The sequence below is a fragment of the Amycolatopsis umgeniensis genome (genome assembly GCF_014205155.1).
Lineage (GTDB): Bacteria > Actinomycetota > Actinomycetes > Mycobacteriales > Pseudonocardiaceae > Amycolatopsis > Amycolatopsis umgeniensis.
In genome coordinates this window covers 6936749-6991397 of sequence record NZ_JACHMX010000001.1, presented here as the reverse complement: position 1 = coordinate 6991397, position 54649 = coordinate 6936749, and the positions used below count along the sequence as shown (strand labels likewise).

The window sequence follows — 54649 nt, the reverse complement described above, 5'->3', positions numbered from 1 at the left end:
AGGGAACTCTGAGGCGACATAAGGATCGTTCCGGGGCGCGGCGTTCACGAGTCGCGCCCCGGAACGGGCTTGTCGGCTATAGCGCCGTCTCCGGCGCCGCCCCGTTACATGGCGCCCGGACGATCGCGAGACAACGGATCCCCCCGGCAGCTGCAGCCGCACGTGGCCCGTTCGTGTTGGCACATACATTGAAACGAAGTGTCCACATGAGACACGTGTCTTGTTTGACGGATCGCTTGACAATGGTGCGGTGACGAAGCGTCCATAGACGTGTAGCCCGAACAACCGGATGCGCACCGGCGGGCCAACGCCCCCCGGCCAGGGCCTGACCATCCCATTCCATACCTAACGTAGGGAGTCCGTCATGTCCCGCAAGAACCGCACCAACCGCCCCGCCCCGCGCCTCGACGCCACCGACGGCGACCGCCACCCGCGCGCCGTGTCCGATGCGACCGCCACCCAGAAGACGCCCACCACGGAAGACAAAGTGCTGGCAGCGCTGAACGCCAATCCCGCCTCCACGACCGCCACACTGGCGACGGCCGCAGGAGTCGGCCGTTCGACCGCCGCCAAGATCCTCGCCCGCTGGGGACGCGACGGCACCGCGATCCGGACCGCCGGCGACGGCCCACGCAACCCCGACACCTGGACGCCCATCCCGTCGGACCATGACACCACCGCGCCCAGCACCGACGACGCACATCCGGACGCTGCGGCGGGCAACACCGCCAACACCAGCGAAGCGACGCCGGAGACCGTCTCCGACACCGACGACGCCCCGGAACCCACCGCCACGGACACCGCCCAGAACGAAGTCGACCCGACTACTACCGCCGACGACACCGGGACCACCCCGTTGCCCGACACCTCACCGAAAGATCCGACGGACGGAGCGACCAAGCCCGAGCCGTCTGTGACGGGGTCGCCTGCGGTCACCGACATCGCCCGCCTGGAGAAGGACCGACTGCCCAAGGGCGGGCTGCGGGCCATAGTGGAGGAGTACCTGACCGAACACCCGGGCGAGGACTTCGGGCCCGCCAAAATCGGCAAGAACCTCGGCCGATCGGGCGGCGCGGTCAACAACGCACTGGAGAAGCTGGTCGCCGACGGGTACGCGATCAAGACATGCGAGGCACCGAAACGGTTCGCCATCAACCCGGACAAGACCGACGTCCCGAACACGGTCAAAGGTGCCACCGAGCCCGCGCTGAAGGCCTGACACCTGCCCGCCTGATCCGCGCGCGGAACCGGTCCCCCCTGGGTAACCGGTCCCGCGCGCGGATCCTTCATGCCTTCCGGTGCGCGGGGCTCGCCCCGGTAGCGCTGTGGATCGCCGACTCCGGTTAGGCGGCGGGTGCCAGCAATGGCCTCTGCCACGCCCTTCCGGAACGGTGGCGGCACCCATACCCCGCGCATCGTGCCCGCCCCGGGGTGGCAAGGCGTCTGGTCAATTCCGTAACGCACAACGACGATGGGCCGTGTCCATGGACCGGCAACTGCGGCAGGGGCCCCTGTCGGCTACGCGTCGATGACTGCGTGCAGCAGGGCACGGGTTTCGGTGTCGGTGGAGTAGAGGACGGTGCCCACCCTGGCCCGGGTGAGCAGCACGCGGTAGGTGCGGCGCACCCACAGATCGACGTCGGCCGCTGTCGCGCCGTCGAGGACGTCATTGCGGGTGGCGGCGGGATCGGTGACCCATCGGTCGTCGCGCCGGAGGAGATCGGGACCGAGGATGACCCCGCCGTAGTCGTACTCGAAGCCCTGCGCGCTGTAGACACTGCCGATCTGGCCAGCGCCCGCGGGATCAATCGCCCACAACGGCGAGGGCGGCAGCCCGTTGACCGAGCGCTGGCCCTTCACGCTCCACGGGCGGCGCCAGTCACCGATCACGATGTCGTCGACCAGCGGATTTCCTGGCCTCGCCTCGCTCCACGGCCAGCACAACCCGGCTGTGACCCGGGCGCTCGCGCCGAGGTCGGTCTTCGCGCGCAGCAGCTGCTCCAGCTCGCCGGGGCTGTCGGCCACCCGCAGCTCGAACCCTGGCGCGGGTTCGTCCTCCACGTTCCATCGGGTCGGCGGGCACGATAGGTCCTCGAGGCTGAGCAGGCGACGGACCCAGCTGTCGTAGCGGACGCTGCGGTGGCGGTGCTGACTCGTCAGCTCGGCGGTGTGCACGGTCGCGTCGCCGGCCTGGGCAGCGGAGGCGAGGTAGTCGCGGGTCCCGAGCTGCCCGGGTCGGATCGCCTGGTCCTCGTCGAGGAGGAACACCACGACACGGGCGGCCTCGAGCAACTGTGCGGCCTGAGTGCGGTCGCCGCGGCGCGAGGCGGGCGTGTAGCGGGTGTTCGAGGTGGCCCGCAGCTGGTGCGCGTCGTCGCACACCAGCAGATCCAGGCTGTCCGGTTCGGTGTCGGTGGCGGTGCCGAAGTACTGAAAGAGCTTCTGGGTGGCGCGAGAGCCGTGTCCGGCGGTCTTGCGCAGCGCGGCGGTGAACGCCTGCGAGCCGGTGGCGTGCCGGGCCCGGTGGCCGGCGCGCAGGGCCTCACCGAGCAGGGTGAGTGCGAGGGCGCTCTTGCCGGTGCCCGCGGCGCCGGCAACCACCACGACTGCCCTCGCACCGTCCTTGTCGGCGAGGCACAGTTGCACGCGGTCGAGCACGGCCTGTTGATCGTCGGCCAGGGCGAACACATCGGGGTGGGTGAGCGTGCGGGCCGCGAGGTCGAACAGAGTGGGCGCCACGGAGCGCGACGGTGATCCAGCGGTCGGCATGACCAGTACGGTCCTCCTCGTTGTGGCGTGGAACGTGTGCCAGGGTCTTAAGACGCGACCTGGCCTCCTGGAAATGCCCGGCCTCGGGCGAGCGCCGCGGTGGTCGGGTGCTTCGCCGGGCACGATGCTCGGTCGGTGCTCGCGCAATGCCGCGTCCTACCAGCCCCGCACCAGGCCGACGGCGCTCGCCGTTGACATCCGCCCGGATCGCTGATGAGAACGGTTACGCCGGGCTTCCGCCACCAGGTCGAGTGCACCTCACCATCGGTCTTCTCCCAGACGTTCGCTGTCCTGATTGGGGTCGGATCCGGTGGTGAGTGCGGTCATCGCGGCTCTCCTTCGACGGTCGTGTCCCGGTCGGTCGAAGTCTGGGGGCCGGGACGGAACCAGCGGTGCACGACCGGATCCCAGGTCGCCGTGGTCATCAGGCGATTGAGGTCTGGTAAGTCAGGTCCGTACAGCCAGCCGAACTCGATACATTCGGCTGCCCCGGGCCACAGCCCGGACCACTTGTCCTGCGGGCACCGGCAGGTCTCGAAGTCGTGACCGAGGCGCTGCAGCCCGGTGGCCAGACAGCGAGCTACGTCGCACCAGTCGTGATGGACGTGGCCGATCTCGACATGACAATCCGGGCAGAACGGATCCAGCGGAGGAGTGCTCGATGAGGGCCTGGGCGGGGTGGTCATGCCGGCCTCCCGGTCGTGCTGTTCTGGGCTCCGATGAACTCATTCCAGTGCCGGGTCTCGGCGCTGATGTAGGTGTCGTGCAGGCGCACGTCGGGATTCGCGAGCAGTTCGCGGTGCGCGAGGACCAGGCTGACCCCGGCGGTGATGGCCTCGGCGAGGCGTAGGTGCATGCGCGCCCAGTCGAAGCATCGCCGGTACTCGTCCTGGTCCACGGCGCGACTGCTCAACGTCGGATAAATCTCGCGGGCGCGGGTGAAGAGGGCCTCGGCGGCGGCGTAGTGCTCCGCGGCGCTGCGCGCCTCTGTCGCGGTGGCTGGGTCAGCAGGTGAGGTGTTCGGTGACATGTGGTGTCTTCTCCTTCAGAAGTTGTGGCTGGAACGCGGGATCAGAAAGCAGTGAGCACCACGCGGGCGCGCGGATCAGCCAGCACAGGGTGGGTGGTGTGGCGGCGGCCGAGCCAGTCGGCGGCCGCGCCGCGTCCGAGGTCAAAGTCGTGTCGTGCTGCTCATCAGGTGTCACCGCCGATGATGGGCATGTCGGCGGGTTTCTCCCGCATCAGCGGCATCGGCACCGACGGCGGCGCGGCCGGATCACGCAGCCACGCGTACAGATCCGGCGGGCCGAGAGGGTCGTCCTCGCCGTCGGGAAACCAGGGGTTGTGCGGGTCGATGCGGTGCCAGCGGACACCACCGCCGACGGTGGCGAACACGGCCTCGGCTCCGGGGTCGAAGGTGATGATCCAGCTGCTGTTGTGGCTGGAGTACCACGGCCACGGCCAGCCGAGCTCGCGCCGGTACGCGTGACCGAGCCGTTCCTCCTCCCAGATATCGACGGTGTCGGCCACCGCCGCGCGAAAGATGCCCTCGTCGGTCGCGGTGATCGCCAGCCGTAGGGGTGGGACGGCGAGGAAGTTCTCGGGATAGCACTCCCCGTACAGGGAGCCGATCCACTCAGCCTCCTCACCGCGTCCGAGGTAGAAGTCGGTGGTGCTCGACATCGCCAGGCCCTCCTTAACGTGACGGCGCATTGCGGATCCGGCTCACTGGTGCCGGGACACAGGCGTATGGATCGGGCGGCGGGTATGGCGGTGCCTCGTCGTAACGCGGAGTGCCCTGGTCGCGGTCGGCGGCGCGGTCGAGGACGTAGGCGAGCACGACCACCGGGGTCCATGGTCCCGGCAGGACCACGGCCAGCACTGTCCACACGAGACGCTTATTCCTGTCCTGCATGAGCTTTCCTCCGATTCGCTTGGGTGGCGCCGAAATGAGGCTGTCTTCCACCGGGGTTGGTGCTCAGGGCTGCTGCCAGCTGGACACGGGGTCGGTCACGCCGGGAGTGCGGAAGGTCGGGAGCCGCAGCGCGGGCGGCGCGCCCGGGTCGCACAGCCATCTCGCGACGTCCGGCGGGCCGCACCGCAACGGCGGGCACGGGTCGTCGGGGTCGAGGCGGTGCCAGCGGTCGCCGCCGCCCGCCGTCATGTGCACGGCGCCGTCGTAGTGGGTGATGATCCAGTCGTTGCGGTGGCTGGTATCCCAGTCCCATGGCCACCCGTTGCGGGGCTCGTGCGCCGCGCCAAGTCCCGTGACAGCCCACATCAGCAGCAGGTCCCGCACCGCCTCCCGGTAGGCAGTGGGCTGTCTCGCGGTCAGCGCGGCGCGGCCGTGGGGGTCTTTGAGGAGGTTGTCGGGATGGCAGCCGAACTGCAGGGAACCTAGCCAGGTCGCCGATGGTCCGGTGCCGAGGTAGAAGTCGGTGCGGGTGACCATCACGATGCCCTCTCGCTGGTGGCGGTTGGCTTCGTGAACTGTCCGGTCTGGTACGGGCATGCCGACGTGTGGCCGACGCCGTACCTCGATTCGGGTGGGCAGGCAGCAGGGTGGCCAGTGGTCCGCGCACCGAGGAATCGGCCGAGGGACACAAGATCGGTGACGTCTGCCAGCGGCACCTCGCCACCGCAGCCCGGGCACGGCCCCAGGACGCGCAGGTCCTCCCCGCTGCCACTGAATGACGTGAAGCGATAGTCGGTGCCGTCGTCGGTGATGGTCACCCGAAACCAGCGCCACCCACCGTGTATCCGGTCGGGATCGTCGGTGACCGTCACCGCCGAGTGCGCGACCCCGAACATCTCGGCCACGTCGCGGACCAGCTCACGGCGACAGGTATCGCGCTCGAAGTCATGAGGGCGGAGGTCGAATTCGGGATCCTGGCGGCGGGCCCGGTCGACTGCGTCGCACGCGCGGCCCGCGAGAGAGCTGGCCCCGCCCGCCCGTGTCGCGGACAGCGCGCCGCCGAGGGTGATGTTCTGCCAGTCGTTCTCGGCGTCGTCGATGCTGGGGCGGCCCTCGGGAAGGTACAGGACTCGTCCGCCGTCGAAGGTGTACGAGCTCCCCACGTGAAGGTCCGAACGCCACCACTTGTCCAGCGTTGCGAGTTCGTCATCGCAGCCGGATACCGCCAGTCCGAATCCGCTCAGCGTCCATGCCTCGGCCAGGTTGTCCAGCGAGGTCAGGAAGTCGGGTTCGGTGGCGGCGTTCAGGAACTCGCGTCCGACGGGAAGCGCCGCGACGGTCGCGGGGTCGGCCACCCTGTCCGGCCATGCGGATCCGAGGTAGCCGCACAACACGGCTCCCGAGCCCGTACCGATGAAGACCTCGACACGGGACGAGTCGTAGAAATCGGCGGGACGCAAATGTGAGACGGCAGTGGTCATCGAGGTCATTTCGTCTCCCGGGTTTCCGTCGGTGTGGACGGTGCAGTGGTGGCGTCGTCGGCGCGGAGCGCCTGTGCGAGCGCGGGTATGCGGGTGAGCGCGTCGTCGACCGACATGGTCAGGCGAAGAGAAACGTGATCGTCATCCAGGTGGTAGACGGAAACGGGCTCGAACTCCGGAGGGAATTCGCTCTCCAGTTGTGTGGTGATCTGTTTTCGAGCCTCGTGGACCCGCCGTTGAGCTTCGGTTCGTTCACGCTGGGTGGCGCGGGCGTGGTCTATCCACTGGTGGAGGGCTGGGATGAGCTTCTGCTGGATGTGGGTCGCGACCTCGGTCGCCGGGGCGCCGACGGTGAACGTGGCGGCTGGGTACTCGTCGGAGTACTGCCAGGTGAAAACGTCCCGAATGTCGTACGGCACAGGCCCGGGTACGAGTGTGTAGCGCCACGCACCTGGTTCCTGCACCGGATGGAACCCGAGACCGATACCGGTGGACAGGCATCGGACGTCGGCGACCTCGTTGTCGCCACGGCCACGGCCGACCGTCCAGTGGCCCGGTAGCGCGGTCGCGATCTCGATCGCGGCGAGGGCTATTCGGTCGTTTTTGAAGATGCGTGCGGGTTTGTCAATCGGTGAGGTCGGAGTCGTGGTCATGACCGGGCTTCCTTTCGTTGTCCCGTGCGGTGTGCGGCGTGGTGGCGGCGTAGAGGTAGTGGGGGCGGTGGGCGGGGTCGCCGTGAAATTCGATGGGTGCGGTGTCAAAGAAGTGGTGTTCGGGCTCGGGGTCGAGGTCGAGGTGGCGCGCCGAGGCCGGCGACTCGGCGTGACCGGGACCCGCGGTGCCTCGCAGTCCGGGCACGGGCCGAGTAACAGCCAGGACCACATCACGAACCCGGTCACGTCGGGAATGAAGTACCAGGGGCGGCCGTCGCTGGTGACCTCGATGAGGTCCCCCGGGCTGGTACGGGCCCCGATGCCGTAGTGGCGTTCGGGGTCGTCCCGCACGATCACGCACTCGACACCGACACCGAGCGCGACCGCGAGACGGGTGGTGGTGATCGCGCGGCGATGCCACGAGGAAGGGATCGTGTCGCGGTCGGCGAAGGCGCGCGGGTCGATGGCGCGGTGTCGGCGGGCGACGGTGATCGCCCGGTCGGCCAGCGAGGTCGGTGTGTCGCTGTGCTCTTCGTCGGTGGCCATCATGACCATCCCAAAGCGGCGCCGACGGGCTCGGGAAGGTACCCCATGTGGTCGACCACGCAGAGCCACACCACGGGCTGGCTAGTGTCGTCCTGGGCGAACAGGACCTGCGCGAGCGGATACTCCAGCGAGTCGCAGACCGACGCCCCGATATCGGGTGGCGTGGCGAGTCGTACTGATGTGGCCGGGTCGTACTGGTCTAGGGCGGCGATCAGTTCGCCCACGGTGGCGATCGTGGTGTCGGCCATCGGTAAGTCATCTCCAGGTCTCGGTGTGGGCCCGGGCGGGGCGGAGGTGAGGGGGAGGGTGTCCGCCCCGCCCGGGGTCTGGGGGTGGTTAGCGTGTGGCGCGTAGCGCGGCGGTGGCGGCTCGCCCGATGGCTCGGGCAGTGGCGGCGGGGTCAGTGAGCGTGTAATTCGTGACACCGTCCATCGGCCGAAGCCACGGGCTACCGCCGGGAAGTAGCCACAGGACCGCGCATCCTGTGGCGCGTAAGCGATCGAGGAGCCGCTGGCCCGGGTCGCGGGTCTCGTCTTCGAAGTCACCGTCGGAGATGACCACCAGAAGGCGGGCGGCGTTCGGGCGGGACAGGTCGAGGGCGCCGTCGAGGGCTTCGATGGCGTCATCGATAACGTGACCGGAGAGGCCTGTGCCGAATTCGGTGATCCGGGCGGGGGTGGCTCCGGGCTGGGTGATCGGGGTGACCAGCCCCGCGCCGAAGGTCACGGTCGCGGTGGTGGCGGGCACGTCGGTGTGGTGGGCGGCGTGGGCGAGAATCCACGCGGCCGAGGCGACCGGTGCCGTGTACTCCTTCATGGAATCGGTGACGTCGCAGGCGATGCCGAGCCGTAGTGGTGGTGCGGGCACGGTTTTGCGGGTGGCGCGGGTGAACGGTTCGGCGGTGGGGATGGTGCCCGCCGCGCGTTGCGCGGCGGCGGTCATGGCACCGCGCACCCGTAGCCGCCCCGGCGGGATGGCCGAGGTGGTCCTGGTGGTGGTGCGGTCACGCACTCCGGCGGTGGTCAGCGCGCGAGCCAGGTGCCGCGCGGCGGTGCGTTCGGCCGTGGTCGGCGGGCGGGTGCCCGTGATGTGCGTGGCGTACGGGCTGCTCCCTGTTCCAAAAGTCTTGTTCGCCGCTGTGACCGCGTTGGTGCGGGCGGCGTCCTCGGCGGCACGTGCCTCCAAGGCCTCGGTGACGGGATCGGTCGGCGCGGGGTCGGCGGCGGCCGCGTGGGTGATGGCGGCGGCGGTGGCGGCGATAGCTTGCGCCAACGGTGACGGCACGCCGTTCCCGCTACCGGGCTGGGTGCCCGGGTCGGCGGTACCGCGATCGGGCGGCGGCTGGTCGGGGTCGTCGCCAAGGATCTCGCACCAGCGGCGCCCGAGTTCGATCATGGCGGTGGCGTCGTCATCGGCGACCCGGTGCGCCGCACGCCAGATGGCGCGCAATTTCGCGAGCGTGTCATCGCTGAGAATGGCGCACACGACGCGCTCGACCCGGGCAACTTCGCGATGGTTGAGGACCCCGCCGTCCACGCGTGCCAGCAGCAGCGCGGCGGACTGCGCGGCGGACTGTGTGGACATGGTCGGCGCGGCGGCGGGGTCGTTGGCCCGGGTGTCGGCGAGGATGAGGTTCGTGGCGCTTCCGCGTAGCCAGTACCGGTCCTGCGGGCGGCGCCGCAAATGTGCTGCTTCGATGCGGGACTCTTCCAGCAGGATCGCGGCGGCCGCCGCCCCCGGTGGCGCCCCGGGAGGTTCACACCACACCGAGTGTCGCGCGTGGGCGCATTCGTGGGTCAGCAGCCCCCACGCGGTGCGGTAGCGCTTGCGGTCCCCGACCCGGTGCGGTTCGACGGTGGCGGGGTCGACCCCTTTGGGGAGGTGGATTCCGTCGACTTCGATGGCGGCGAGGTCCGGGAAGAAACACGCTGGGGCGTCGTGTCCCGCCCCGGGGGCGACGGTGACCACGAGGTCGTCTCGGTCGGCGATGGCGGGGACCTCGTCCCCGAACCGCGCGGACAGGGACAGCCATCCCGGGGCGGCGGGGAACACGGCGGTAGGTGTGGCGGCGGGTGCGGCGATGTGCGCGGTCATCGTGTGTCCTTTCCGGACGGGTCGCGGGCTGCGGGGGCCGGTGGGGCCGGAAGGCTAGAACTGTTCGCCGACGGCGAGCGGGGCGACGTGGGCGCCGAAGACGTTGCGGACCACGTCGGCGACGATGTCCTGGTCTTCTTCCGGCGCGGCGGCGATCAGGTTCCCGGCGGCGGTCATGGGGTCTAGCGCGGCGGCGGTGTCTTTGAACGCCAGGAGTTCGCGCATCTGGGGCGCCCACCCGATCTCGCCCTTCTTCTGCCGTGCGGCGAGGTTCTTCGCCACGCGCACCGCTTTCGAGTCGACCCCGATCCGGGTGGCGAGGTCGTAGTCGGTGGTGACCTGGATCTTGACCCGGAACCTCGACGCCAGAGCGGGGCTGAGCACCGCGCCGTGTACTCCGGGGTTGTGCCCGCCCACGACGTAGAACCCGGGTGCGGCGTCGACACGTTCCCAGTTGTTGGTCTTGATGGTGATGTGCCCGCGCCCGTCCATGACGGGGTACACCACCGCGAGCACAGGGGCGGGAATGAGGGTGAAGTCGTCGACGAAGAACGCCCGCCCCTCACGCATCGCGGTCACCAGCGGCCCGTGCGCGAACTCGTAGGTTCCACTCGGGGTGGGCACGTACCCGCCCACGATGTCGTCCACCGTGGTGTCACTGTCGCCCGGCAACGTCACCGCGTCACCGAACGCGGCCTCGACCAGCGACGTCTTGCCCGTCCCCGGGGGCCCGTACAGCAGCGAGGGAATCTTGTTCTGCCGCAACCGCCGCAACACCGTCACGTCCGAACTTCCCGCCAGTTTGCGCGGGTGGTACAGCTGCCCGTTCGGGCGCCGTACCGGTGCGGTCACCAGCGCGGGCGCGGTCGCCTTTTTCGGCCCGGGTGCGCGTTTCGGTGTGACGGGCGCGGGCGGCGTGGCGGCGGCCGAGGCGGGTTCGGTGGTGCGTGCGCTGATGACGGCGGTCGCGGCGGCGGCGGGGGTGTTGGCGTTCGCGCGGTAAGAGCGGGACGGCTGTCCCTCGTAGTCCGCTTCCCCCCGCGTTACCAGGGTTTCCAGGGCGTTGCCCACCGCGCCGGATGATCGGTTCAGGAGACGGGCGGCGGCGCCCGCTGTCAGTCCTGCGTTGGCGGGTTGCTGGGTGAGCAGTTCGGCCACCATGCGGCGGAGTTCGCCATTGCGCAACCGGTGTGCCGCGCCCGGGGCGGCGGGCGCGGCGCCCGTGGCCGGAGTCGTGGCGTGCGTGGTCATCGTGCTGGTTTCCCTTCACAGCATTGGGTTTGAGTGGTCATGGCGCGGCGGGGACCAGTGCGGGTGGCGCGGGTGTTACGCGTGGCGCAACGTGGTGGTGAGTGCGAGCACGGCGTGGCCTTCACTGGGGGCGGGGTATTCCGCGCCGTCGGCGGTCACCACCCGCCATTCCTTTTGCCGCACGATGTCGGCGGGAAAGTAGCTACCGACGAAGCGCCCGTCGGGTCCGGTTACGGTGCCGTACAACAGTTGTTGCTGATCGGCGGGGTCGATCACCACTCCCGTGACGGTGCACTCGTTTTCGGTGTTGGTGCGGGTCACCACTTCGGGTTGCACATCGCGGCCCATGGCCGGGTCGACCACGTACACCACGCGTTCCGGCGGGTTGTCGTTGTCGTCCATGGTGTTGCCCCTTTCATTGTGGTGTAGCGGTTTCGCGGTAGTGTGGTCACTGGGCGGGGTTGGGAAGTCGCCCGACGACGGCGACGGTGTGAGTGGTGTCGTCGTAGGTCGCGGCGTCGATCACGTGCCCGCATCCGTCGCACTTGTACAAGGGTTCGACCCACCGTTCGGGGCGTGGGCGATGTCGTCGCCGTTCCTGTCGATCATGCAAAACCCGCTACTGTGCGGCGTGTTCCCGCACACGCACACCCAGCGTTCGCAGTCGTGGGCGGTAATCGTGGCGACGGTCGCGGCGCGCATGGTCGGCACGTCCGGGTGTGGCGTGGCGGCGTCGCGGTTCATGGTGTTGGCCCCGTTCGTGGGTGGGCGGATGCCGCACGGTCAGTGGGTGGCGGCGAATTCGGCTTCCGCCGCTTCGGCGTCGCGAATGTGTTTTTCGGCGGCGGTGTCGGCGGTGTCGTGGTCGGGGTAGGTGTTGGACCAACCGCAATAGCAGTGCGCGGCCGTGGTGCCGTTCGGGTTGTCGGTGGTGTCGGCGTAGCACATAGCAATCCCCAATCACGTGTTTGCCGGTTTCCGCTTTCGGGACCATTCGCGCCCGGTGCGGCGATTTGTTGCGTTCCGGTTTCCCGGTGACACAACAAACGTAACTCGACCCCGGGACACCGCGCAATAGTTTTTGGGGTTGATTTCGGGGAATTTTCGTTTTTATTTCGCGCGAATGGCCACACTTTCACGGAAATGTTTGCGCAGGTCAGGACGGTTCGGATCACTTGAGACGAGAACAGCCGGCCGCAGGTGAAACCGCGGATAAATGCAGTCTTATTCGATAAGAAGAACAAGAACGAAGAAAAAGAAGATGGCGAGTGAGGCGGCGGGGCGAGCATTGGTGAAACGATGCCGGAGCCGCGTGACATCGCCGCCGGGCCTGATGTGTTCACCTGCTTGATGTCAAGCGAGTCTGGGATACCGATGGATCCCCCCAGAAGGGGTGTGACCTGCGGCAACGGCTGACATTGGGGGATCCACCTTAGGCGGATACCGGAGAACGAGGCTGATAGGCCGGGTCGGCGGCCCGACGGGTGGCAGTCACGCTGCGGGGCGGCGAGGGCTGTGGCGGTGGCCCCGCGTGATCGCGCCGACGGATGCGGCTCGGCATTCGACGCGCTTTCCGCACACGGGACGCCCCGACGGCATCGGAGTGCCCTGTCGGCACGCGGACGTCGCCACTGACATTCGACGAGAAGGGGTGCCAGCGATAGCAGGGAATACGATTGTGCGCGCACAGAGTTCTTTTTCTTCGGCCTCGAAGGTTGTGCTGTCACAGTCGACGCTAGCATCGGCGCAGCTGGGATCACGGCAGGAAATCGAGGTATTTCGCTGTTCCGCACAAATACCTTTACCGACCGGTAGCCGCGCCTCGATTTCCGTTTCGGCGAGGCGTGTTCGAGAAGCGGGGGTGTGTCATTCATGGCGCCGTGACTCGGGAGAGGTCCTCGACCGGTATCCCGGTGGAGCGGGCACGTAACCGCTCGACGAGGTCGACAGTGTCCGCGGTGGGCGTGGTGTCGATTTCGGTGAGGCGCGTCCGCAGGAGGTTCAGGGTGCGGGAGATGGCGTCGTGCCGGCCGAGCGCGTGCTGCAGTCGCATGATGTCGCGGTAGATCAGTTCGTTGTGCGGGTCGAACGCCCGCGCGGTTTCCAGCAGATCCAGGGTGTAGTCGGGATCGGTCCCGACCCGCGCGCGGGCGAGCGCGGCCACGGCGTCGAGCGCGTCGCGTCTTGTCGCCTCCCGGGTAGCGGTGAGCCAGTCGGCGTCCAGGCCGTCGGCCAGGACGCCGCCGTAGTGCGCCACGATGGCCTCGTAGCCCTCAGCGCGCCGCTCGGCGGTGCCGGCCCTACGGCGGCGGGTCACCGCGTCGGCGAAGGACCAGTAGTCCGCCTCCACGACGGCAGGGTCGAGTCGGTACTGGCCGTGCTCGGCCAGGATCAGTTCGCCGACGGTGCCGTGGGTGGCGGTGTCGAGGGCGCGGCGGATGCGGGACAAGACGGTCCGCAGCACGCTGGCGGGGTTGCGGGGCGGGTCGTCCGGCCAGAGGGCGTCGACGATCGCGTCCCGGGGCACCCCGCCGGGATGCACCGCGAGGAAGACCAGCAGCTCGAGCGGACGGCTGCTCAGCTCGCCCGTCAGGTCGCGCAGCTCCCCCTCGGCCTGGCCGGGCCGGGATCGCCAGTGCAGGACAGGTGCGCCGAACACCGCCAGCGCCAACGGCGCCGGTGGGCTCGGCTCCGTGCCGGTCGCGTGCGGGCGGGGTTCCTCGCCGGGTTCGCTGGCCGGGGACGGTTCCGGTGCGGGTGGTCCCGCGGTGATCTCCAGTCGTCGCGGGTCGCCTACGGACGGGCCGGGGAAAGTCGTGCCCTGCGTTGTCGCTGTCTGCCGGGGCCCGGGGGTGCCGCGAAGCGGGTCGTCGATACCGGCGCTGTCGTGGGGTGCGGCGGTGCGGAGGAAGGCCAGGAGGTCGCGGGTCGCGGTCTCGGGAAGGGTGAAGGCACGCTTCCCGCGCAGGGGCTCGCCGAGGCCGGGATCGGTGGCGGAGATGATCCCGCCGCCGGTGACGTAGGCGGTCACCCCGGCGCGCCACTGGCCCAGCAGCAGCGCGGTGATTCCGTGCTGGGCGTTGTTGTCGAGCAGGTGCTGCAGCCGTGCCTGCTGGCTCGGGTCACCGGGTGGGGACGTGATCAGGACGGTGGGTCGCGGCGGCGCTGGGGTCTCGAGGGCAGCCATGGCGGTGTCCAGGTCGGCCACCACGGTGATCGACTCCGGCAGGTCGGTGGCTGCTACCGGCACGCCGAGCAGACGGGCGACGTCGGCGCTGGGCACGTAGACGTTCTCAGCCGAGGTGGCCAAGAGGGTGAGCAGCAGGGCGCGGGCCGCGGCGTAGCCCCCGGGCCCGAGCAGGCCGAGCCCGTGGACACGGGCCAGATCGAGGGCGACCTGGATCCCCTCGCCTGCCATGGGGGCCTCGCCATCCGTGGCCTGGGGCGCGGTGTCGAGCGCGACGTCGACCACGGATGGCAGGGTCGCCGGTCCGGCGACCCTGCCGACCGGTGTGGCGGCGCCGATCACGCGCCGGACACGAGGTATGAGCATCGTCAGCGGGCCTTCGTTGTCCGGTCCTGCCGGTGCGGTGCTCGAGCGCGATACCGGGTCTTCGCCGCCGGGTTCACGGTGCTCGCGGCTTGCCGGGTCGCCTGTCGCGCTGTCGGTCTCGATGTCCAGTTCGAGGTCTTCGTCGTGGTGCTGAGCGCGCAGATGGGCCAGGCGCAGCTGGTACACCACCGGAGCGACGGGTAGATCGTCGTCGCGTCGGCCGCTGCCCGGCCGGTACCGCGCGTGGCGCCGCCGCCGCGCGAGCACGAGCACGGCACTGACCGCCGCGGCCAGGCCCAGGCTGACGAACACCTCGCCGCTCCCCCAGCTCACCGCGCCACCGGCGGGTCTGTCCGTCGCGGTGGCGACGGAAGGCGCCGCAGCCGAGGCAGGCTTGGAAGGAGCTGGCGTGACTGTGATCGGCGTCGGGGGCGTTGATCCGGGAGCGGGCGCAGAAAGCACGGATTCCGGCGGAGGCGATGCAGGCGAGCCGGACGGCGGGCTGGTGGCGGGGAGGTGGAGGGTGTCGCCGGGGTGGATCCGGTTCGGGTTGGTCAGGGTCCGTTCGCCGGGCTGGGCGCTGCCGTGGTTGAGGGCCCAGATCTCGGGCCAGCGATCACCGTCACCCAGGCAACGTTGCGCGATCCTCCACAACGAGTCGTGCACCCCGTTCTCCGGTGGGCGGACCCGCTCGGTCCCCGGCGCGGCCGGAAGCCGGGGCTGTTCATGGGCGACCGATGTCGTGGCGCCGGTCGCGGTGACAGCCACCTGGGCATGGCCGGCGGGGTGGGCGGCGTCGGCGGGGGTGAGGGGCGCGGCGGGGGCGGTACGGTCCAGGACGGCCACGAGCAGGGCGCCGACGAGCACGGCCGTGACGCGCCGTACCGGGCCGGTCTGCCGTTTCAGGTCCGGTAGCCGGGCGCCGCGGGCGACGTCGGCCGCGCACGCGGCGAGGTCGAGGACGAACACCAGCCACAGCAGCCAGGCCAGGCAGGCCAGCGTGTCAAGCAGAAACCGTGGAGACATCTGCGTCATCAGCACCGAGCCGATCTCGTCCAGGCCCGGCAGGCGCTCCGGCAGCGGCCAGCCCACGCCGGAGATCAGCGCCCACGGCAGGCCGGCCATCAGCGCTGTCAGCACGACGGCGGCGAACAGCCCCCGCGTCACCCGGCCCAGCAGCCGCGCGGTGCGCGTGAGCGGCGCGCGGCCGGGCATCAGCTACTCGCCGCGGCGAGGGCTGCCCCGCCATCGCTGCCGGCTTCAGGTGCGGGCGCGGTGGGCCGGGTGGCGCGTGGTGCGGTGACCTCCGGGGAGTCCTTGCCGGAGGAGCCGCTCTTCTTCGCGATGCTGGGGCGTTTACGTTTGCCGCCGCGGACAACCCTGGCTGCCTGGTCGCGCCAGTGGGTGAGGTCGGTGGCGGGAACGTCGGTGACCGCGGCGAGCTCGGGCAAGTCGATGACGTCACCGGCCGCGGTGAGGACCTCGCCGAGCTCGCGTTCGAGGTCGGCGAGCTGCCCGGCCAATTCGGTGTGCCGGCGAGCCAGCTCCCCGACGGTGGCCGCCGCTCGCTGGCGGCGGGCACTGCGCGCGGCGTCTGTTTTCTCCAGACGGCGGGCGATCTCTTCGTCTGTGGTGACCATCCCGGTGCTCTCCCTTCCGTTGGCAGGCCGTGGGTCAGGGCTCGATGCCGGTGACCCCGCGCTGCGGATGTGCTGCGCCCCGCCCGTGGGTGTGGATGTCGTCGATCCCGGCCAGCGACAGCAGTTGGGTCTGGTAGGTGGCGGTGACCTTGACGGTCACCGTGTCCCCGGCCACCGCGACGGTGCCGGTCGCGCCGACGCTGGCCAGGTACCGCTGCGCCAGGTCACGCGCCCGGGCCGGATCGATTCGGACGGTGCCGTTGGCGCGGTAGGCGGCGAGGTCGAGCGCCTGGGCGCCGGCGCGGGCGGCGGACTCGGCCTGCCCTCCGGCCCGGATCTTGCTCGCCAGGGCGAGTCCGCCGTCCAGGCTCAGCCCGGTCAGCGCGAGTAACCCGATCAGGAGCGCGAGCACGAACGCGGTCACCCGGCCTTCCTCCGCACTCCACCACCTGCGCAGCCGGTACGCGGGTGTACCGGGCACGAGGCCGCGCACGCGATCGTCTACCTGTTGCAGGGCCGGTCGCTGCGCTACGTCACGCTGCGGCCCCGTGGTGCCGGGCGTGCTGGTTTCACCGCTGTCCGGCCGCGCCGGGTCGACCTGTCCTCGGTGGCGGTCGTCGCGCACGCAGGGCCGCTCGCTCAGGCTCGCTATGTCTTCGAGGCGATCAGTGCTGACGGTTGGCTCGATGAGGGTGTGACCGTGGAAGACGTCCGTCTCGGCGCCTATCTGCACGGCGGACACGACGACCTCGCACTGATCGCCCAAGCCCGCCGGGCCTACGGGTTCTCCGACCGGCAGCCCGATCTGTGGGCTGAGATCGCGCAGGACCTCGTGGACCGGCACTGGACCGACATCGGCCGTATCGCCGAGGCGTTGCTCGAGCATCGGACGCTGACCGGCGCGCAGCTCCGCGCCTGCGTTCCCGCGCTTCCGCTCGTGCGCTGACAACGCCATCAGGCACCACCCCGCCGGGCCTGGGACCGGTAGGTGTCGACGACTTCGCTGGCGGACGAGACCAGGGTCTTCCCGCCGGGAACACCGAGCAGGACGGCTTGTCCGAAGTCCACGGTGCAGCGCACGTGCACGGTCACCGCACTGGCAGGAGCCAGCGTGCCGGACATCGTGGTCGTCACGTCGCGGCACACCACACCCGCCTGGGCCAGCGCGGCGCCGGCGGTGTCGCGAGCGGCGGTGGCGGCGGCCGTGGTGGTGCGGTGCAGGCTGGCGGCGCGGGCGGCCTGGTGGGCTGCGTCGTCGAGCCGCAGCCGCGCGGCGACACCGCGATGCACCACCACGGCCAGCAACACCAGCAGCATGACCAGCACCGGCGTCAGCAGGACAGCTTCGGCGGTCACCGAGCCACTCTCGGCACGCCACCAGGCCCGTACCCCTGCGACCGGCCGGCTTCCTCGCCGCGTCACGACTGCCTCTCCCTTGCCTGGTCGCCAGTCGTGGGCGGTGTGGGCGGACGGTGCGGTGGCAGCAGCGTGAGCCTGGGCCACTGCGAGGGTGGCCGTTCCCAGGAGAATTCCCCGGCTTGGGTGAGGTCGCGGGCGGCGGTGACGTGAGCGAACACGTTCCGCGGCAGCAGTTCCGCAGCTCCGGTCAGGCCGCGAAGCTCCTCGCGGCCCGGCAGCACGGCCAGGACACGATCGATGCGGTGAGCCAGGTCGGTGCGCCGCAGTTTCGCTTCCCACGCGCGGGTCAGCAGCAGGCAGCCGCGCAGATGCCGGGCGACCTCGCCCAGGTCGTGGTCGATCCTGGTGACCGCCTGGCGTGCCGCGGCCACCAGGTCCTCGCCGGCGTCGGGATCGGTGGCGAGTTCCTCGGCGAGGGCTCGCGCGTCGCGGCTACGGTCCAGACAGCACAAGGCTTCCCACACCACCCGGTGCGCCTCACCGGGAAGGGTGGGGTCGATCCAGGCGCGGGCGGGTGTTCGGTGCAGCTCGTCGACACCGGCCAGCAGTTCCCGCACCAGTCTCGCGGTATCGGCCTCAAGGTCGGCGAAATCCCTGCTGCGCCAACCTTCGCCGCGGCGCAACCGGGCCCCAGGAGCTGACTCGTGCAGCCTCCGGTACCCGCGGGACCCGCACGCGGCGCGCCAGCCTGCGAGCACGACGATCAGCACCACGGCGGTGAAAATGAACTTCCCGGCGAATCCACTTCCCGCCACCAGTGCGAATCCCACGACAGTGACCCCGCCTAGTCCTTTCAGGACAGTGCTCGAACGCGTGGCAGCGAGGATCCGCCGGCGCCGCCAGCGGCGCGTGGTGACGGCGGGGTGGAGCAGCACGGTGTCCGGTCCGTCCGAGAACACGCCGTCGAGCACCGGCGAATGACTGAGGTTGCCCATCAGGAGACTCCTGTCGGTCTCGCACCAGAAGCTGGCTCTGGGTAAGGAAAGTTCATCCGATATTGGGGCGACTGAGCAGTGCCATGAGCACAAAGATGATCTTCGCGTAGTCAAGGTCGCCGCACTGTGTCAACCTCTGAATACAGGGAGTACCATGCCGCGCATGACCAACCTGGATACTTGTCGTTGTCTTATATGCCTGGATGCCGACTCGCGCGAGCGACTCGATGCCATCGACACCGACACAGTCAAGAACGTTCGTGACAAGGGTGTCCACGTGGTCATGATTCTGGAGGACCACGAGACTGCCGGCTGGGCATTTACAACCGGCCTGTGGCACACGTATCGATCGCCAGAAGTCGCTATTTTTGGTTTGCCCAATGACATTGCTCATCGCTGCCTTCAGGCCGCAGCAGACCAAGCTGCTGCCGGGCGCCCGATGGCAGCCAACGAGGAGCGCGACGAGATCCTTAAGTCTCTCGCAGTTGCGCTTCGACCAGTCGATGAGAGTTGGCGGCGAAAGCTTTTTGGGGTCAATGTGAGCTTCTACCGCAATACCAGTCCAGCAGTGCCCTTCCTGCAGATGCTCTGGCCTGACCGCGAAGGTCGCTTCCCCGGACAGCAAGGATTTGCCACGGAGTACGAAGACCTCCAGCCCCATCTCTGGCTGTCCAGCGCACAGCACCCGGCAGGACTGTGGACCACGCTCTGAGACGGAACATCGTTGCGTCCCTGAGCTGAAGGGTGGGACTACCTTCATCAGCCACCTCCACCGCTTAGGTCCTCGAAGCTAAGGACTTCAGAATTCGTGAGTTCGTAGACGTTGGGCACGAAGCGCTCGACCTCGCCGATGGTTTCGGCGTGCACGTGCAGCTGCACACCGGGCAGGACCGCGGCGGCCTCGCCACGGACACTCACCGACACCGAGGTCGCGTCCCGGACCACGGTGAGCCGCGGGTCGCGTAGTGGGCCGGCGGCGAGGTCGTCGAGCAGCCGCTGTCCCGCGGCGTGTCCGGCGCCGGCGGTGCCGTGCTGGACGCGGGCCGCGGCGAGGGCTTGCGAGGCGGCGGTCTGGGCGACGTGAGTCGCGTGGGACCACACGGCGAACTGGATGATCGCCAGTAGCGCCAGCAGAAGCAGTGGTGTCGCGATGACCAGTTCGACGGTGACCTCGCCCCGATCTCCGGACAACGCACGGCGAAGGCGCCGGGTCAGCGGGCCACGAGGCCGCCGCCCCGAGGCGTGTCGGGCCGGCATGATCAGCCGATCCCGAGGTTGATCGAATTGGCCTTCTCGGTCAGTTTCGCGACGATGATCGCGATGATCGCGATCGCGGCGATAGCCATCAGGGCGGTGACGATGACAGTGGTGGTGATCTCGCCGCGCTCAGGTTCGGCTCGCAGCACGGCGATCCTCGCCGAGACGACTGTCCATATCGTACGGACATATTGTTTCATGACTCCTTCTTCCTTTCCTAGCAAGGCTTCTCGCCGTGACTCAACGCGGTTCAAAGCCCGTGGAGGACCTGGATGACCGCGGGATAGGCGATGAATCCCAAGAATCCGAGGAACAGCAACGTCACCGGCAGTGCCATGCGTTCGGTGGCGGCCTGGGCATCGGTTTCGGCGTCGGTGACCTGATGAGTCCGCAGCGCTTGGGCTTTCGCCGCAAGGGACGCGCGTACGCGAGCACCTTCGGTCCCAGCCAGGGAGATCGACGCGGCGAGTTCGGCGAGCTCGGTGATGTCGAGTTCCTCGCCGAGCCGGCGCAGCGTGGCCCACGACGTGGTGCGGGTCAGCTGGGCGGCGTGCAGCGCGCGGCGGATCTTGTCGAACGCCGGCCCCGTCCCGACGGCCGCGGCATCACCGAGAGCGGCCTCGACCCCGGCTCCCCCGGCGAGGGTGATCCAGACGAGGTCGAGGAAAGCCGAGAGTGCGTCGCGGAACTCGCGCCGCGACCGGGTGGCTTTGGCACGGACCTCGAGGTCCGGGGCCAGGAAGCCGAGCGCGGCGAGCACGAGCCCGCCGAGCAGCGGCACCTCCACTCCGAGCGACAGCCCGCCCAGCGCCAGCAAGGCTTGCAGGAGCCAGGGCGCCAGCAGCCCGGACATGGCGAGCAGGGCTTTGGATGCCAGATGGGTGTCGGCGCCGCGGCCGGTGACCCGCAGATCGGCCTCGATCTTCGTACCGGGCAGCCCGAGCATCCGCAGGCCGGGCACGAACACGCGGCCCCAGGCGCGCACCCACGCGGCGTCGCCGGTCAGGACGATCGGCGTAGTCGGCCGCCCGGCGCTGACCTGCGCGAGCCGCTCGCTCAGCGCCGGGCGGGGTGGCACGGCCCAGACCAGCAACAGCCACAGCCCGGCGCCGGCGCCCGTACCGAACACGAGAGCGGGGATCATGAGCGCTCACCTCCACCGGCGGTCGCTGCGCCCTCTCGCGCACCGGTGGCGTCCGGGGTGTCCAGGGCGAGTACCCGTGGTCGCCGTCCGCCGGTCGCGATCCGGGCGAGCCAGGCGAACCCGGCCGCGAACAAGCTCGCGATGAGCAGCAGGACGAGCTGGCCGGTGGCGGTGTTGTAGACGTCGAGATAGGCACGGTTGAACACCACAACCCCGACAGCGAAGCCGAGAGTGGTGGCGACGATGACCCGCACCGAAGTCCGAGTCCTCGCGCGGCCGGTCTCCACCCGCATCCGCATCGCGGCCTGCTCGCGGGCGGTGGTGGCCAGAGAGCCGAGCAGGTCGCCGAGCTGACGGGCCTGGTGCTCGGCCGCGAGCACGAGAGCGGCGAGGATGAGGTCCGCGGTCGGGTCGTCCAGCTCGCGCGCGAGGGCCCGCAACGCCGGCGCCAGGCGCTGCCCGCTTTCCAGCCTCGCTGCCAGCGTGGCGACCTCGCCGCGGATCGCCGCAGGCGCGAGGCCGGCGGTGGCGAGGACGGCTTGCTCGAGCCCCGCCGCGGCGGACAGGACATCGCGCAGCATCTCCGTCCACGACGCGATCGCCTCGATCCGCGCGACCCGGCGGGCGTGGGCGCGGTCCGGGCCGACCAGCTGCGGCAGGAACCACGCTGCAGCGGCGGCCAGCACCGCGCCGACCACCCAGCCGGTTGCGGCGCCGGTCAGCACGCCCGCGCCGATGACTACGGCCAGGCGCGGCAGCCCCCGCCGGTCGCCGACCCGAGGGCGTGCGGAGCGCAGCAGCGGGTGAGAGCGCGAGGACACCGCCGCGGGCCGGCGCCAGGCGGACACGATCAGCAGCAGGCCGACAGCAGTGCCCAAGCCGAGCGCGGCGGCGATCATGGTGGTGCTGTCGATGCTCATGGCGTCCACCACCCCTCCGGACGGGCCAGCAGATCGGGATCGAATCCGGCGGCGGCGAGGTCGTCGAGGGTGTCGGCGCGTAAGGCACCGGCCACCGGGACGGCGCGGCGGTCCGGGCCGCGGCGGTAGACCTCGTTGGAGATCACCGCCCCGTCCTCGGCATCGATCACCTCGCGGATCGAGGCGATCACCCGTGTCCTCCGATCGACGGCCCGATCGAGGTGAACCACGAAATGCACCGCAGAGGCGACGAGCAGCGCAGTGGCCTCCAACGGGAGCCGCTCCGGTCCCTGGGCGGCGTAGGACGCGAGGCGGGTGAACGCGATCTTCGAACTACTGGCGTGAAGGGTGGCCATTGAGCCGTCATTGCCCTGCGACATGGCGTTGCACATCGGGATGACCTCAGACCCGCGGATCTCCCCGACGATGACCCGGTCCGGGGACATCCGCAGCCCCCACCGGACCAGCTCCGCCTGATCGATGGCACCCTCACCCTCGACATTGGCCTCGCGGGCCTGCAAGGCGGTGACATCGGCGTGCAGCTCGGGATCCCGGTCGAGACCGAGTTCGAAGGCGTCCTCCACCGTGACGATCCGCTCCAGCGGGTCCATCTCCGCGGCCAGGCCCCGCAGGAGCGTGGTCTTCCCGGCGCCGGTGCCACCGGTGATCAGCACGTTCTTCCGCGCACGCACCATCGCGCGCAAGAACCGCTCCAGCCCTATGTCGAGGGTGCCGCGACGACGCAGCTGTGGGAGCGTGGCGGTGAGGTAGCCGTGCCGGCGGATCGTGCACGCCGTCACTCCACCCGCTGTGAGGCCGAGGACCGCGAAGAGCCGCTCGCCGCCGGGGAGCTGGAGGTTCAGCGCCGGACTGCCGCGGTCGAACCGGCGCTCCTCCGACGACGCCCGGGCCGCGAGAGTGCGGATCAGGTCGGTGAGTTCGAGGTTCGACGCCGCCACCGGGGCCACCTGGGCGCGGCGGCCGTCGTTGTACTGCACGAATACCCGGTCGAAGCGGTTGACCGCGATCGTCTCCACCAAGCGATCCGCCAGCAGCGGCTGCAGCCCGCCCAAGCCGAACACCTCGTCCAGAACCTGGTCGACGACCCGCTGTTCCGTTGCCGAATCCACCAGGGCACGCCCGGCCAGAAGTTCAGCCTCGCTGTGCCCGGCGACCGCGGTGTCGAGGACGCCGCGGCCGATCTCGCGACGCCGCGCCGCGCTCACCCCGCCGCCGCTCGCAAGGGACACGGTCTCGACCCGGCCGGGCAGGTCCGTGGTCAGCGCCTGCCGGAGCCGGGCGCGTAGCCGCTGCTCGGCATCGCCTCCGTTACCCGGCGCGGCGGACGGTGCGGCTGGGTGATGGATCTGAGTCATGCCAATGGCTCCTTCCCGGCGATGCTGGGCTGATGGCCGTTGTGCCGCGGACCGATTTCGTGCGGCGGCGCGGACACCGGGTATGGCCCGAGGCCGGGTGGGCTGATGAGCACGCCACCGGGCCGGCGCACCTGCTGCGCAGGTACACCCGGGACACCGGCCGGCATCGTCGCCGGTGGCGAGGCGGTAGGACTGGCGGGTTCGGCCAGAGTGCGGGCGAGAGCCGCTGCGTGGCGCGCAAGGCCCCCGTTGGTTCCGCGGCGGCGAGCCAGCGGCTGCCGATGACCGGTCAGCGTGGCGGCAGTGACCGGGTCGTGCGGGAGACGCCCGATCGCTGGTACACCCAGCTCACGCTCCACATCCACGGTCGGATAGCCATCGCCGGTCAGCAGCAAACCGGAACGTGGCGTCCAGCGCGCGAGCTCCCCCAGCCGCGCCGCGGTGTGGGCGAGGTCGGCGCCCTGAGTCCCGGTCACCAGCACCAGGGCATCGGCGCGGCGCGCTATCGCCTCGGCAGGTGATCCGGGATCCACCCGCCCGCAATCCGCGAACACCACCACATCCCCGTCGCTGGCCACCGCGGGTAGCAGCGGCCCGTCCGGGGCCGTGGCCAGGGTCGACAGCGCGGCACGCGCGTGCGTGCCGCCCGGCGGGGCCACCAGCACGCGGGCGCCGCTGGGAAGGGCCTGGGTGTGGTCCCACACCACTGCGGGATCACGGGTGCGGCGTGCCGCGGCGGCGAGGCTCACCAGCCCCGGGGTGGCCGGCAAGCCGAACCGCATCGCCAGATCACCTCCGGACGGATCGACCTCGGCGACCAGCCGGCGCGTGCTCTCGGCGTGCGGCCACGTCATCGTCAGCGCGACGGCCAAAGTCGTCACGCCCGGCGAACCTTTCACCGAGCACAAGGCGATCAGCATCACCGCTCACCACCCACCGGTTGCATCACCAGCGCCAGCTGCCCGGCCGGGACCTGCGCCAGCTGCGACGCCACGGAGTTGTCAAGATCCAGTGAGACCACGGAAGTCTGATCCGTGCTCACAGGGGCGACCCCGACGACCGTCGCACGCCAGGACGTTCCCGGCGCTTGTCCGGTGGCCGAGCTTCCCGCCGCGGTGGCGGCGGTGACGACGACGGTCACCGAGGCTCCGGCGGCCAGCTCGGGCGGGGCCTGCCCCGGCTTCACGACGACCGCGACCACCGCCCGGCCCACCGCCGGGAGCACGGCAGCGCCCACCGCGTCCGGAGTCAGCAGCGTTCCCGCGCCGAGGCTGGTCGCCATCGGCCGCCCCAGCACATTCGCCGCCCGATCCGCCGGAACCAGCGCCACACCCGGCGCGGCGGACACGTCGATACTGCGCAGGTCGCTTGGGGTCAGCACATGCCCGAGCGGGACCGGCTTCGCCAGCGCCAGCACCGGAACCCGGTCCTGGGTGCTGGTCGTCCACCACACCGCGCTCCCGACACACAGCACCACCAGCAGCACTCCGGCCACCAGATGCGGCAACCGGCGCCGCCGACCCCAGCGCGCAGCCGACCTCGATGGTGAACCTGAGGAATCCAGCCACGACACCGGCCGGGATTCACCGGTCGCGTTGTCGCCGCGCGCGGGACTGTCTGTACTGGTCACGAGAAACCCCTCCAGGCATAGCTCACCCGCACCACGTATTCACCCGGCCGATAAATGCCGCCGCGAATACACAGTCAGGGAAAAGAAACAAAACTGCTGGTTCAGTTGGGAACGCCGCCCGGGCTATCCGGTGCCCAAGGCTTGAGCTTCGGCGACCCGGAAGGACGCGGCCGCACTGGTGGTCATGTCCGGGAACGTGCCCGACGCCCCGGCACCCGACCACGTGATCCGCCACGACACCGTCGCCACGGCAGGAAACCGCTCGCCCGGCGCACCAGCCGACGAACGCTGATAGGTGTGGCCACAATCGGGGGACGCCGCCCGCGGATCTCCGTGGGCGGGGAATGGGGTGCCCGGGCCAGCACAGGGCACGGTGCTGCCATCGCCCATGGCCCAGGACACCGAGGTCGGGGTCGCGGTCGCGGTGACCGACACCCCGGGAACCGAAGCCGTCGCCGACTGCGGCCGCCACATCGCCCGGTCCAACCACAGCCACGTCGGCAGCTGCACCAGCTGGGTCCCAGCCGGGCTTGAGCCAATCACCGGACTCGGCAACCGCAGCTGCGACCGCGCCTGCTCGGCCAATTCTTCTGGCGAGGGCAGCGGCGCGGCACCCGGTGCCTGACCATCGGGAATCCATACCGGCGCCCGGTAGAGCGCGTCCCGCTGCCCCTGACCGGAACACTGATAGACGTACCACGCGCCGCCCGTACCTGGCCCTTGTGCCAGCGCCACATCTTGGGGCCGCGGACGGACCAGCGACACGAACTGCACCCCACCAGAACCCCAGCGGCGTTGGCGGAAGCGGATCGTCTGCACACCGTTCGCCGGTGGCTGGTAGTTACTGCGCACGTACGAGCAATCGGCTTGGTTGCCGTTGCCGTCGACGATTCGATCGCCTGGCGGTGGCGGTGGCGGGGCCGTGCCGTTGCCCCCAGCCTGCGATTTCGGCACACCAGGTTTCAGGGCTGAGCCCGGTCGCGGGGTGGGGCGCCCGCCTCGCCCTGCGTTGAGGTCACAGTAAGGCGAGGGATCGTTGCTGCAGTCGACACTGCCCCAGCCACCGGCTAGGGCCGGTGTTGTCGCGCAGAGGAACAACGCGAAAGCGAGGCCGGCGGTTGTACCCGCTCTCCCTAACATGTTCCTACGTCCTGAATCGCGAAGTCGGTAATTTTCCAGGACCCATCGACCGCTTTTTTCGCCATGGCGTTGATGTGCCGACGCCCTCCCGGGCTGTCGTTAGCCGGCTGGCCGTCGTCCGCACGGTATTTGATCCAGCGGCTGTCATCGCCGCAGTCCACAATGTTCACCGTGGTCGGATTGTCGTCAGGTTCAACGGATTCGACCGTGGGGGCGTTCTCCGGCTTCCCCTTGGTGAAGAGCCCGTTGTAGTGATCGGCATACAAGCCACGAGAGATCTTCGACAGGGCTTCAGCTGTCGCATTTTGGACCAATTTCGGCGATTGCCAGTCCGAGGTCGTCGCGGCCTCGGCCATGTCGCTCCACATACCCAGGTAGGCGGCAGTGGCCTTCTGCTTGGCGATGTCGGCGGGCGAGGCGGCTGTCGTGTTGGGGGCGAGCGGCGATGCTGGCGTCGAGGAAGTTGGGGTTGCACCCTTGTCCGAGCTGCAGGCGCTCAAGCCAAGTCCGGCCGCGGTGGCGAGGACGGCCATGGCGAGGCGGGTGCTGCGGTAGTGGGTCATTACGGTCCCCCGTTTCAACGACGATCGCAGATCAGCATGTGCGAGCCACACCGCCGTGACGCTCCACTGCGACGGGTTCGCCTCATGACCGACTTTCGTGGTGATGGTGCTCCTGGCAGCAGGTCTCGCGTGAAGTTCACCCGTTGGTTTGAGAGCTGGCCGGTCGGAAGATCGGGCGGGCAGGATGGCGTACAAGGTGATTCTGCGAGGGGCGGAGGAGTCGTGCAGCTGACGGCGAGCAGCTGGTGGTGGAGCGGCAGCGCTGCCGTCGGCCTGGTGCTCGGTGCGGTGGCAAGCGGGATCACGCGCCGGTTCCTGCAACATGAGCGGACACTGGCCGAGGCGTGGTGGTTCGGCGCGGTGCTCACGGCCGTCGCCCTGGGGTTGTTGGGCTGGCGCGTGGGAGCCCGTGCCGAACTCGCCGTCTATGGGTTCGTAGCCGTGCTTGCGATTCCCTTGACGGTAATCGACTGGTGCGAACACCGGCTGCCCCGGGCATTGATCTGGCCACAACTTGCCGGTGCCACGCTGGGGTTCGGCGTGCTGTGCTTGGTCCGCGACGACCCCGCCTCGGGTCTTCGAGCGCTTACCGCGCTCGTCGCGGCAGGTGGGATGTTCCTGATCCTCGCCGTGGCCACTGGCGGGGGTATTGGTGCCGGCGACGTCAGCGCCGCCGCGGTGGTCGGTCTGGTGACCGGTTGGATCGGCTGGGCCCAGGTCGTCGGAGCGCTGCTGACGGCTTCGCTGCTCGCGTTGGTCATGGTCGCTGCGCCCGGCCTCCGACGCCGTGATCAGGACGGCGCAACCGTGGTGCCGTTCGGGCCATGTCTCCTCGCGGGCGCCCTGGTCATGGTGCTGGCAAGCGGCTAGAACACCCCTCGCCAGGCGCAGTCGTTCCGGTGTCTGGTGCGCCATCGTTCTCCTCCTTGCCTGGCGACCCTCGTGACGGGATGAGGTCTTAGCGGTTGGCGTGTTTGAAGTGGGGGCCGGGGTGGCGCTTGAGGGGAGGGGCGCCACCCCGGCTGGTACTCCCGCCGGCCCCCCGACGAAATCGACGGAAGTGCTTATGGTGGAGCGGTTAGTTGGAGCGGCGTGGCGGGCCAAGCTAGGCGGCGAGCCTGGTCTCCCGCCACGCCGCGTCCGGGGACCGGTTCCCCGGAGCGTCAGAGCTATCGCCGCCGATCAGCAAGTCCAGGGTCGGCGACGACGGCTCTGACGGGTCTGGAGTCACGCCGGGCCGTAGTAACCCGGAATGCAGCGGGTGCCTCCGTTCCACCAGGCTCCGGTCACCCGCCATCTGATGACCGGTTGGACGTTGGTGGTCCCGGGGCCGACGCAGTAGTGGAAGAGGTTGCCCAAGAAATCCTCGACGTCCAGCATCACGGTGGAGCCCGTACCGCCGTCGCAGTGCCGGTACTTTCCCCAGCCGAGATACCCGCATCCCTCGCTGACGGTGACAGGACCACGAGAGGCTGAGTCTCTTGCTGTGGCGGCGTTTGCCGTCGCACCCGATCCTGCGACGGCGAGCGCGGCCACCGCTCCGGCGAGGCCATATCGAATGGCCCGAGTTCGCAAAATAGTAGTCATTTTCCAATCCTCAGAGTCGATGGTTAATCGAAAGACTTTGATTCAATCCGAAAGAGCGTTCGAGCACTTCTGCCAACTACTATCCACTGCGGCGATCCGACCGGAAACCTTCAGGCGAACACAAAGCTGTGCTCATTTTGTGCCAATCTTGTCCTCTGTTTGTCATGACCGATATGATGTTCATTAAGCATGGAGGCAAGACAGGTAACCGAGCGCATTGCGCCGTGTTAAACAGACGAGCCCAGCCAGATCAATGCCGGGCTGGACTCGCGTCGACTGTCACGAATCTCGCTTCAGGGAAGGGCTTTCTGCTGCGCCAGCAAGGCGATACGAGCGCGGACGTCAGTTCCCTGGGGGTCGCGAAGGCCGTCGAGGATGCGCACGGCTTGACTGTAGGCATCCCGAGCCGCAGCTATTTCTCCGAGTTCGGTGAATGTTTCAGCGCGGGCAACATGAGTTTGCGCTTGAGCCCAACAGTCGCGCCCCGTAGGCCGGAGGGCAAGGGCGGCGTCAAATTCTGCCAGCGCGGGCCGGAGGGCATGACGCTGGCGAAGCATGAGACCGCGATGGTGGTGCACAGATCCCAGCAGGGGTTTTGAGGCAAGTTCGCGCGCCTGGGCAAGTGCGGCCGCGGCGCTGATGTCCGCTCTCGCGGTGTCACTCAGTCGCTGATGAACCGGGGCCGCCATACTCAAGGCGAGGACGGCTCCGAACGTGCAGTCGGCCGAGAGGAACAGCTGTTCGGCCCGGGCGAACGTGTCCCGCGCCTCCTCCAGGCGATTGAGCGCCACGAACGTTGAAGCCGTGCCCAAGGTGGTCCAAGCGCGACATCCGTCGTCTGTGTCGTCGCAGTGCGCTTGGGCTGCTTGCTCGAAGCGGTCCAATGCTTCGTGATCGCGACCGAGTTCATGCAGAGCCCAGCCGAGATTTTGCAGGCAGCGTACGACCCCAGCTGGGTTTTCCGCGGCGCGGGCGGCGTCAAGTCCGGCGGTGGCAAGCGTGAGCCACGCGGTCCAGTCTTTCGATAAATGAAAGTAAGGCAGGAAGGCAGTGGCGAGCTGCCACAGCGCGTCTCCCGCCGAGACACTGCGACCAGAGCGAACGAGGTTGATCACGGTAGCCGCTTCCGTTGCGCACCAGCTCATCGCGGCGTCATGATCGCCGGCAAAGGTCGCGGGCCGGAATCCGATCTTCTCACGCAAGGGCGCCTGCCGGCCGAGCCATCCTGGCATGAGCACCGCACTGGCCGCAGCCGCGGAGCTGGCATACCAGCGGATGACACGGTCACGGGCGCGTTCAACTTCGGCTAGCGGTTCGCCGACGAGCCCGTGCAGGTAGGCGTATGCCCGAGTCAGCGGGCTCATCCTGATCCGGCCCGCCGACGTCTCCTCGATCAGATAGGCGCGCCGCAGCGCCGAGAGCGCGTCACTGGCCACCTCTTCGTCTACCGCGGCGAGCGCTGCGATACCGGCGGGAACGATGTCGCGTACTGGACTGATACCCAGGAGCCTGAACAGTCGCGCGGACCGGGGCGGCAGTGCGAGGTAGGAGAGATCGAGGGTGCCGTGGAGGTTGACTTCTCGATCCGACGATGTGAAGGCGTCGAGTACGCGATTTTCGTCGGTGAGTTCTGCGGCCAGACGTTGAAGCGTGGACGTGCGCCGCCGCGCGAGTTGCTCCGCCGCGATAGAGATAGCCATCGGGAGGCCACCGCAGGTCTCGACGACCAGGTCTGCGGAAACAGGATCCGCGTCCACGCGGGCGTCGCTGGTTCGTTTCCGGAGCAGGGTCAGCGATTCTTGTTTGTTCAGCGGCGGCACGAAGAGGCGAAGTCCACCGGTCTTCATCAGCAGGGCGTCTTGGTGTTCCCGACTTGTGGTCAGAACGACGCTTCCTACGCCGGGCAAAAGGTCTTTGACCTGCTCGTAGCTGCCGATGTTGTCGAGTACCACGATGGCCGGGCGCCGCGAGAGCAGCGATCGATAGTACGCGGCTTTTTCCGGCAACGGCGCTTCCAGCTGTGCAGCATCGGCGCCCAGAGTGCGAAGAAAGCCGTCCAACGTCGATTCCGATGTGAGAGGTCGACCCGGCGCTAGCCCCCGCAGGTCAGCGAAAAGGCAGCCTCCGGGATAGCCGTGGACTGCGTTCGCGGCCCACTGGACTGCCAGGGCCGTCTTGCCGACCCAGTACTCGCCCTCGATCGCGACCAGGACGGCCCCATTACGCTTCCCGACAGCCACGTCGATTCGCCGCAGCTGCTCAGCACGCCCTACGAAGTCTGGAACCGTGGCAGGCAACTGCATGGGGCGAATCGGAGCGTTTTCGCCGACCCTCTGCTGCTTTGCCAACCACTCAAGCTCACCCCCGGCGCTGAGGGCACGGTCGATCTCGCTCACCGCCGCCGGCAGCAACGGACGCCAGCCGTGGAGCATCTTCGACAGGTAGCTGGCGCTGTAGCTCGTCATACCGGCTAGCTGGCCGAGCGTCACTCCCCGCTCGCGGCGCCATCTCTCGACCGCCGCCGCAAAACTGTTGATATTCCTCAAGGCGCCTCCCCGCGCTTCACTGCCTGCCGCCCCCACAATCGAGCGAGGCGGGCGCGTAATACTGGGCGGGGACCCGGGAGTCAGCCTGTGTTGCCACGATGTCGTTGATACGTTCGGACGATGTGCCCGCGAGGCACGTTCCCCGCACGAGCTCGTTCCGATATAGTGGAATGATCAAGGTCGAGAGTACGTAAGAGTGGATCGCGAGTCAACCATTTCGGACAAGGGCGGCATGAGATCCGATATTCCGGACTGGCCGCACGGAGGGGTGCACGGTGTCCGAACCTGGCCACGACATGCACAGCGCATCGGGGAATGAGGCTGCTGGCGAGCCGTTCGCCGTGCTGCTGCGGCGCTTGATCGGTCTGAGGAAGCTCCCGGACGGCAGACCGTACACCGTCGCTGACGTGGACAAGGACCTCAACCGCGATCAGAAGCGGATCTCCAAGAGTCATTTGTACGGGCTGGTCAACGGCACCAGTGAACCAAGCCTGGAGGTCACCCAGACCCTCGCCGACTACTTCGGCGTGGAGCTGGAGTACTTCGGGAAGGGAACACGAGCACGCGCCCTGCAAAACCAGTACGCGCTGCTGGAGAAGCTTTCACACGAGGGCGTACAAGAAGTCGCGTTCCGCGCAAGCGAGCTCTCGGGCGACCAGCTGCGGAGCGTATTGGACTTCATTGAGTTCCAGACCAGCCGAAAGGACGACCCAGATAACACGTCTGGGTGACGTCGAAGTCGCTTCCCCGATGTGACCTGGTCTTTCTGCGACGATGCGGTTGGGTGATCAACAACGGACTGGGAGGGCCGTCGTGAGGAACCTTCCTTCAGTTGTCCGTCGCGAGTGGCGGGTGATGCGTTTGCGGCGAGACCTTCGTAGGCAGCTAGCCGCAGCGAAGATCGAGGGGCCAACGCCCATGACCGAGGTGTGCGAGCGCCTCGGTCGGTTGCGCGGCAAGCCGATCCGGTTGATGTTGATGCCCATGGATGTGCCCGGTCCGTTCGGGCTGTGGTTGAGCACGGCCGCCGCGGACTTCATCGTGGTGCAGAGAGTCGGTACCACGTGGTTACACCGCGAGCACATCATCGCCCACGAGCTCGGGCATCTTCTCGCGGACCATCCGACAGATACCGGTGACGACTCGGTGTGGCGGGAGCTCATGCCCGACATTCCCATCGAGATGATCCGTGGTGCGCTGAGGCGCACTACTTACGACAACAGGTTCGAGGAGGAAGCCGAAACTCTCGCCACCGTGCTGCTCGAGGCCACGGCGAAGGCGCAATCGGTCACTCTTCCCGGCTATTCGCCTCGTGCTCGGCGGGCACAGACGGCGCTGGGTGACCCGATCGATCTGCTATGAACCTGACCCAGTTCCTGATCCTCGTGCTGGCCTGGTTCCTGTATCGGCTGGCGAAGTCGCCGCGCAACCCGGCGTTGTGGGCTGTGGTCGCGTGTATCGCCTTCCACCTGTTGGGGTCCACCACCGGCATCGTCTACTTGCGCGTGCTCTTCGGCGAGCTGCCGACCTCCAGCACCGTCAAGCTCGTCATGAACCTCGCCCTGAACATCTCGCGGTACGCGCTGATGCTGTTCTTCCTGCTGTCTGCGGGCGGAACCCGGCGGCGCGCGCAGATCGAAGGCGCGGTCCTCGGAGTCGTGTGCGCTGCGATAACCACAGCAATTCTCGTCCTGCCGCCAGAATTACGAGACAAGGCCTACCCGACCAGCGGCTCGCTCCCCAACACTATGTCCGCCCCCGGCGTCGCCCCCTTCTATCTCATCGGCGGCGCCTACACGATCTACGCCACGATCCAGACCGCCCGCTGGGCCCTGCGTTACGCCAACGAATCCCAGCACCGCGCCCGGCTCGGCCTCCGTATCGCCGCAGCAGGCCTCGGGTTCACCGCGACGGCGACAGCGGCACGTACCGTTGTCACGATCGTGCGCTGGACCGGTCATCCCGGCTACGGCGGCGACCTCATGGCCGTCACCAACCGGCTGGTCCCCATCGGGACCTTCCTCTTCTTGGCCGGCGTGCTGTACGTCGGGCTCGCCGCACGACTGTCCGCCCTCCGTGTCTGGCTGCGACACCGGCGGACCTACCACGAGCTACGTCCGCTGTGGGAACCGCTCCACATGGCGTTTCCCGAGGGCCAGCTCGACCGCGCTCCCACCCACCGATGGTTCGACCGCATCAGCCCATGGCGCATCGGCCACAAATACTGGCGACGCGTCATCGAGATTCGCGACGGTCTCCTCCAGATCAGCCCCCACCTCGTCGACCTCGGCTACGACACAGGGCGCCCGGCCGAGCAGCAAGCCGACACGATCCGAAGAGCGGTCGAACGACAGCGGGCGGGAACGGCGCCCCAGGCCAGGACAGCCCTCACTGTCGCAGAACCCAGTACCACCAACATAAACGACGATGTGAACCAGCTCGTCCGCCTCTCACAGGCCCTGGCCCAGAAAGGTAGTCCGTGACCACCCCACCGAAGACCGAGATCCGCGACCGCAACTCTTCAGCACTCAGCAAGATCCGCGCCAGCGAACCGAAACCATACGAGGAGAAGACCTATGTCCTGCGAGCACTGACCATCCCAGGCCGCTCAAGCGGACACCCACGAACGGTTCCCATAGCCGTTGTGCAATTCGACGGAACACACTACATCTGCGCGCCCGACCGCGGGCGCGACTGGGTCCAGAACCTCATCGCAGCCGAGCACTGTGACCTCGAAGGCGACCCCGAACCACGGCACCAAGCCGACCTCGTCGACGACGAGGCTGCGGCCGGTGCCGTCTATGCCTACCTTGCGAAACTCGGGAAGCCTTCGACGATGTGGCCCTTCCCGAGCGACGCCAGTCCCGAGGAGATCCACCGGCACCTCGGCAACATCGCCGTGTTCCGGCTCAAGCCTCGCACCCCGTGACCCCCATGGAACAGGCTGGTGACGGTCGGCAGCTGCTGATCACCGCGTCCCAGGTACTTCGAGGCCCTCGCGGTGAACAAATCAGGGATGGTGCCGTTCTCGTCGAGGCAGGCACCATCGTGGTGGTCGGCCCCCGTCGCACTGTTGAGCAGCAGGCCCAGCCCACCGCGGTCCACTCCGACTATCCAGGTTGCACGGTGCTGCCGGGATTGATCAATTGCCACGTCCACCTGGCTTTCGACGGCGGCCCCGACCTCGTCAGCACAGTCCGTGAGACGCCCGACGATGCCTTACTCGACGGAATGGCCAAGCGGGCAAGACAACTGCTCTACTCCGGCGTGACCACCGTCCGGGACCTCGGCGACCGCGACGGGCTGGCCATCCACCTCCGCGACAGAGTGAACCGCGGCAAAGAGATCGGCCCACGAATCGTTGCCGCCGGCCCGCCGATCACACCACCACGAGGTCATTGCTGGTTTCTCGGCGGCGAAGCCGAAGGCGAACAACAGCTGCGGCAACGGGTGCAGCACAACGCCGACATGGGTGCCGACGTCATCAAAGTCATGGCCTCCGGCGGGCAGATCACCCCGAACTCGCCGCCGATGTGGCAAACCCAGTTCACAGAGAACGACCTGAAGATCGTCGTCGACCAAGCCAGTCGCCTCCGGCTCCCCGTCGCCGCACACGCACACGGCACTCACGCGATCCAGGCAGCGGTCAACGCTGGCGTCGCCACGATCGAGCACTGCACGTGGCTACAGGACGGCGGAGGCGGCTACGACACCCAGGACGCTGTGGCACGCACGATGGCCGAGCGCGGCATCTACGCCTGCGTTGCATGGCCTCCCGACTGGCAAGGTTTCATGGCGCGACTAGGAGCTGAAAGAGCCGACATGGTCGTCAACAGGTTCCAATGGATGGCCCGAGTTGGTATACCCCTCATCCCCGGGACCGACGCAGGCCTACCTCGCTCAGGCTTCACCGACTTCGCCGAGGCACTCAAGCTCTACACTCACGTCGGCTACACAGCAGACCAGGTCATCGAAATGGCCACTACAACGAGCGCGCAGGCCCTCGGCCTAAACCGTGTCGGTCAGATCACAGCAGGCCACAGCGCTGACATCCTGATCGTCGAGGGCGACCCGACGACCAACCTCGACTCCTTGAGTCAGCGTCAGGAAATACTGATGCGGGGCATTCCAACGATGAAATAGGGAACCCAACCAAAGATAATCTACCTTTACCGTCGCACCCGAAGCCTTACACAGTTCGACCAAATTCAGCGTATTGCACTGAACCGTCTAGAAGCGCTCGATGCGCTACTTCAACTCGGCGAGCCATCGACGGACGAAGACGTTGCTTGGCAGCATCAGCGTAGAGGAACTCAAATCGACCGACCTCGTCGGTCGCTGGCCGAATCGCCAGAATTTGTTCATCGCTCAGGACGCCACCGTCGAAGATGAGCTGGATGCTGTCACGCCAGACTCCGTGAGTCGGCATCCAGTCGATGAGCAGTAGTCCGCCGATCTGCAGGTCGATGCCGAGTTCTTCACGAACCTCGCGATAGCAAGCGGCTCGCGGCGATTCCTCATCCTCGGTCAGACCTCCGGGAATGTCGAGGAATGGCTTGTAGGTCGGCGAGATGAAGAGCACACGTCCCGCACCGTCACGGATGAGCACGCCTGCGGCCACATTCTTTCGAGGCAGACGCCCCGCAATACCGGGGTTGAACTCGACCTCCGGGTCGCCTTCGTCCTGCAAGTCATGCCCGAAGACTGCGTGATCGCCGCAGTGGTTTGGCTGCTCATGCCTCAAGGTGCCTCACTTGGTAGGAGCGGCCACCCGTGTCGGTCAACTCGCACACAGGCCACAGCAGCTGACGCCCTTCAAGCTGGCTGAGCAAGTCGCGAACGATGTGATGCGAGCGCTTCGAGTCGGCGACCGCAGCGGCTTCGGCCGCCATCGTGCCATAGTGAGCGTGTTGCCCCACATCCTGTTCGAGCAGCGCCGCCGCGACTCGATGCTCAGTGGCGAAGTCCCACGGTCCTGAAGGTACGGTTCCACCGCTCGAATATTTCCTAGCTTACGCCAAGTACCCGATCATTTAATCGAAGGGGATCCAAACACTGCAACAACGTTTCAAAATGCCGACCATGTCCATGGACGATCAATTTTACCCATCAGACAAGATACTCGATAACGCGCTTGCTCAGCGGCTTTTGAGCTCGCGCCGGCTTTCCTCAGAACAAAAGCAGTCCAGCGCAATTCTCTAATTGCAGCGAAAGTTCGATATCCTGGCCAGACTGTCATATCATAGCCGCCATAAGCAGCGACGAAAGCGTGGTAATCAGCCTCGGTGATCCGCGCGAAGTCCGTGTACTCGACTGCCAGAGAGACAAGGTCCCATTCGCGAGGCCCGACTCCTAGTTGGTCGAGATCCAACAACACCGGGCCCCCGCCTCCCATAGGGACGACGACGTTGCCCTGCCAGGCGTCCCCGTGTATTACCGTGAGAGGAACGCTCGGTGCCAGCTCCCGATAATCCAAGCTTAGTTGTTCGACCAGACCTCTAAGCCACGCTCGCTCTTCGTCCGGCAAAACGAATCCACCGTCGATGGAGGCACCCAGACTGTCGAGGGGGTCCACGGTGGGAAGAGGCAGCTCCTCAGGTACAGCCAAGTTGTGGAGCTGCCTCAGTGTTGAGCCGAGTTCGGCTGGGGTGGCGTGGCGGTGCTCCGGTAGTTCGACCCACCACGTGACAGGTCGATCTCCAACGGCAGTGGGCTGTTCGATGTTGTCGACGGTGCGGACAACGGTAATGCCAGCTTCAGCAAGCCAGTGCGAAGCTTGGATCTGACGTTCCGCGACAAGCTGGGAGCCAGGAGGCCCGATCCGGGCAACGACACCGCCAGTCAGTCGGTAGAGGACGTTCGTTCCGTCACGGATCAGAGTTGCTCCGGCTGTCGCCACGTTTGCTCGTTCACCGGCCACCTCCAGAATAGTCCGCGAGTCTTGCATTGACAAAAGCCGGTGGTTGGGCGCATCAGACATCGGAAGAACCGGATGCTATGAGTTCTGAAAGGTCGACCACGTCGGGTATCGCATGATGTCGTTTGCATGCCCGGGCCAGTTTGACGAGTTCCTCGTCCATCCGGCGAGAATGCAACATCGTGGCGTCATCGAAGGCTTGTCGACCGATGAGCACGGCTTCGCGGGGATCTCCGATGGTCATGTGCAAGGTAGCCAGGCGCGCCCTGGAGAACGCTCGCGAGCGCGGATAGGCGTCGCTGTGCAGTCGAATCGCAGAGGCAAGTCGTTCGGCGGCATCCCCCGGCTGCTCTTCCGCCATGGCGAGCGGGGTAAGTGCTCGCGCGGTGCTACCCGCGTGTTCGGCTTCGTCGTAGTAGACCAGCCAAGGCGGATCGGACTCCGGCTGCCGTTGCGCAAGGAACGAGTCCGCGCGATCCACGTCAGCTCGCGCTTCGAGGTGGCGGCCCAACATCGCCAACAACCGGGCCCGGACTACGCCGATCATGGCACGTGCTGTAGCGGTCAACCGATCCGTTCGTACGTGAGCGAACTCGATCAAGGACAATGCTTCGTCCAGATTGTCGAGATACATGGCTTGGCGTGCCATGTCGGCGAGAGTCGCGGCACGTAATTCCCACGATCCGCCCTGCTCGGCGCACCATAAACCAAAGCGAAAGCATCGAGCCGCCGCGTCGTGGTCTCCGACGTCGAAAGCCGAGAACGCCACCACTCCCGCGAGGTTCCCGACGGCCTCGAGCATGCCCGCTTCGACGGCTCGGCTGGCTCGTGCACTCAACAGGTTGCCGACCCATCGCAGATGAGCGGCCCCAGCTTCACCGGCCATGCCCCCGCCATAGAGGTTCTCGCTAGCGGCCAGGCTGCTGGTCATTAACTTGACCTGCTCGACCTCGGTCCATCCGATCTGCCGCGGCGGCTTCACTGTCAAGGTGAGCGACTTGAGGAACTCTGTGGGCGCCGAACTTATGTCGAGGCTTCCAGCGTGGTCATACGCGACTGAGGTCGCAGAGGTACGCGGACTCGCCATTGGCGGGGCCTGTTGGACTCGGCCCCTGTCGTCTGCCCTGCGACCGGCTGCAACAAGGTCCTGTGAACCGCGAGCTGGAACTTGCCCGAGAAGTGCGTTCAACTCGTCAAGGGAGACAGCCAGCGCTTTCGCGATTCGCGGACGCCGCCACGACTGAGGCGTCATTACGCCCCGTTCCCACCGCCCAACGGTGGAGAACTCCACTCCGGCCGCCTCGCCGAAGCTCTCCTGAGTAAAGCCCATCGCCTCACGTCGAGCCGCAAACGCCTCCCGGTTGGAACCCATACTGCCTACCTCGCTGCCTGATTCAGCCACCAGCCTGGTTGACGAGTAAGCCGCGCCGAATGTCTGCCAATGCCGTCAAATGCTCAAGCGTGTTGTTCGATACGTTCAAAGATCTCGATATCCGTTGCCTTCTGCCAGTCGGGCAGGTCGCCCCAGTCCGCTACGTAGGACGACTTCGGGTTGGGGAAGTGCTTGTAAATCTGGCCGATCCAGCACAGCGCGACGAAGTGGCCTTTCTGGTCCGGAGTGAGTTTGGCGGTGGCACCACCGGTGGCCTCGATGAAGGCGAGGACTTGGTCGTACACGGCGGTCGCGGCGTCGCGTTCCCAGTCCGGGGTCTCGTCCCACGGAGTGATGTAGCCGGGCTTGGGTTCGCCAGGGTAGTGCTTGGTGACTCCGGCGATCCAGGCCTCGCGGAACACGCGGCCACGGTCATTCTGCTGCATCCTGTTTTCCTCCATCATGTGGCGCGATTGCCAACGAGTTCGGTGATCTCGACGTCGAGTTGCTGGATCGGCTGGTGGGTGAGCAAGGGAGCCAGATTCGGTTGAAGGCCGCGTAGCTTGCGGGCAATGACTCCGGAGCCGGTGTGGCGGGCGGTGGCCAGGGCGGCGTTGACGTAGGTAGCAACCCGGTCAGGATCGCGCCGGTGTACTCCGATCATCGCCAGGTCGGTGAGAACGCCGGCTTTGCGGCGGGCGGTCAGGTCACCGGTCAGCGCACCGGTCAGGGCGGTCTCGGCGAGGTCGTAGCGGCCTAGGGTGACGTAGCAGGTGCCGCGTTCCTCGGCCAGGCGGGAGCCGTCGAATCGGAGCCAACCACCGTTGTGGATCGGGCCCTTCATGTGCTGGACCTCGGCGGCCGTATCGAGTGCACGTTGGCAGGCATCGAGATCACCGAGACCGGCGAAAGTCTCTGCTTGCACTGCGGCGATCCATTGTCGGGTCGAGAGGGCAGGGTCGCCGCGGCGGGCCAGGCTGGAGGCCAGCTCGAGCAGCGGTTTGGCCTCGGCGAACCGTCGCTCGTATACCGCGATGAAGGCGTGTCTGGTTAACGCGCAGGCCCAGAGGTCGGAAGCGGTGGCTTCCCTGCTCGCTGTCGCCGCCAGGGTGTAGCAGTGGGCGGCTTCGGTGTACTGGTCGCCGTCGAAGGAGATCTCTCCAGCCAGTTGGTACAAGTCCGCGGTCAGTTCGCACAGCTGCCGTCGAACTCCTGGTGTTTGTGGTCGGCGTAAAGAGTCTGTAAGCACGTCAAGCTGGGTTCGAACCAGCGGTAGTACCTGCGCCTTGGTCGTTGACAGCGCGAACACACGCCACAGGTGAGAGTTGAATTGGGCGAACTCCGCGGCACTGGCGGCGTCCACCCTGCCGGTGTATGCCGCTGCGGTAAGTCGGTCGACATCGCCGGCAACTGCCTCGTCAGCAGGCAGCGCGAGCAACGCGCCCGTCACGCTGAACAAGCGCAGCAGATCTCGACGATTCATGTCGTCGGCCTCCGCAGGGTGGGGGTGGACGACATCAACGGTAGGAGCCTGTCGGGGCGGCGTGAGCAAGGCCCCTAACTCGGCGAGGCTCACGTTGAGCGCCTTGGCGATACGTGAGCGGCGGTACGGATGTGGGGTCAGGTCGCCCCGTTCCCAGCGTCCGACGGTGGAGAACTCCACTCCCACCGCCAACCCGAAGCTTTCCTGGGTGTAGCCCATCTGCTCGCGCCGGTCGGCGAAGGCATCTCGCCGGTCACCCATGAACATCACCTCGCCCGTTGGTCACTTGCCACGATAGCCAGCTATCGGTCAAGGCTGATCACCCTCTCTATGAGCTGCACCCGTTCGGACTACGAACCCTGGAGAGGCGTTTGCGCAGGTCAGGACTAGTGGCGCCTCATTGTCGCCTCATAGCCGCCTCATGATCGCCTCGTTGACGCTCTGGCTGTCGTTGATCACCGAGCGTTGACTGGCTTCGCTCCGATCCGGATGAGCACCCGTCGCAGAGGTGGACACAACACAGCCGCTGGTCTGCGGATGAGGACTTTGCGCGCCGAGCAGCCCAAGCAGGGACACCCCGCGGTGGCCTGCGTGTTCGACGAGCCGGAATCGGTAAGTACCAGCACCCACCCAACCTGTGCAGAGGAATCGATTCCATGCCCCACCCGCACGATGCCGCCACTACGGCTCAGCTTCACACCGTCAGCGGCGTCGACTACGCCGACGTGTTCACCGCCGCTGCCGCGTGGTTCGCCGCGCCGGCCCAAGCCGACGTGGCGATATGGAGCCTTGAGCTCGACCAGCAAGGCCGGCTGTATTTCGAGTCCGACGAACGGCTCTATCTCGAAATATATTATCAGCGCTTTGACAAACCACACCTCCTACGGGGGGCACATTAACTGGGCAGCAAGCACGTCAATGCCGCTTTCCGTCCGCCAAGCACTGCAGTGCCCCAGACTTCGAGCAGGTCAGCGTGGGCAACGATCTATGAACGCCCTATCGACGATACATAGCCGCTCTGGACCGGGGCCTGATCCAGACGTTTAGCTAATGAGCACCCACGGATCGCTGCTACACCGGGGCCACGTACCGGCTTCACCGTGAGGCTTACGAGAACACTTGGCCAAAATCTGCGCGGATGTAAGTCCTACGCAGCAAACCAAATAGGGACTCGCTGAATATTGGAGTAATTATGCTCTTCCAGCGATTCGTGGCGCCACGCGCGTCGCGATACCCAAAGACTCAGCTCGCTGTGCCGTGTTTGTTCGTGCAGCCGGTGTGTCGACGGGAATGGAGCAGGGACACCGCGAGGTGGCTCCGCATGACGAACACCAGGCCCTGGTTCATCACGTGCCGTGAGGTGACTGATCGTGAACGGGCCCTGCGTGTTGTTATGCGCGACTCGGAGGTCGTGGTCGTGGTTCCCCCGGGGGAGATCACGGTCCCCGACCACGGGGCCGCTACCCAGGTCCGCTCTGCCGTCAAGCATGCCACCGAGGTGGCGGCCACGCCCGCGCCAGCTGTGTCTGGCGCCGTCACGACAACCAGCACGGCGAGCACGGTGGAGCAGAACCTCGGCTGGCTTCCCCTGACCGCCGAGGGGCGCCCTGCTCTGCCGTCATGTCGCGGCGGGACCACGACCCCGATGCCTGGTCCCGCCGCGATCCCCTCCGCCAGGGGTGAGGGCGCGTGATCCTTCTGATCATCACTGCGAGCGCCGCGCTGACGTTCATCTGTTGTCTGCTGCGGATGGCGTGGCGGCGACGGCAGCAGGCCGAGTCCGCCTATGCAGGTTCGCACCGCCGTGCGCCGCGCCAGCCTCCCAACCGAGTCCTGCGGTACGCGATCGCGACCGCCGGAACACACGGTCTCGGCCTGCTCAGGAAGGGCGAAGGCCCATGAGGCGGCCATGTCACACCGTGCCCGCCGCCGCCTTGCTTCGTCGGCTGGGTTGGCAGCACCGCCGGGTCGACTGCCGCGACGGCGACGGCCAGCGGTCCGCGCTGCACCTACGGCGGCGTACTTCCGCGGACGTCGAGATCGAGCTGCCGGGCGGGCGACTCGCCCGGTTGACCAACGTCGAGGCCGGGCAGCTCCGTGCGGCACTGCGCGACGTCCTGCTCGCGGATCAACCGTCGCACCGAGCGGGGGCCGCCTAGCCAGACCTCGCGGGCCAGGTCGGCTATCCCAAGGTGCCTTACGGCTGAGCATGTCCGCGACACCGACTGCGGCCGGGCGGGAGTGGTTACTCGACGCCTCCCGTTCGGCCGCGCCCAACGCCCAACTCTCTCGAGGAGGAGAGAATCATGACCACCGTCATCGACACCCCACCCGCCCAGGCCGAACAGCAACCCGGCCAACGTATACAGAATTACCGCAACGTACTCGGGTGGCCAACCACGATCGACAGCGTCTCCGGCGACGTCTACCTCCAGCTCGGCACCACCGTCGACGCGCTCATCATGCGCGCCGGGACCGGCGCGGAGGTCAACAACTTCCTTGCGCGGCACATGTTGCGTGTGCCCATCATCGTGGTGCCAGGTGATCCCCATGACTGGATTTTCCTTACCCAGCCGCGCACGACCATGCGCATGTCGTCGTGGGGTGACCTGGTGCGCACTCAGATCGGCTGGAAACGGCACGGCGACACTGTCCTGCTTCCCGCGTCGGACAACGTGAAGGAGGGCGTCCGGTGGCTTGAGCGGCCACAACCACACATGACCCTTCCGCCGTGGACCACAGTGGCCGACGCTGCCCGCCGGGTGTCCTCACCGTGCGGGACGTGGTGATCGTGCCGATCGGCTCGTCTGCTCACCTGCACCCGCGGCACGCCATTGTGATCGCCTCCGGGGGTCTGGACTCCACTGTGCTGGCGTACTGGCTAGCACAGCGCGGAGCAAAGCTGACGCTCTTGTGCTTCGACTATGGCCAACGGCACCGGGTCGAGCTGGAATACGCGGCTGAGATCGCGCGACTGCTTGACTGTCCACACGAGATCGTTGACCTGACGATGCTTGGCCGGCTGCTGGCCGGTTCCGCGCTGACCGACGCGGACGTGCCGGTGCCTGACGGCCACTACACCGACGAGTCGATGCGGGCGACGATCGTCCCGAACCGCAACGCGATCATGCTCGACATCGCGGTCTCGTTAGCCGTCGTCCGTAAGGCCGACGTAGTCGCCCTCGGCGTACACGCAGGTGACCACGCCGTCTACCCGGACTGCCGACCGGAGTTCGTCGAGCGCTACGCAGAGGCTACCCGCGTCGCCAATGAAGGATTACTGGACGACGATTTCGAGATCCTCGCCCCGTTTATCGCCCAGAGCAAGACCGACATCGTCCGTATCGGCGCGGCGTTCGGCGTGCCGTTCGAGAAGACGTGGTCGTGCTACCGGGGCGGGACAACGCACTGCGGCACGTGCGGGACCTGCACCGAACGCAAGGAAGCGTTCCAGCAGAACGGCATCCCCGACCCCACCAACTACGGCAGCGTGTGAGGAGTTGACAACGATGGTGGAGGCGGAGTTCGGATCTCCGGGTGGGCCTGGGCGGGGCCGTCGTTCCCAGCGCCACAGCTCGCGCGTGTCGGGTAGCGAGCCGGTAGAGCGTGGCGAGGAGATCGTTCCTGCCGCCCAAGCAACCAGGACGGTAGCGCACCGGGACGCACCCGCGCCAGCGGCCTCGAGCGCAGGACCGCAGTCGCACTCGCTGATGCCGCTGCTGTCCGAGCCCCGTCTGCGCCGCGCGTTACGCCAGTGCGGCCGACAGGCCTCCGCCCCCGGTGCCGACGGCATGACCTGGGGGCGCCTTCGCAGCGAGGCCCACGTGCTGCTGCCGCAACTTGCCCTCGAACTCGCCGAGGGCACCTGGCGGCCCGGGCCTGTCCGGGAGGTGCGACTCCCCACCTATACCGGGAAACAGATGCATACCTTCATCCCCACGGTGCGGGATCGTCTGGTGCACCGCGCGCTGCGCACCGCGCTCGAGCCGGTGCTGGAAGCGACGGCTTTCCGCGACTGGGTGTCGGGATTCCGCCCTCGCCGAAATCGCATCACCTCGTTACGGCAGGCCGCCGTGCATCATCAGGCAGGCCTCCGCTGGGTCGCCGATCTCGACGTCGCGTCGGTGTCCGAAGGCGCGACGGTCGACGAGGTCATCGACTGGCATGCCGAGCACGTCCACGACGGCACCTTCCTGGCCCGCTTGCGTACGGCACTCGCCGCGATGCCGAGCCCGATCGCGGCGGGCTCCGGCCTGGCGCCCATGCTGATCAACCTTCGTTTGTCCCGAGTGGACATACAACTCGCGCGGCTTCGGGTCGTCCGTTTCGCCGACAACTATGCCGCCTTCTCCCCAAGCCGCGAGGAAGCACACGCTGCCTTCTACACGATCAGCGACGCGCTCTCGAGCCTTCGGCTGTGCCCCAACGAGCGCAAGAGCCGCATCCGGAACGACGCCAACGTCGAAGACCTGTTCCTGATCGGCGGCTGAGGCATGCACCTGGAATGGATCAAGATCGCCGGCGGGCTCTGCGCGTTCGGGGACACCGGGCGCCCGGTCAAGGTCCCGACCTTGCTGTGGACACGCACCCCGCTCGCCTACGGACACCTGCCAAGCGAACAGCCTGGTCTCGGGCCGCGGTACCCCATCACCGAGATCAGTCACGCCGAGGCGACCCAGATCGCCGGTCGCCTGGGCGGCCGCCTGCCGCGCTCGGCGGAATGGGAGTGGATGGCCGCCGGACCCGGCCGCCGCCGCTGGCCGTGGGGCGGCGCACCCTGGCAACCGGCGCTCGCGAACCTGCGTGACTCCCTGCACGACACGGTCACCCCGGTCGACACCCATCCCGCCGGAGCCACACCCGAAGGCATGCTCGACGTCGCGGGCAACGTGTGGGAGTGGACCGCCGGCACCACGATGAGCGAGGGAATCGTGATCCGAGGCGGTTCCTACGCCTCGCCACCGTTGTACGCGCAATGCACGTTCCTCAACGCCGCCCCCGCTGAATTGCGCTCGCGTGGCATCGGCATGCGGGTGGTGCGCGAACCATGACCCAGCGGCCGCCCGCTACTCGCGCCCTCGCACCCGACCGCGGCTTGATCATCCTCAACTGCTCCCGGAGGAAGCTTGTCACTGCCGCGCCGGTCGAGGCGCTCGACCTCTACCAGGGCGGATGCGTCCCGAACGCGCGAGAACATTTCGCCGCGGATTCCGCTCGCCGAGCTCGGATCCGGATCCTGTCCGGCGCCCACGGACTGCTGCGTCCTGAGACATTGCTCAGCACCTACGACCAACGGCTCACGACACGGGCTGCGGCGGCGCGCCTGCACGAGCGGACAGTCGCCGCTCAACTGGAAGCCGAACTCGCCGACGCACCGTCGCTGCGGCACGTGCTGATCCTGGTCGAGCCTCTGTACCTGCACGCTCTGCAACGCGTGTTCGACCATCCCGCCCGATTCGGGCAGATCACGATCATCCCGGATCCGAGGGCATGGCACGACGCACTGTCTCACCTCCGAGACTGGGGGTGGGCGTGACCACGCTGCACGAGGAATTACTGCACCGCAACAACTTTCACACCAGCAGCACCCGAAGCTGGGAGGCCGTGTCCGGCATCGGCTGGCACGAGCCCACGCCGTCAGGCCTTCCGCTGGCCGCCATACGCACCCTCTCGGTCGTCATCCCGGCCCACAACGTCGGCTACTGCCTTTCAGCTGTGCTCGACGCCTTGGAAGGCCAGCACCACCGGTACAAGTTCGAGATCATCGTCGTCGACGACGCCAGTACCGACACCACAGCCGCCATCGCCGCCGTGCATCCGATCGTCACCACCGTCTTGCGTATCCCGGAACGCGCGGGCGCGGCCACCGCGCGCAACCTCGGCACCGCGCTCGCCCGCGGGCAAACCGTCCTCTATCTCGACGGCGACATGCTCCTGCCCCCGCACGTGATCACCGACGTCGCCGCCCGCGCGACCGACACCACGGTGCTCGTCGGGTTCCGCCACAACCTCCCCTACGACCTGCACCAGGGCGGGCGCGGAGTGCTGGCCGATCACCCGCAGCTCGCCGCCGACCACCGGGTTGTCTGGCGGCCACCGGTCGGCCGACCGCTGCTCTACACCGGCACCACCCTGGGCACGCCCCTCGACGGCCGCCCGCTGGATCACACCCACGACTTCCTCGACCTCGGCTACGGCCGACGCTATGTCGACTGGGACCTCCCCCGCATGGTCGTCACCGCCCTGGTCGCCGTTCCCCGCACCGCCGTGCTCAACGTCGGAGGGTTCGACCCCGAGTTCGGGCGAATCGGCTGGGGCATGGAAGACACCTACCTCGGCGCGTGCCTGATCGCGGACGGACTGCTGGTCATCCCGCTCCGGCAGGCCGTCGGGTTCCACCTCGACCCCCCGGACGCCGACCAGCAGTGGCAACGCAAACTCGCCAGCTGGCCAGACACCCTCGCCCATTACTGGAACCTCATGCGGCGGCCCGCCCCCACCGGCCGCTCCCAAGCATTCACAGCCGACATGACCGAACTGCTGCACTCCTGCGAGGTACTGCGATGACCCCGTCAACCCCGGCGATGACCACCACGATGCGTACCTTCGCGACGCGAAAGCACGGCAACGAGAGCGTCGTCCATGATCCGCTCACCGGCCTGACCCACCACGCCGGTCTCACGCTCGACTCGGGACGTGTCCGCTTGCCCGGCACCGACGTCGCGTCCTGGACTGAAATCCACCCGGCAGCCGTCCAAACGGACGTGCCGATCAGCGTGTGCTGGTCACCCCTGGTGCGCTGCAACCTGACCTGCCCGTACTGCCTGGATGACAAGTCCATCCTCGAGCTCGGCCGGGCAGAGCGCTACCGCATCGCGAACCTGCTCGCCGAATCCACAGTCCTTGGCGTGGACATCTCCGGCGGCGAACCGCTGCTGCTGCGCGACCTGCCCGAACTAGTCGACGTGCTCGTCGCGGGCGGCTGCGCCGTCAGCGTGACGACCAACGGAACCCACCTGGCCCGCCGCGCCGAAGCCCTGGCCACTCGTGTGGACGCCGTACGGGTGAGCCTGGACGGACCGGACGCCGAACACCACGACCGGTGGCGCGGCGCAGGCAGTTTCGATCACGCCATCGCCGGAATCCGCGCGGCGATCACCCAGGGCATCCCCACGCAGATTCAGGCCGTGCTTCTGCGTTCCACGGCCCTGGCCGGCATCCGAGCGATGGTTGACCTGGCCGCCACCCTCGGAGTGAGCGGGGTGACGTTCCTGCAGATGCTTCCCATCGGAGAAGGCACAGCCCTGGCCGGAACCGAACAGCTGACCGATGACGAAGCTCTCGCACTCCTCGCCGAACTGAGCACCACCGCGGCCGTACCCGTACGTCTGCGTACTCGCGAGGCGGCCGGCGGCTTCACAGTGATCCGCGCCGACGGCCAGATCTGGCGCAACCAGCCGAGCGCACACGCCATCAGCTCCCTCCGCGCCCTGTCCACGGCCAGCGATCTCGCACTGACCACACGGGACGGCTCGGCATGAGCGACTCCGCGGACGACGTCGAAACTGCCTGGCTCGCCAGCACCCGCCCCGCTACGGAGGACAGGCCATGAACACACCTACGAGCGAACAGCTCGACCAGTTCGCGCACGCCCTGGGCGAATTGCTGCGTTCCGCACGGAGAGAACGCGGCTGGACCCGCAAACAGATGGGCGCCGCGATGGGCGCCAACGAAGTCGACCTCTCCGTGCAAACCCTCGCCAGCTATGAACTCGGCACGCGCCGGATATCCGTCGAGCGGCTGATCGAAGTATGCGCCGTGCTGAACAAGCAACCAGACGAGCTACTCCTCAGCGCAACCACCCTCGCCTTCAGCGGCCACTACGGCACTCGCATCACGGTCGACCTCCTTGGCCTCGCGCACACCACTGATCCCAGGTTGCGGTCTCTCCGGCAATGGGCGCGGGTCCGGATCCAGCAGTCCCCGGCGGCAAAGCGGGCCCTGGTCGAAGAGCTCGACGCCACCGCGCTGTCGGCGATGGCCAGCATCGCCGAGACCACCGAGTACGACCTCGTGCAAGCCCTGCAAGAGCTCCGTGCCGCCCACGACCGAGGGTCCCAGCTCGCTGCCGCGCTATCCCCCGCTTTGTAAGGAATACACCGCGAATGACCACAGCACACCGCGACTTCGAACACCACCAGATCTGGCGCGTGACACCAGAGACTCTCCGCGACGCCACCGCGCTCCTGACCGACGCGATCCTGCGTGATCACTCATCGGTCGAGCGCGTCATCGGCCTCGCCAACGGTGGTATCTCGCCCGCCCACCTCATCGCCACCACCCTGGGCATGAACGCACGCATCGTCCGTGCCCGCCACAACACCAGCGATGGCGCCTACCAGCAGGCAACCGGCAAGGTGTCCCTCGATCTCGGCCCGCTGACCCGCGCCCTCAACGGTCAACGGCTCAAGGGCCGTGTGCTGGTGGTGGACGACATCTGCGGCAGCGGCGCCACCCTGCGCCGCGCCCATGACGACCTCGCCCCTTTGCTCGGCCCGGACGCCCAGGTCCTGACCGCGGTCCTGTGCCTCAACACCGGGGCGACCACGCTGCCGGACTACTCGATCTGGACCGTCTCGGATTGGGTCGTATTCCCCTGGGAACAGCCACCCGCCGACAACGACACCACACCGCTGCCGCCGCCCAGGAAGGTCCTCCGCCATGTCTAGCGCGCCCCCGCTGACCGTCGCGTTCGTCCTGGCCTCCTACACCCCGAACGCGCCGGCCGGGATCGAACGCGCCACCGCCGCCCTCGCGCACGGCCTGCGCCAACTCGGCCACCGCAGCCTCATCCTGACCGCCGCCCCGATCGACGCCCAGGACGACACCGTGATGCGGGTGGCCTCGGTAGGCGTCGCCTTTCCCTGCGACGACGACGAACTGCGCGACGCGATCAGCACCCACGGACAGGACGCCCTGCTCGCCGCAGAACTATGCGAGGTGTACCGCGAGCACCGGGTCGACGTCGCCGTCTACACCGACGGCTTATGGGGTCTCGGCAGAGCCGCACCGATCAGCGGCGCGCGCACGGTTCTGGCCATGCACGTCGTCGGGCACGACCAGGACCTCGAGCCCGCCCTGAACCGTGCCGACCTGGTCATCGCACCGTCTCGGGCGGTACTCGACCAGGCCCGCGATCGCGGCTACGACACGCGCGGCTGGCAGGTCGTCCCCAACGCGCTGCTGCACGACCCTGCACCACCACCCGAGTCGCGGCGGGAGGCACTGCGACGGCACGGCCCGATCCGGATCCTGGCCCGGCTCGGACCGGAGAAGAACGTCCGGGCCTTGCTGGACGCCGGACGCTTGGTCGACCGCACGGTCGAAGTGATCGTCGGCGAGGCCGGGTTCGAGGCCACCCTCGGCGGCCAGGCGGCCGAACTGGACCGGTGCCGCTATGCGGCGGCCCACCTCACGCTCGCCACCGTCCACGGCGGCGGCCTCGACTGGGACCGGGTGCCGTCCTGGCTCGCGCAGGCCGCGGTGGTGATCGTGCCCTCGCTGCGCGAGACCTTCGGACTGGTCGCGCTGGAAGCCATGAGCGCCGGGACCCCGGTCGTCGCCTTCGACGTGGGCAATCTGCCCTCCCTGATCGGTACTGGTGACGACGCGGGCGGGGTGGTCATCCCCCGATCGTGGGGCGAACACGGTCTCTGGCGCGCCGCCGAACAGCTCCTCGCAGATCCAGTACGCTACGCACACCTATCCAGGGCTGCGTACTACCGCTCGCGGGACTATCTGCCCACCACAGTCGCCGAGACATTCGTAAAGGCGGTGCGGTGATGCCTGCTGGCGTCCCTTTGCTCCTCGTAGACGGTCACAACCTGCTCTGGCGCGCGGCGTTCGGGTTCCCCGCCGCGATCCTCTCCCGCGACAAAACCCGCGATCTCACCGCCGAGTTCGGGTTCTTCGCCCTGCTCCGCGTCGCGATCCGCGAGGAAATGCCGGAACCGCCGGAGGTCCTCGTCGTGTTCGACGGCGAGCACGGCGCCGCCGACCGCAAGGACAGCGACGCCGACTACAAAGCCAACCGGGTCATCGACGAGGCCGCCCTCAAACCGTTGCGGGCGATCCCGCACGTCCAACGGGCCCTGACCGGCTACAGCATCACCTGGATCGAGATCGAGACCGCCGAAGCCGACGACGTCATCGCCACCCTCGTCGCCACCACCCGAGAACGCGAACCCGGCCGCCGGGTCTGGATCATGTCCGGCGACCGCGACTTCTACCAGCTCGTCGACGAGCACGTCCGCGCGCTCAACACCGTGATGAAGCGGGGCAGGCGGCACATCGGCCCCGCCGAGGTCACCGAACGCTACAACGTCACCCCCGGGCAGTGGCCCGACTTCTGTGCCCTCAAAGGCGACCCCGCGGACAACATCCCTGGCGTGAAAGGGATCGGCGAGGGCACGGCGGCCACGCTCCTGGCGGGCGGGCTGCACCTCGACCAGCTCCCGGACTCCGGACGACTGACCGGCTCGAGGAAGGCCAAGGTCACCGAGACCTGGGACCAAGTACTTGCCTGGCGCGAGCTCATCCGGATGCGCACCGACCTCACGCTCCCGCACCACCCGACCGGTGATCCCACGCGAGAACTGCCCAGGCCCGCTGACGTCATCGACAAGCTCGGGCTCTGGTGAGCGGCGTGCCGTTCACCTCTCCAGCGTCCGTGCTGACTGTGATGGCCCACCCCGACGACGCCGAACTCTGGGCCGGCGGAACCCTCGCACGCTGCTCCGCCTCCACGGCCGCCGTCACCATCGCCGTCCCGCACCACGCCGAACCAGGGCGGGACGCCGAAGCCGCAGCGGGCGCGGCGATCCTGGGGGCCACGCTGAACCAGTACGACCGGCCCACCATGGCGACGCTGCGCGAACTACTGCTCGCCGTCCGGCCCGAGGTCGTCATCACCCACCCGCTGCGCGACGTCCACCCCGACCACCGCGCGCTCGCTGAAACCCTCGTGGCTGCCCTGCCCGACGTCGTCATCACCACTGGGCATCCACGCCGGGTTTACACCGCCGACTCTTACAACAGTCTCACCCTCGACGGCCCTATTCCCGCGCACACGATCATCGACATCACCGATACCTACGACCGAAAGCAGCGTGCTCTCGCGGCGCACGCCTCCCAGCCGATCGCCGACCACTTCGGGCCGATGGCCGAGACACTCGCACGCCTGTGGGGAAGCCGCACCGGCAGGGACTATGCGGAGAACTTCGTGCCGCTGCCGGTACTCGGACGCCTCCCCGCCACCCCTGCCTTGTGATCAGCTGAACCAGCTTCGCATACCGAACAGCCTTATCTATCCACATCGGACGTGACCGCGCTGTGCAGGGCGGAGACGACGTACGACCAGTCGAAGTTGGCCAGGCCGTCCTCGGCGCGCGTAGTGATCGTGTCCGGGTCGAGCAGCGTCACACCGGCCTTCGTCAGTCGAGCGATGCTGTCCGCGTACGCGGGATGGCGGCGAAGGGCGGGTTTTATACACGGAGCCGCGACGATGGGGACTTCGGTGCCGAGCATCTCGTTGAACACGCCCAAGGCGAAAGTATCGCTGATACCTGCCGCCCACTTGTTCACCGAGTTGAAGGTCAGTGGCGCGGCAAGAATGACGTCGGCTCGCGGGAGCGACTTCTCCTTCTGACGAGGCGGCCGCGGGTGTACCCGCGTCACACATCCCGTCTCCGCAGCCAAAGCGTCGAGGTCAACCCACGAGGCGGCCGTCGGTGTCGCGATCACGCACACCGTCCAGCCATCAGCCGACAGGCGGGGAATGAATTCCTCGAGCCGCAACACCGGCGGCGCTGCCGAGACCACCAGATAGAGACACCGTTGAGCAGGGGTCACACCGCGACCCCTGCTCGCACAGCGAGACCCCGCAGAGCGGGCACCTCGACGCGGCGCTCACGGGCCAGCAAATCCGCGATCAGCGATCGTGCGTTCGGGTTTGCTCGAACCAGTTCAGGAGCCACACGCCGCGCCGCGAAGGCCTTTCTCTGAACACCCATGAACGTCACCTTGCCTCGCCAGTCACATGCCACGATAACCAGCAATTGATCAAGTCCGAGGACCCCTCGGCAAGCCACACCCGTTCGGACTACCACACTCCAGCAGACCGGTCGAGAGAGCGCCAACCCGTCACCGCATCGTGCACATCTGTCACGCTACTCCAAATTCAGCGACACAGCTTATAGCACTCAACGCCGCATTAGCGCCCTACGATCGCTCACTACGCGCCCTGGTAACCCATGGCAGCAGGCGTTCTACTGGCGCAGGTGATATATCCGCGAAATCGAGACTGGCGGCCCACGACTCCCTGTTCACATCGCGAATCAATTCTCGCGAACGCAGATTGTTCGCATGACTGCTTCAGGAAGCGCGAACACCGTTCCAAATCAAGGGGCAGGTAGCAAACAAGATATGAAAGGAACGAATTCGATGCACATGCTCGTTTCGGAAGCGCGGCGCGGCAGCGTGGCCAACCTTCCCGTCATCGCCGCTTGCAGACACTCTCGTAACGCACGGACGTCGGCATCAGCACTTGTCACGCTCAACGACGGGCAATCAGTCCGATCGAGAACCACCGTTTGCCACGTATGGAGCGAGCGCCCATGACGTCGACCTTGAAGTTCACAAAAGGGAAGCAGGTCACCGGCGCCGCACGATCCCGCATGGGCTCGGAACTGAAGGAAATGTACGAGCGCGGTTCCAGCATTCGCGCTTTGGTCGAGCTGACTGGCCGATCCTACGGCTTCATTCACCGGCTCTTGCTTGAATCCGGCGTACAGCTGCGCCCGCGCGGCGGCCGCCCCTTCACCCGCCCGCCCAGGCGTAGCACTGAGCGCGTGGCTCGCCAGTCCGGTACCAGGTAGATGCCACGAGCTGTGTTGCGCGGTTACCGCTGGGGCGGCGCCAGCGTGGAGTCTGATCAAGCCGTCGAGCCCGCAGCCCGAGTGACGGCCCGGTTCGAATGTTCACACGGTCACGTGTTCAGCGTGCCCTTCGCGGCAGATGCGGAGCTTCCGCCGCGCTGGAGCTGCCGACAGCATGGACTCGAGGACTGCGCACGGATCCAAGCCGCGGTCGACGACTCGATCGGGGGCGGTGAGGCCAAGCCGCCTCGGACGCACCTGGTCATCCTGCAGGAGCGGCGCACCGTAGCCCAGTTGGAGGTCCTGCTCGCCGAGGCTCTGACGGCGATCCGCCGGCAGGGAGGTCCGCAGCCTGGCTGTGTACACATCGGAGACAGACCGTACTCATTCAGCTACGGCAGCTGACCGCGTGGCCCACCTGGCCATCGCATGAACCCGACCTGGTGAACACCGTCCCAGCGGCTACGCCCTAGGCGTCGCCCACTTCCCTGCTCAGGGTGAGCAACGCGCTGTCCACGCCTCGTCGACGCCTCATTGGCGCTCTGGATAGCGCCAGCTATCCGTCGTTGACTGTCGTGGTGTGCGGCGGAAGACATCTCCCGCCCCTCGATCTTCCGCCGCACGCCACAGACATCTTCCGCTTACTACGGCACTCACGTGAAAGGATTCGACTCTCACGATGCACGACACGGAGGCAAACGGGCAGATCCACTCCGACCAGGGGAAGTTCGCGGTGGCCGCTGTCGCGACGCCAGCCCATCAGATCAGCATCAAGCACACTTTCGAAACCGCGCATCGGTTACCGCAGTTGCGGGGCAAGTGCACCAGCCTGCATGGCCATTCCTGGCGGGTCACGGCGTCCGTGTCTGCTCCTGCTCTGAGCAGCGACGGGACAGTCGTGGAGTTCGGCGCTCTCAAGGCCCGAGTCCGGCAGTGGATCGACACCCACCTTGATCACGGAACCATGCTCGGCATCCGGGATCCGCTCGCGCTGCCTTTGTACACCGCGGGATCCAAAGTCTTTCGCTTCGGCGCCGACGACAGGGAGGCGGTCAGCGATGAGGAACGGCTGGCCTCCGACTTGCCCTGGCCGACTGTCGAAGCAGTAGCAGTGCTGCTTCGACGAGTGAGCCAAGCCGTGCTCATCGCGCTGCCCTGCGCTCCCAAAGCCTCGATCGGACGGGTATTCGTCCGTGAAACGCATCTCAACACAGCGGCCTACGGCCCGGCGGACGCGCTGTGAAGCCACCCACTGTGCCCGATCCAGACCGCGACCTGGTGGTCAACGAAACCTTCGGCCCCACCTTCCAAGGTGAAGGACCGAGCACTGGCCGGTACGCGCACTTCATCCGCCTCTTCGGCTGTCACCTGTCGTGCACGTGGTGCGACACCCCACAAACCCATGACCCGAACCGATACGACCTCAGGGCCGAGCAGCGAATTCTCTCGATCGACGACATCCTGTCCTGGCTCGCCGCCGCTCCGGTCGACCTGCTGATTATCACAGGCGGCGAGCCGTTGCTACAACCGCGCGCCCTGGAACGGCTACTGCACGCGATCCGCGACCGCGCCCTCGCCACCGAAGTCGAGATCGAGACCTCCGGCACTATCCCGCCCACGGACCTGCTCACCGCGGCGGCGACACGATTCAACGTCTCGCCGAAGCTCGCGCATTCTGGGTTGCGCCGACATCAGCGCATTCGCCCAGCGGTGCTGCGCCATTTCGCCGGCACCAGGAAGGCCGTCTGGAAGTTCGTTGTCCAAGAGACCGACGACTTGGACGAGGTCCAAGAGCTGGTGGGGACCTACGACCTGCACCCCGTCTGGATCATGCCGGAGGGCACCGACAGCTCCACCGTGCTGACACGGATGCGGCTGCTGGCTGAGCCCGTGCTGTCGCGTCGCTGGCACCTGTCTCCCCGGCTTCACACGCTGTTGTGGGAGAACGATCGCGGCCGCTAATACCGGCAATTCTCTTCTCAGCAAGCAAGTAGGGCACCTCCCGGCGATACCGCCGAGAACACGAAGTCTGAGGAATCACATGGCGCTGCGGCTTGACCTCACGTCGGCACTCTCCAGGGCCCACACCGCGATGGACCTCGCTGTGGAGCACGTGCTTGGCCACCGTCCCCGTCAGATCCGTTACAAAGGTGACCGCGACCCCGTTTCGGATGTCGATGAGACCGTCGAGCGGCTCGTACACCAGTTCTTGGCAACCGACGACGACGCCGACACAGGTTTCCTTGGTGAAGAGACCGGCCCGATCGGAAATCGTGACACCTACTGGGTCCTCGATCCCATCGACGGCACGATCAACCACCAGCACGGCAACCCACTCTGCGCGATCGCACTCGGCCTGGTCCACAACGGACAACCCGCGCTCGGGGTCATCGCCCTGCCCCTTCTCGGGCACCGGTACTCGGCCGCTGAGAGTGGCGGAGCCTTTCGTGACGACGAGCCGATCACACCCTCAAGCACCGACAGGCTGGACAAAGCCTTGATCGGTTTCGGCGACTACGGCAG

The 54649-nt window shown here is 67.5% G+C and carries 64 protein-coding genes (1 of these 64 only partly in view); 29 read left to right on the top strand and 35 right to left on the bottom strand.

The annotated features are described in order from the left end of the window. Window positions 1–364: 364 nt before the first annotated feature. Entirely contained in the window at window positions 365–1219 is an 855-nt protein-coding gene (locus HDA45_RS32585) for a hypothetical protein (RefSeq protein ID WP_184901833.1), read from the top strand. A gap of 299 nt (window positions 1220–1518) precedes the next feature. On the opposite strand, the gene HDA45_RS32580 is transcribed toward HDA45_RS32585, so the two are convergent. The 16 genes from HDA45_RS32580 to HDA45_RS32505 form a co-directional block, all read right to left on the bottom strand. After that, window positions 1519–2739, bottom strand: a complete 1221-nt coding sequence (locus tag HDA45_RS32580; protein ID WP_184901831.1) for a DNA/RNA helicase domain-containing protein — start codon at window positions 2737–2739, stop codon at window positions 1519–1521. 353 nt (window positions 2740–3092) lie between these two features. Continuing rightward, complete coding sequence (locus HDA45_RS32575; protein ID WP_184901829.1) at window positions 3093–3455, bottom strand: hypothetical protein; 363 nt, start codon at window positions 3453–3455, stop codon at window positions 3093–3095. Then, window positions 3452–3799, bottom strand: coding sequence for a hypothetical protein (locus HDA45_RS32570; protein WP_184901827.1), 348 nt, complete (start codon window positions 3797–3799; stop codon window positions 3452–3454). Before HDA45_RS32570 ends, HDA45_RS32575 begins: the two co-directional genes overlap by 4 nt. A 164-nt stretch (window positions 3800–3963) precedes the next feature. After that, window positions 3964–4452, bottom strand: a complete 489-nt coding sequence (locus HDA45_RS32565) for a hypothetical protein (protein WP_184901826.1) — start codon at window positions 4450–4452, stop codon at window positions 3964–3966. Window positions 4453–4465: 13 nt separating this feature from the next. Continuing rightward, window positions 4466–4684, bottom strand: a complete 219-nt coding sequence (locus tag HDA45_RS32560; RefSeq protein WP_184901824.1) for a hypothetical protein — start codon at window positions 4682–4684, stop codon at window positions 4466–4468. 63 nt (window positions 4685–4747) lie between these two features. Beyond that, the gene (locus tag HDA45_RS32555) at window positions 4748–5221 is read right to left on the bottom strand and encodes a hypothetical protein (RefSeq protein ID WP_184901822.1); all 474 of its coding nucleotides are present in this window, start codon (window positions 5219–5221) and stop codon (window positions 4748–4750) included. Further along, window positions 5221–6174: a hypothetical protein gene (locus HDA45_RS32550; protein ID WP_184901821.1), complete on the bottom strand. Its 954-nt coding sequence runs from the start codon at window positions 6172–6174 to the stop codon at window positions 5221–5223. Before HDA45_RS32550 ends, HDA45_RS32555 begins: the two co-directional genes overlap by 1 nt. Further along, window positions 6171–7364 (bottom strand): hypothetical protein, encoded by a 1194-nt coding sequence (locus tag HDA45_RS32545; protein ID WP_184901819.1) that lies wholly within the window; start codon window positions 7362–7364, stop codon window positions 6171–6173. Before HDA45_RS32545 ends, HDA45_RS32550 begins: the two co-directional genes overlap by 4 nt. After that, window positions 7364–7612 carry a hypothetical protein gene (locus HDA45_RS32540; RefSeq protein WP_184901817.1) on the bottom strand — a complete coding sequence of 83 codons (249 nt, stop codon included), beginning with the start codon at window positions 7610–7612 and terminating at the stop codon, window positions 7364–7366. The genes HDA45_RS32545 and HDA45_RS32540 overlap by 1 nt, the downstream gene beginning before the upstream one ends. An 88-nt stretch (window positions 7613–7700) precedes the next feature. Beyond that, entirely contained in the window at window positions 7701–9458 is a 1758-nt protein-coding gene (locus HDA45_RS32535; RefSeq protein WP_184901815.1) for a hypothetical protein, read from the bottom strand. Window positions 9459–9512: 54 nt separating this feature from the next. Further along, window positions 9513–10709, bottom strand: coding sequence for an AAA family ATPase (locus tag HDA45_RS32530; protein ID WP_184901813.1), 1197 nt, complete (start codon window positions 10707–10709; stop codon window positions 9513–9515). Between the two features lie 75 nt (window positions 10710–10784). After that, a complete protein-coding gene (locus HDA45_RS32525) occupies window positions 10785–11111 on the bottom strand; it encodes a hypothetical protein (protein ID WP_184901811.1) in 327 nt (108 codons plus the stop codon). Window positions 11112–11492: 381 nt separating this feature from the next. Next, complete coding sequence (locus tag HDA45_RS32520) at window positions 11493–11657, bottom strand: hypothetical protein (protein ID WP_184901809.1); 165 nt, start codon at window positions 11655–11657, stop codon at window positions 11493–11495. A 922-nt stretch (window positions 11658–12579) separates the two neighbouring features. Then, on the bottom strand, window positions 12580–15477 hold the full coding sequence (locus HDA45_RS32515) for a BTAD domain-containing putative transcriptional regulator (protein WP_184901807.1): 2898 nt from the start codon (window positions 15475–15477) through the stop codon (window positions 12580–12582). Beyond that, window positions 15477–15902: a hypothetical protein gene (locus tag HDA45_RS32510; RefSeq protein ID WP_184901805.1), complete on the bottom strand. Its 426-nt coding sequence runs from the start codon at window positions 15900–15902 to the stop codon at window positions 15477–15479. The genes HDA45_RS32515 and HDA45_RS32510 overlap by 1 nt, the downstream gene beginning before the upstream one ends. Window positions 15903–15936: 34 nt before the next feature. Then, window positions 15937–16326, bottom strand: a complete 390-nt coding sequence (locus HDA45_RS32505) for a hypothetical protein (RefSeq protein ID WP_184901803.1) — start codon at window positions 16324–16326, stop codon at window positions 15937–15939. Window positions 16327–16410: 84 nt separating this feature from the next. Here HDA45_RS32505 and HDA45_RS32500 point away from each other — a divergent pair, with 84 nt between their 5' ends. Continuing rightward, window positions 16411–16848 carry a hypothetical protein gene (locus HDA45_RS32500; protein ID WP_184901801.1) on the top strand — a complete coding sequence of 146 codons (438 nt, stop codon included), beginning with the start codon at window positions 16411–16413 and terminating at the stop codon, window positions 16846–16848. Window positions 16849–16856: 8 nt separating this feature from the next. Here HDA45_RS32500 and HDA45_RS32495 read toward each other — a convergent pair whose 3' ends face one another. Both HDA45_RS32495 and HDA45_RS32490 read right to left on the bottom strand, forming a co-directional pair. Further along, window positions 16857–17258 carry a TadE/TadG family type IV pilus assembly protein gene (locus HDA45_RS32495; RefSeq protein WP_343072207.1) on the bottom strand — a complete coding sequence of 134 codons (402 nt, stop codon included), beginning with the start codon at window positions 17256–17258 and terminating at the stop codon, window positions 16857–16859. A gap of 62 nt (window positions 17259–17320) precedes the next feature. Then, window positions 17321–18256, bottom strand: a complete 936-nt coding sequence (locus tag HDA45_RS32490; RefSeq protein ID WP_184901797.1) for a hypothetical protein — start codon at window positions 18254–18256, stop codon at window positions 17321–17323. Between the two features lie 163 nt (window positions 18257–18419). Here HDA45_RS32490 and HDA45_RS32485 point away from each other — a divergent pair, with 163 nt between their 5' ends. Further along, window positions 18420–18968: a DUF4262 domain-containing protein gene (locus tag HDA45_RS32485; RefSeq protein WP_184901795.1), complete on the top strand. Its 549-nt coding sequence runs from the start codon at window positions 18420–18422 to the stop codon at window positions 18966–18968. Between the two features lie 47 nt (window positions 18969–19015). On the opposite strand, the gene HDA45_RS32480 is transcribed toward HDA45_RS32485, so the two are convergent. The 9 genes from HDA45_RS32480 to HDA45_RS32440 all read right to left on the bottom strand — a co-directional run bounded on the left by HDA45_RS32480 (window position 19016) and on the right by HDA45_RS32440 (window position 26286). Then, on the bottom strand, window positions 19016–19513 hold the full coding sequence (locus HDA45_RS32480) for a TadE/TadG family type IV pilus assembly protein (protein ID WP_184901793.1): 498 nt from the start codon (window positions 19511–19513) through the stop codon (window positions 19016–19018). A gap of 2 nt (window positions 19514–19515) precedes the next feature. After that, entirely contained in the window at window positions 19516–19713 is a 198-nt protein-coding gene (locus HDA45_RS32475; RefSeq protein WP_184901791.1) for a hypothetical protein, read from the bottom strand. A 50-nt stretch (window positions 19714–19763) separates the two neighbouring features. Next, complete coding sequence (locus tag HDA45_RS32470) at window positions 19764–20657, bottom strand: type II secretion system F family protein (RefSeq protein WP_184901789.1); 894 nt, start codon at window positions 20655–20657, stop codon at window positions 19764–19766. After that, a complete protein-coding gene (locus tag HDA45_RS32465; RefSeq protein WP_184901787.1) occupies window positions 20654–21577 on the bottom strand; it encodes a type II secretion system F family protein in 924 nt (307 codons plus the stop codon). Before HDA45_RS32465 ends, HDA45_RS32470 begins: the two co-directional genes overlap by 4 nt. Further along, entirely contained in the window at window positions 21574–22953 is a 1380-nt protein-coding gene (locus HDA45_RS32460) for a TadA family conjugal transfer-associated ATPase (RefSeq protein WP_184901785.1), read from the bottom strand. The genes HDA45_RS32465 and HDA45_RS32460 overlap by 4 nt, the downstream gene beginning before the upstream one ends. Then, window positions 22950–23873, bottom strand: coding sequence for a CpaE/TadZ family protein (locus tag HDA45_RS32455; RefSeq protein WP_184901783.1), 924 nt, complete (start codon window positions 23871–23873; stop codon window positions 22950–22952). Before HDA45_RS32455 ends, HDA45_RS32460 begins: the two co-directional genes overlap by 4 nt. After that, entirely contained in the window at window positions 23873–24583 is a 711-nt protein-coding gene (locus HDA45_RS32450; protein WP_184901781.1) for an SAF domain-containing protein, read from the bottom strand. Before HDA45_RS32450 ends, HDA45_RS32455 begins: the two co-directional genes overlap by 1 nt. A 123-nt stretch (window positions 24584–24706) precedes the next feature. Further along, window positions 24707–25348, bottom strand: coding sequence for a hypothetical protein (locus tag HDA45_RS32445; protein ID WP_246480862.1), 642 nt, complete (start codon window positions 25346–25348; stop codon window positions 24707–24709). A gap of 368 nt (window positions 25349–25716) precedes the next feature. Continuing rightward, on the bottom strand, window positions 25717–26286 hold the full coding sequence (locus tag HDA45_RS32440) for a hypothetical protein (protein WP_246480861.1): 570 nt from the start codon (window positions 26284–26286) through the stop codon (window positions 25717–25719). Between the two features lie 222 nt (window positions 26287–26508). Here HDA45_RS32440 and HDA45_RS32435 point away from each other — a divergent pair, with 222 nt between their 5' ends. Beyond that, on the top strand, window positions 26509–27156 hold the full coding sequence (locus tag HDA45_RS32435; RefSeq protein WP_184901777.1) for a prepilin peptidase: 648 nt from the start codon (window positions 26509–26511) through the stop codon (window positions 27154–27156). 357 nt (window positions 27157–27513) lie between these two features. Here the strand turns inward: HDA45_RS32435 and HDA45_RS42160 are convergent, their stop codons facing one another. Together HDA45_RS42160 and HDA45_RS32430 are read right to left on the bottom strand one after the other, a co-directional pair. After that, complete coding sequence (locus HDA45_RS42160; protein WP_221471304.1) at window positions 27514–27873, bottom strand: DUF6355 family natural product biosynthesis protein; 360 nt, start codon at window positions 27871–27873, stop codon at window positions 27514–27516. A gap of 293 nt (window positions 27874–28166) precedes the next feature. Further along, a complete protein-coding gene (locus tag HDA45_RS32430) occupies window positions 28167–30419 on the bottom strand; it encodes an XRE family transcriptional regulator (protein ID WP_184901775.1) in 2253 nt (750 codons plus the stop codon). A gap of 275 nt (window positions 30420–30694) precedes the next feature. Here HDA45_RS32430 and HDA45_RS32425 point away from each other — a divergent pair, with 275 nt between their 5' ends. The 5 genes from HDA45_RS32425 (at window position 30695) to HDA45_RS32405 (ending at window position 34562) form a co-directional block, all read left to right on the top strand. Then, a complete protein-coding gene (locus HDA45_RS32425) occupies window positions 30695–31150 on the top strand; it encodes a helix-turn-helix domain-containing protein (protein ID WP_184901773.1) in 456 nt (151 codons plus the stop codon). 187 nt (window positions 31151–31337) lie between these two features. Further along, complete coding sequence (locus HDA45_RS32420; protein ID WP_184901771.1) at window positions 31338–31781, top strand: hypothetical protein; 444 nt, start codon at window positions 31338–31340, stop codon at window positions 31779–31781. Beyond that, window positions 31778–32902 carry an MAB_1171c family putative transporter gene (locus tag HDA45_RS32415; protein ID WP_184901769.1) on the top strand — a complete coding sequence of 375 codons (1125 nt, stop codon included), beginning with the start codon at window positions 31778–31780 and terminating at the stop codon, window positions 32900–32902. Before HDA45_RS32420 ends, HDA45_RS32415 begins: the two co-directional genes overlap by 4 nt. Then, window positions 32899–33348 carry a nitroreductase family deazaflavin-dependent oxidoreductase gene (locus HDA45_RS32410; RefSeq protein ID WP_184901767.1) on the top strand — a complete coding sequence of 150 codons (450 nt, stop codon included), beginning with the start codon at window positions 32899–32901 and terminating at the stop codon, window positions 33346–33348. Before HDA45_RS32415 ends, HDA45_RS32410 begins: the two co-directional genes overlap by 4 nt. Before the next feature lie 5 nt (window positions 33349–33353). Further along, window positions 33354–34562, top strand: a complete 1209-nt coding sequence (locus HDA45_RS32405; protein WP_184906283.1) for an amidohydrolase family protein — start codon at window positions 33354–33356, stop codon at window positions 34560–34562. Window positions 34563–34608: 46 nt separating this feature from the next. Here HDA45_RS32405 and HDA45_RS32400 read toward each other — a convergent pair whose 3' ends face one another. From HDA45_RS32400 to HDA45_RS32380, 5 genes are all read right to left on the bottom strand, one after another. Then, entirely contained in the window at window positions 34609–35163 is a 555-nt protein-coding gene (locus HDA45_RS32400; protein WP_184901765.1) for an NUDIX domain-containing protein, read from the bottom strand. 324 nt (window positions 35164–35487) lie between these two features. After that, window positions 35488–36399 carry a phosphotransferase enzyme family protein gene (locus tag HDA45_RS32395; protein WP_246480860.1) on the bottom strand — a complete coding sequence of 304 codons (912 nt, stop codon included), beginning with the start codon at window positions 36397–36399 and terminating at the stop codon, window positions 35488–35490. Then, window positions 36392–37708: a helix-turn-helix domain-containing protein gene (locus tag HDA45_RS32390; protein ID WP_184901763.1), complete on the bottom strand. Its 1317-nt coding sequence runs from the start codon at window positions 37706–37708 to the stop codon at window positions 36392–36394. The genes HDA45_RS32395 and HDA45_RS32390 overlap by 8 nt, the downstream gene beginning before the upstream one ends. Window positions 37709–37791: 83 nt before the next feature. Continuing rightward, window positions 37792–38169 (bottom strand): hypothetical protein, encoded by a 378-nt coding sequence (locus tag HDA45_RS32385; RefSeq protein WP_184906279.1) that lies wholly within the window; start codon window positions 38167–38169, stop codon window positions 37792–37794. Further along, window positions 38169–39452 carry a helix-turn-helix domain-containing protein gene (locus HDA45_RS32380; RefSeq protein WP_184901761.1) on the bottom strand — a complete coding sequence of 428 codons (1284 nt, stop codon included), beginning with the start codon at window positions 39450–39452 and terminating at the stop codon, window positions 38169–38171. The genes HDA45_RS32385 and HDA45_RS32380 overlap by 1 nt, the downstream gene beginning before the upstream one ends. Window positions 39453–39847: 395 nt before the next feature. Here HDA45_RS32380 and HDA45_RS32375 point away from each other — a divergent pair, with 395 nt between their 5' ends. The 15 genes from HDA45_RS32375 to HDA45_RS32305 all read left to right on the top strand — a co-directional run bounded on the left by HDA45_RS32375 (window position 39848) and on the right by HDA45_RS32305 (window position 50520). Further along, on the top strand, window positions 39848–40090 hold the full coding sequence (locus HDA45_RS32375) for a hypothetical protein (RefSeq protein WP_184901759.1): 243 nt from the start codon (window positions 39848–39850) through the stop codon (window positions 40088–40090). 790 nt (window positions 40091–40880) lie between these two features. After that, window positions 40881–41093 carry a hypothetical protein gene (locus HDA45_RS32370; RefSeq protein WP_184901757.1) on the top strand — a complete coding sequence of 71 codons (213 nt, stop codon included), beginning with the start codon at window positions 40881–40883 and terminating at the stop codon, window positions 41091–41093. Further along, a complete protein-coding gene (locus HDA45_RS32365) occupies window positions 41090–41350 on the top strand; it encodes a hypothetical protein (RefSeq protein ID WP_221471303.1) in 261 nt (86 codons plus the stop codon). The genes HDA45_RS32370 and HDA45_RS32365 overlap by 4 nt, the downstream gene beginning before the upstream one ends. Window positions 41351–41497: 147 nt before the next feature. Further along, window positions 41498–41980 (top strand): hypothetical protein, encoded by a 483-nt coding sequence (locus HDA45_RS32360; protein WP_184901756.1) that lies wholly within the window; start codon window positions 41498–41500, stop codon window positions 41978–41980. Next, window positions 41980–42687: a 7-cyano-7-deazaguanine synthase QueC gene (queC, locus tag HDA45_RS32355; RefSeq protein ID WP_184906275.1), complete on the top strand. Its 708-nt coding sequence runs from the start codon at window positions 41980–41982 to the stop codon at window positions 42685–42687. Before HDA45_RS32360 ends, queC begins: the two co-directional genes overlap by 1 nt. Window positions 42688–42901: 214 nt before the next feature. Continuing rightward, the gene (locus HDA45_RS32350; protein WP_184901754.1) at window positions 42902–43681 is read left to right on the top strand and encodes a reverse transcriptase domain-containing protein; all 780 of its coding nucleotides are present in this window, start codon (window positions 42902–42904) and stop codon (window positions 43679–43681) included. Between the two features lie 3 nt (window positions 43682–43684). Next, window positions 43685–44242, top strand: coding sequence for a formylglycine-generating enzyme family protein (locus HDA45_RS32345; RefSeq protein WP_184901752.1), 558 nt, complete (start codon window positions 43685–43687; stop codon window positions 44240–44242). Further along, window positions 44239–44727, top strand: a complete 489-nt coding sequence (locus tag HDA45_RS32340; RefSeq protein WP_184901750.1) for a DUF6884 domain-containing protein — start codon at window positions 44239–44241, stop codon at window positions 44725–44727. Before HDA45_RS32345 ends, HDA45_RS32340 begins: the two co-directional genes overlap by 4 nt. Next, entirely contained in the window at window positions 44724–45758 is a 1035-nt protein-coding gene (locus tag HDA45_RS32335; RefSeq protein ID WP_343072205.1) for a glycosyltransferase family 2 protein, read from the top strand. Before HDA45_RS32340 ends, HDA45_RS32335 begins: the two co-directional genes overlap by 4 nt. A 17-nt stretch (window positions 45759–45775) precedes the next feature. Beyond that, window positions 45776–46732, top strand: coding sequence for a radical SAM protein (locus HDA45_RS32330; protein WP_246480859.1), 957 nt, complete (start codon window positions 45776–45778; stop codon window positions 46730–46732). Window positions 46733–46799: 67 nt separating this feature from the next. Next, window positions 46800–47342 (top strand): helix-turn-helix domain-containing protein, encoded by a 543-nt coding sequence (locus HDA45_RS32325; RefSeq protein ID WP_184901746.1) that lies wholly within the window; start codon window positions 46800–46802, stop codon window positions 47340–47342. A 14-nt stretch (window positions 47343–47356) separates the two neighbouring features. Continuing rightward, entirely contained in the window at window positions 47357–47920 is a 564-nt protein-coding gene (locus HDA45_RS32320) for a phosphoribosyltransferase (RefSeq protein WP_184901744.1), read from the top strand. Beyond that, entirely contained in the window at window positions 47913–49034 is a 1122-nt protein-coding gene (locus tag HDA45_RS32315) for a glycosyltransferase family 4 protein (RefSeq protein ID WP_184901742.1), read from the top strand. The genes HDA45_RS32320 and HDA45_RS32315 overlap by 8 nt, the downstream gene beginning before the upstream one ends. Further along, a complete protein-coding gene (locus HDA45_RS32310) occupies window positions 49034–49891 on the top strand; it encodes a 5'-3' exonuclease (RefSeq protein ID WP_184901740.1) in 858 nt (285 codons plus the stop codon). The genes HDA45_RS32315 and HDA45_RS32310 overlap by 1 nt, the downstream gene beginning before the upstream one ends. A gap of 41 nt (window positions 49892–49932) precedes the next feature. Beyond that, the gene (locus tag HDA45_RS32305; protein WP_221471301.1) at window positions 49933–50520 is read left to right on the top strand and encodes a PIG-L deacetylase family protein; all 588 of its coding nucleotides are present in this window, start codon (window positions 49933–49935) and stop codon (window positions 50518–50520) included. 32 nt (window positions 50521–50552) lie between these two features. Here HDA45_RS32305 and HDA45_RS32300 read toward each other — a convergent pair whose 3' ends face one another. Next, on the bottom strand, window positions 50553–51071 hold the full coding sequence (locus HDA45_RS32300) for a flavoprotein (RefSeq protein ID WP_343072204.1): 519 nt from the start codon (window positions 51069–51071) through the stop codon (window positions 50553–50555). A 794-nt stretch (window positions 51072–51865) separates the two neighbouring features. On the opposite strand from HDA45_RS32300, the gene HDA45_RS32295 reads away from it, so the two are divergent. The 5 genes from HDA45_RS32295 to HDA45_RS32275 form a co-directional block, all read left to right on the top strand. Further along, the gene (locus HDA45_RS32295; RefSeq protein ID WP_184901734.1) at window positions 51866–52126 is read left to right on the top strand and encodes a helix-turn-helix domain-containing protein; all 261 of its coding nucleotides are present in this window, start codon (window positions 51866–51868) and stop codon (window positions 52124–52126) included. Further along, window positions 52127–52531, top strand: coding sequence for an RNA polymerase-binding protein RbpA (locus tag HDA45_RS32290; protein WP_184901732.1), 405 nt, complete (start codon window positions 52127–52129; stop codon window positions 52529–52531). It begins immediately after the preceding gene. A 274-nt stretch (window positions 52532–52805) separates the two neighbouring features. Next, window positions 52806–53369, top strand: coding sequence for a 6-pyruvoyl trahydropterin synthase family protein (locus tag HDA45_RS32285; RefSeq protein ID WP_184901730.1), 564 nt, complete (start codon window positions 52806–52808; stop codon window positions 53367–53369). 11 nt (window positions 53370–53380) lie between these two features. Then, window positions 53381–54088 carry a 7-carboxy-7-deazaguanine synthase QueE gene (locus tag HDA45_RS32280; RefSeq protein WP_378316972.1) on the top strand — a complete coding sequence of 236 codons (708 nt, stop codon included), beginning with the start codon at window positions 53381–53383 and terminating at the stop codon, window positions 54086–54088. A gap of 79 nt (window positions 54089–54167) precedes the next feature. Continuing rightward, window positions 54168–54649, top strand: partial view of an inositol monophosphatase family protein gene (locus HDA45_RS32275; protein ID WP_184901726.1) — the 5' portion only. 412 nt of this gene lie beyond the right edge of the window; only the first 482 of its 894 coding nucleotides appear in the window; its start codon is at window positions 54168–54170; its stop codon lies off the right edge, out of view.

Coding starts and splice junctions, on each gene's coding strand:
- HDA45_RS32585 (WP_184901833.1), top strand. CDS start 365: ATGTCCCGCAAGAACCGCACCAACCGCCCCGCCCCGCGCCTCGACGCC.
- HDA45_RS32575 (WP_184901829.1), bottom strand. CDS start 3,455: ATGACCACCCCGCCCAGGCCCTCATCGAGCACTCCTCCGCTGGATCCG.
- HDA45_RS32570 (WP_184901827.1), bottom strand. CDS start 3,799: ATGTCACCGAACACCTCACCTGCTGACCCAGCCACCGCGACAGAGGCG.
- HDA45_RS32565 (WP_184901826.1), bottom strand. CDS start 4,452: ATGTCGAGCACCACCGACTTCTACCTCGGACGCGGTGAGGAGGCTGAG.
- HDA45_RS32560 (WP_184901824.1), bottom strand. CDS start 4,684: ATGCAGGACAGGAATAAGCGTCTCGTGTGGACAGTGCTGGCCGTGGTC.
- HDA45_RS32555 (WP_184901822.1), bottom strand. CDS start 5,221: ATGGTCACCCGCACCGACTTCTACCTCGGCACCGGACCATCGGCGACC.
- HDA45_RS32550 (WP_184901821.1), bottom strand. CDS start 6,174: ATGACCTCGATGACCACTGCCGTCTCACATTTGCGTCCCGCCGATTTC.
- HDA45_RS32545 (WP_184901819.1), bottom strand. CDS start 7,364: ATGGCCACCGACGAAGAGCACAGCGACACACCGACCTCGCTGGCCGAC.
- HDA45_RS32540 (WP_184901817.1), bottom strand. CDS start 7,612: ATGGCCGACACCACGATCGCCACCGTGGGCGAACTGATCGCCGCCCTA.
- HDA45_RS32535 (WP_184901815.1), bottom strand. CDS start 9,458: ATGACCGCGCACATCGCCGCACCCGCCGCCACACCTACCGCCGTGTTC.
- HDA45_RS32530 (WP_184901813.1), bottom strand. CDS start 10,709: ATGACCACGCACGCCACGACTCCGGCCACGGGCGCCGCGCCCGCCGCC.
- HDA45_RS32525 (WP_184901811.1), bottom strand. CDS start 11,111: ATGGACGACAACGACAACCCGCCGGAACGCGTGGTGTACGTGGTCGAC.
- HDA45_RS32520 (WP_184901809.1), bottom strand. CDS start 11,657: ATGTGCTACGCCGACACCACCGACAACCCGAACGGCACCACGGCCGCG.
- HDA45_RS32515 (WP_184901807.1), bottom strand. CDS start 15,477: ATGCCCGGCCGCGCGCCGCTCACGCGCACCGCGCGGCTGCTGGGCCGG.
- HDA45_RS32510 (WP_184901805.1), bottom strand. CDS start 15,902: ATGGTCACCACAGACGAAGAGATCGCCCGCCGTCTGGAGAAAACAGAC.
- HDA45_RS32490 (WP_184901797.1), bottom strand. CDS start 18,256: ATGGGCAACCTCAGTCATTCGCCGGTGCTCGACGGCGTGTTCTCGGAC.
- HDA45_RS32485 (WP_184901795.1), top strand. CDS start 18,420: ATGACCAACCTGGATACTTGTCGTTGTCTTATATGCCTGGATGCCGAC.
- HDA45_RS32480 (WP_184901793.1), bottom strand. CDS start 19,513: ATGCCGGCCCGACACGCCTCGGGGCGGCGGCCTCGTGGCCCGCTGACC.
- HDA45_RS32475 (WP_184901791.1), bottom strand. CDS start 19,713: ATGAAACAATATGTCCGTACGATATGGACAGTCGTCTCGGCGAGGATC.
- HDA45_RS32470 (WP_184901789.1), bottom strand. CDS start 20,657: ATGATCCCCGCTCTCGTGTTCGGTACGGGCGCCGGCGCCGGGCTGTGG.
- HDA45_RS32465 (WP_184901787.1), bottom strand. CDS start 21,577: ATGAGCATCGACAGCACCACCATGATCGCCGCCGCGCTCGGCTTGGGC.
- HDA45_RS32460 (WP_184901785.1), bottom strand. CDS start 22,953: ATGACTCAGATCCATCACCCAGCCGCACCGTCCGCCGCGCCGGGTAAC.
- HDA45_RS32455 (WP_184901783.1), bottom strand. CDS start 23,873: ATGCTGATCGCCTTGTGCTCGGTGAAAGGTTCGCCGGGCGTGACGACT.
- HDA45_RS32440 (WP_246480861.1), bottom strand. CDS start 26,286: ATGACCCACTACCGCAGCACCCGCCTCGCCATGGCCGTCCTCGCCACC.
- HDA45_RS42160 (WP_221471304.1), bottom strand. CDS start 27,873: ATGACTACTATTTTGCGAACTCGGGCCATTCGATATGGCCTCGCCGGA.
- HDA45_RS32420 (WP_184901771.1), top strand. CDS start 31,338: ATGACCGAGGTGTGCGAGCGCCTCGGTCGGTTGCGCGGCAAGCCGATC.
- HDA45_RS32415 (WP_184901769.1), top strand. CDS start 31,778: ATGAACCTGACCCAGTTCCTGATCCTCGTGCTGGCCTGGTTCCTGTAT.
- HDA45_RS32405 (WP_184906283.1), top strand. CDS start 33,354: ATGGAACAGGCTGGTGACGGTCGGCAGCTGCTGATCACCGCGTCCCAG.
- HDA45_RS32395 (WP_246480860.1), bottom strand. CDS start 36,399: ATGTCTGATGCGCCCAACCACCGGCTTTTGTCAATGCAAGACTCGCGG.
- HDA45_RS32390 (WP_184901763.1), bottom strand. CDS start 37,708: ATGGGTTCCAACCGGGAGGCGTTTGCGGCTCGACGTGAGGCGATGGGC.
- HDA45_RS32385 (WP_184906279.1), bottom strand. CDS start 38,169: ATGGAGGAAAACAGGATGCAGCAGAATGACCGTGGCCGCGTGTTCCGC.
- HDA45_RS32380 (WP_184901761.1), bottom strand. CDS start 39,452: ATGGGTGACCGGCGAGATGCCTTCGCCGACCGGCGCGAGCAGATGGGC.
- HDA45_RS32375 (WP_184901759.1), top strand. CDS start 39,848: ATGCCCCACCCGCACGATGCCGCCACTACGGCTCAGCTTCACACCGTC.
- HDA45_RS32365 (WP_221471303.1), top strand. CDS start 41,090: ATGAGGCGGCCATGTCACACCGTGCCCGCCGCCGCCTTGCTTCGTCGG.
- HDA45_RS32360 (WP_184901756.1), top strand. CDS start 41,498: ATGACCACCGTCATCGACACCCCACCCGCCCAGGCCGAACAGCAACCC.
- HDA45_RS32350 (WP_184901754.1), top strand. CDS start 42,902: ATGCCGCTGCTGTCCGAGCCCCGTCTGCGCCGCGCGTTACGCCAGTGC.
- HDA45_RS32345 (WP_184901752.1), top strand. CDS start 43,685: ATGCACCTGGAATGGATCAAGATCGCCGGCGGGCTCTGCGCGTTCGGG.
- HDA45_RS32340 (WP_184901750.1), top strand. CDS start 44,239: ATGACCCAGCGGCCGCCCGCTACTCGCGCCCTCGCACCCGACCGCGGC.
- HDA45_RS32330 (WP_246480859.1), top strand. CDS start 45,776: ATGACCACCACGATGCGTACCTTCGCGACGCGAAAGCACGGCAACGAG.
- HDA45_RS32325 (WP_184901746.1), top strand. CDS start 46,800: ATGAACACACCTACGAGCGAACAGCTCGACCAGTTCGCGCACGCCCTG.
- HDA45_RS32320 (WP_184901744.1), top strand. CDS start 47,357: ATGACCACAGCACACCGCGACTTCGAACACCACCAGATCTGGCGCGTG.
- HDA45_RS32315 (WP_184901742.1), top strand. CDS start 47,913: ATGTCTAGCGCGCCCCCGCTGACCGTCGCGTTCGTCCTGGCCTCCTAC.
- HDA45_RS32310 (WP_184901740.1), top strand. CDS start 49,034: ATGCCTGCTGGCGTCCCTTTGCTCCTCGTAGACGGTCACAACCTGCTC.
- HDA45_RS32305 (WP_221471301.1), top strand. CDS start 49,933: ATGGCCCACCCCGACGACGCCGAACTCTGGGCCGGCGGAACCCTCGCA.
- HDA45_RS32295 (WP_184901734.1), top strand. CDS start 51,866: ATGACGTCGACCTTGAAGTTCACAAAAGGGAAGCAGGTCACCGGCGCC.
- HDA45_RS32290 (WP_184901732.1), top strand. CDS start 52,127: ATGCCACGAGCTGTGTTGCGCGGTTACCGCTGGGGCGGCGCCAGCGTG.
- HDA45_RS32285 (WP_184901730.1), top strand. CDS start 52,806: ATGCACGACACGGAGGCAAACGGGCAGATCCACTCCGACCAGGGGAAG.